This is a genomic window from Saccharomonospora xinjiangensis XJ-54 (assembly GCF_000258175.1).
Lineage (GTDB): Bacteria > Actinomycetota > Actinomycetes > Mycobacteriales > Pseudonocardiaceae > Saccharomonospora > Saccharomonospora xinjiangensis.
This window is the reverse complement of sequence record NZ_JH636049.1, coordinates 1,651,482-1,709,152: the sequence shown is the minus strand read 5'-3', so window position 1 is coordinate 1,709,152 and position 57,671 is coordinate 1,651,482. Positions and strand designations below refer to the sequence as shown.

41 protein-coding genes (2 of these 41 cut by a window edge) are annotated in these 57,671 nt (G+C 68.8%); 23 read left to right on the top strand and 18 right to left on the bottom strand.

Annotated features, from left to right (window positions below; translation table 11 throughout):
• The 5 genes in view from pglX to SACXIDRAFT_RS07195 are tightly spaced (at most 31 nt apart) and all read left to right on the top strand, a layout consistent with a single transcriptional unit that may run on beyond the window.
• Positions 1-2,572, top strand: the 3' portion of a protein-coding gene (gene pglX, locus SACXIDRAFT_RS07215; RefSeq protein WP_006237866.1) for a BREX-2 system adenine-specific DNA-methyltransferase PglX. It extends 1,064 nt beyond the left edge of the window; 2,572 of the gene's 3,636 nt are visible here — the last part of the coding sequence; the start codon falls outside the window, past its left edge; it ends in the stop codon at positions 2,570-2,572.
• Positions 2,569-6,579, top strand: a complete 4,011-nt coding sequence (locus tag SACXIDRAFT_RS07210; RefSeq protein WP_006237865.1) for a DUF6079 family protein — start codon at positions 2,569-2,571, stop codon at positions 6,577-6,579. Before pglX ends, SACXIDRAFT_RS07210 begins: the two co-directional genes overlap by 4 nt.
• Positions 6,576-9,323, top strand: a complete 2,748-nt coding sequence (pglZ, locus tag SACXIDRAFT_RS07205; protein WP_006237864.1) for a BREX-2 system phosphatase PglZ — start codon at positions 6,576-6,578, stop codon at positions 9,321-9,323. The genes SACXIDRAFT_RS07210 and pglZ overlap by 4 nt, the downstream gene beginning before the upstream one ends.
• Before the next feature lie 31 nt (positions 9,324-9,354).
• Positions 9,355-10,728 (top strand): BREX system ATP-binding protein BrxD, encoded by a 1,374-nt coding sequence (brxD, locus tag SACXIDRAFT_RS07200; RefSeq protein ID WP_006237863.1) that lies wholly within the window; start codon positions 9,355-9,357, stop codon positions 10,726-10,728.
• Positions 10,725-12,833 (top strand): DEAD/DEAH box helicase, encoded by a 2,109-nt coding sequence (locus SACXIDRAFT_RS07195; RefSeq protein WP_006237862.1) that lies wholly within the window; start codon positions 10,725-10,727, stop codon positions 12,831-12,833. Before brxD ends, SACXIDRAFT_RS07195 begins: the two co-directional genes overlap by 4 nt.
• 114 nt (positions 12,834-12,947) lie before the next feature.
• On the opposite strand, the gene SACXIDRAFT_RS07190 is transcribed toward SACXIDRAFT_RS07195, so the two are convergent.
• Positions 12,948-13,469, bottom strand: a complete 522-nt coding sequence (locus SACXIDRAFT_RS07190) for a hypothetical protein (RefSeq protein WP_040922079.1) — start codon at positions 13,467-13,469, stop codon at positions 12,948-12,950.
• A gap of 236 nt (positions 13,470-13,705) precedes the next feature.
• On the opposite strand from SACXIDRAFT_RS07190, the gene SACXIDRAFT_RS07185 reads away from it, so the two are divergent.
• The 4 genes from SACXIDRAFT_RS07185 (at position 13,706) to SACXIDRAFT_RS07170 (ending at position 18,908) form a co-directional block, all read left to right on the top strand.
• A complete protein-coding gene (locus SACXIDRAFT_RS07185; RefSeq protein WP_006237861.1) occupies positions 13,706-14,062 on the top strand; it encodes a hypothetical protein in 357 nt (118 codons plus the stop codon).
• A gap of 435 nt (positions 14,063-14,497) precedes the next feature.
• Positions 14,498-15,943 carry an alpha-amylase gene (locus SACXIDRAFT_RS07180; RefSeq protein ID WP_006237860.1) on the top strand — a complete coding sequence of 482 codons (1,446 nt, stop codon included), beginning with the start codon at positions 14,498-14,500 and terminating at the stop codon, positions 15,941-15,943.
• Positions 15,944-16,683: 740 nt separating this feature from the next.
• On the top strand, positions 16,684-17,664 hold the full coding sequence (gene yhjD / locus SACXIDRAFT_RS07175) for an inner membrane protein YhjD (RefSeq protein WP_040922524.1): 981 nt from the start codon (positions 16,684-16,686) through the stop codon (positions 17,662-17,664).
• 50 nt (positions 17,665-17,714) lie between these two features.
• Positions 17,715-18,908 (top strand): MFS transporter, encoded by a 1,194-nt coding sequence (locus SACXIDRAFT_RS07170; RefSeq protein WP_040922523.1) that lies wholly within the window; start codon positions 17,715-17,717, stop codon positions 18,906-18,908.
• A 4-nt stretch (positions 18,909-18,912) separates the two neighbouring features.
• Here the strand turns inward: SACXIDRAFT_RS07170 and SACXIDRAFT_RS07165 are convergent, their stop codons facing one another.
• Complete coding sequence (locus SACXIDRAFT_RS07165) at positions 18,913-20,193, bottom strand: D-alanyl-D-alanine carboxypeptidase family protein (protein ID WP_157599647.1); 1,281 nt, start codon at positions 20,191-20,193, stop codon at positions 18,913-18,915.
• A 41-nt stretch (positions 20,194-20,234) separates the two neighbouring features.
• On the opposite strand from SACXIDRAFT_RS07165, the gene SACXIDRAFT_RS07160 reads away from it, so the two are divergent.
• The gene (locus SACXIDRAFT_RS07160) at positions 20,235-20,495 is read left to right on the top strand and encodes an SCO4848 family membrane protein (protein ID WP_006237856.1); all 261 of its coding nucleotides are present in this window, start codon (positions 20,235-20,237) and stop codon (positions 20,493-20,495) included.
• A gap of 57 nt (positions 20,496-20,552) precedes the next feature.
• Positions 20,553-20,987, top strand: a complete 435-nt coding sequence (locus SACXIDRAFT_RS07155) for a flagellar basal body-associated FliL family protein (RefSeq protein WP_232285263.1) — start codon at positions 20,553-20,555, stop codon at positions 20,985-20,987.
• Positions 20,988-21,117: 130 nt separating this feature from the next.
• Here SACXIDRAFT_RS07155 and SACXIDRAFT_RS07150 read toward each other — a convergent pair whose 3' ends face one another.
• The 8 genes from SACXIDRAFT_RS07150 to sdhC all read right to left on the bottom strand — a co-directional run bounded on the left by SACXIDRAFT_RS07150 (position 21,118) and on the right by sdhC (position 27,295).
• On the bottom strand, positions 21,118-21,765 hold the full coding sequence (locus SACXIDRAFT_RS07150) for a hypothetical protein (protein ID WP_157599646.1): 648 nt from the start codon (positions 21,763-21,765) through the stop codon (positions 21,118-21,120).
• A gap of 91 nt (positions 21,766-21,856) precedes the next feature.
• Complete coding sequence (locus SACXIDRAFT_RS23030) at positions 21,857-22,504, bottom strand: hypothetical protein (protein ID WP_157599645.1); 648 nt, start codon at positions 22,502-22,504, stop codon at positions 21,857-21,859.
• A gap of 25 nt (positions 22,505-22,529) precedes the next feature.
• Positions 22,530-22,988 carry a hypothetical protein gene (locus SACXIDRAFT_RS23025; RefSeq protein ID WP_134712589.1) on the bottom strand — a complete coding sequence of 153 codons (459 nt, stop codon included), beginning with the start codon at positions 22,986-22,988 and terminating at the stop codon, positions 22,530-22,532.
• A 297-nt stretch (positions 22,989-23,285) separates the two neighbouring features.
• Positions 23,286-23,693: a hypothetical protein gene (locus SACXIDRAFT_RS23020; protein ID WP_006237851.1), complete on the bottom strand. Its 408-nt coding sequence runs from the start codon at positions 23,691-23,693 to the stop codon at positions 23,286-23,288.
• Positions 23,694-23,835: 142 nt separating this feature from the next.
• Entirely contained in the window at positions 23,836-24,615 is a 780-nt protein-coding gene (locus SACXIDRAFT_RS07135; RefSeq protein ID WP_006237850.1) for a succinate dehydrogenase iron-sulfur subunit, read from the bottom strand.
• Between the two features lies 1 nt (position 24,616).
• A complete protein-coding gene (sdhA, locus tag SACXIDRAFT_RS07130) occupies positions 24,617-26,413 on the bottom strand; it encodes a succinate dehydrogenase flavoprotein subunit (protein ID WP_006237849.1) in 1,797 nt (598 codons plus the stop codon).
• A 28-nt stretch (positions 26,414-26,441) separates the two neighbouring features.
• Positions 26,442-26,858: a succinate dehydrogenase hydrophobic membrane anchor subunit gene (locus tag SACXIDRAFT_RS07125; protein WP_006237848.1), complete on the bottom strand. Its 417-nt coding sequence runs from the start codon at positions 26,856-26,858 to the stop codon at positions 26,442-26,444.
• Positions 26,858-27,295: a succinate dehydrogenase, cytochrome b556 subunit gene (sdhC, locus tag SACXIDRAFT_RS07120; RefSeq protein WP_006237847.1), complete on the bottom strand. Its 438-nt coding sequence runs from the start codon at positions 27,293-27,295 to the stop codon at positions 26,858-26,860. The genes SACXIDRAFT_RS07125 and sdhC overlap by 1 nt, the downstream gene beginning before the upstream one ends.
• Positions 27,296-27,827: 532 nt before the next feature.
• Here sdhC and SACXIDRAFT_RS07115 point away from each other — a divergent pair.
• The 6 genes from SACXIDRAFT_RS07115 to SACXIDRAFT_RS07090 all read left to right on the top strand — a co-directional run bounded on the left by SACXIDRAFT_RS07115 (position 27,828) and on the right by SACXIDRAFT_RS07090 (position 34,710).
• Positions 27,828-28,925 carry a BMP family lipoprotein gene (locus tag SACXIDRAFT_RS07115; protein WP_040922076.1) on the top strand — a complete coding sequence of 366 codons (1,098 nt, stop codon included), beginning with the start codon at positions 27,828-27,830 and terminating at the stop codon, positions 28,923-28,925.
• 143 nt (positions 28,926-29,068) lie between these two features.
• Positions 29,069-30,622, top strand: coding sequence for an ABC transporter ATP-binding protein (locus SACXIDRAFT_RS07110; RefSeq protein ID WP_006237845.1), 1,554 nt, complete (start codon positions 29,069-29,071; stop codon positions 30,620-30,622).
• Positions 30,619-31,713, top strand: coding sequence for an ABC transporter permease (locus tag SACXIDRAFT_RS07105; protein WP_006237844.1), 1,095 nt, complete (start codon positions 30,619-30,621; stop codon positions 31,711-31,713). The genes SACXIDRAFT_RS07110 and SACXIDRAFT_RS07105 overlap by 4 nt, the downstream gene beginning before the upstream one ends.
• On the top strand, positions 31,710-32,990 hold the full coding sequence (locus SACXIDRAFT_RS07100) for an ABC transporter permease (RefSeq protein ID WP_006237842.1): 1,281 nt from the start codon (positions 31,710-31,712) through the stop codon (positions 32,988-32,990). Before SACXIDRAFT_RS07105 ends, SACXIDRAFT_RS07100 begins: the two co-directional genes overlap by 4 nt.
• Positions 32,990-33,382, top strand: coding sequence for a cytidine deaminase (locus tag SACXIDRAFT_RS07095; RefSeq protein WP_006237841.1), 393 nt, complete (start codon positions 32,990-32,992; stop codon positions 33,380-33,382). Before SACXIDRAFT_RS07100 ends, SACXIDRAFT_RS07095 begins: the two co-directional genes overlap by 1 nt.
• Positions 33,379-34,710: a thymidine phosphorylase gene (locus SACXIDRAFT_RS07090; RefSeq protein ID WP_006237840.1), complete on the top strand. Its 1,332-nt coding sequence runs from the start codon at positions 33,379-33,381 to the stop codon at positions 34,708-34,710. Before SACXIDRAFT_RS07095 ends, SACXIDRAFT_RS07090 begins: the two co-directional genes overlap by 4 nt.
• A gap of 348 nt (positions 34,711-35,058) precedes the next feature.
• On the opposite strand, the gene SACXIDRAFT_RS07085 is transcribed toward SACXIDRAFT_RS07090, so the two are convergent.
• Positions 35,059-36,066 carry a coiled-coil domain-containing protein gene (locus SACXIDRAFT_RS07085; RefSeq protein WP_050987008.1) on the bottom strand — a complete coding sequence of 336 codons (1,008 nt, stop codon included), beginning with the start codon at positions 36,064-36,066 and terminating at the stop codon, positions 35,059-35,061.
• Between the two features lie 300 nt (positions 36,067-36,366).
• On the opposite strand from SACXIDRAFT_RS07085, the gene SACXIDRAFT_RS07080 reads away from it, so the two are divergent.
• Positions 36,367-37,458: an adenosine deaminase gene (locus tag SACXIDRAFT_RS07080; RefSeq protein ID WP_006237838.1), complete on the top strand. Its 1,092-nt coding sequence runs from the start codon at positions 36,367-36,369 to the stop codon at positions 37,456-37,458.
• A gap of 59 nt (positions 37,459-37,517) precedes the next feature.
• Here SACXIDRAFT_RS07080 and SACXIDRAFT_RS07075 read toward each other — a convergent pair whose 3' ends face one another.
• Complete coding sequence (locus SACXIDRAFT_RS07075) at positions 37,518-38,825, bottom strand: SatS C-terminal domain-containing protein (protein WP_006237837.1); 1,308 nt, start codon at positions 38,823-38,825, stop codon at positions 37,518-37,520.
• A gap of 141 nt (positions 38,826-38,966) precedes the next feature.
• On the opposite strand from SACXIDRAFT_RS07075, the gene SACXIDRAFT_RS07070 reads away from it, so the two are divergent.
• The 4 genes from SACXIDRAFT_RS07070 to SACXIDRAFT_RS07055 all read left to right on the top strand — a co-directional run bounded on the left by SACXIDRAFT_RS07070 (position 38,967) and on the right by SACXIDRAFT_RS07055 (position 52,127).
• A complete protein-coding gene (locus SACXIDRAFT_RS07070) occupies positions 38,967-41,495 on the top strand; it encodes a DEAD/DEAH box helicase (protein WP_006237836.1) in 2,529 nt (842 codons plus the stop codon).
• Positions 41,496-41,633: 138 nt separating this feature from the next.
• Positions 41,634-44,915: a S8 family peptidase gene (locus tag SACXIDRAFT_RS07065; protein ID WP_332306766.1), complete on the top strand. Its 3,282-nt coding sequence runs from the start codon at positions 41,634-41,636 to the stop codon at positions 44,913-44,915.
• 413 nt (positions 44,916-45,328) lie between these two features.
• Positions 45,329-48,592, top strand: a complete 3,264-nt coding sequence (locus tag SACXIDRAFT_RS07060; RefSeq protein WP_050987007.1) for a S8 family peptidase — start codon at positions 45,329-45,331, stop codon at positions 48,590-48,592.
• A 199-nt stretch (positions 48,593-48,791) separates the two neighbouring features.
• Positions 48,792-52,127, top strand: coding sequence for a S8 family serine peptidase (locus tag SACXIDRAFT_RS07055; protein ID WP_006237833.1), 3,336 nt, complete (start codon positions 48,792-48,794; stop codon positions 52,125-52,127).
• Positions 52,128-52,207: 80 nt separating this feature from the next.
• On the opposite strand, the gene SACXIDRAFT_RS07050 is transcribed toward SACXIDRAFT_RS07055, so the two are convergent.
• The 5 genes from SACXIDRAFT_RS07050 to SACXIDRAFT_RS07030 are packed head-to-tail and all read right to left on the bottom strand — an operon-like array spanning position 52,208 to position 56,583.
• Positions 52,208-53,071, bottom strand: coding sequence for an aldehyde dehydrogenase family protein (locus tag SACXIDRAFT_RS07050; RefSeq protein ID WP_006237832.1), 864 nt, complete (start codon positions 53,069-53,071; stop codon positions 52,208-52,210).
• Complete coding sequence (locus SACXIDRAFT_RS07045; protein ID WP_006237830.1) at positions 53,058-54,497, bottom strand: aldehyde dehydrogenase family protein; 1,440 nt, start codon at positions 54,495-54,497, stop codon at positions 53,058-53,060. Before SACXIDRAFT_RS07045 ends, SACXIDRAFT_RS07050 begins: the two co-directional genes overlap by 14 nt.
• Before the next feature lie 2 nt (positions 54,498-54,499).
• Entirely contained in the window at positions 54,500-55,453 is a 954-nt protein-coding gene (gene deoC, locus SACXIDRAFT_RS07040; protein ID WP_006237829.1) for a deoxyribose-phosphate aldolase, read from the bottom strand.
• A 46-nt stretch (positions 55,454-55,499) separates the two neighbouring features.
• Positions 55,500-56,144 (bottom strand): DUF1707 SHOCT-like domain-containing protein, encoded by a 645-nt coding sequence (locus tag SACXIDRAFT_RS07035; RefSeq protein WP_006237828.1) that lies wholly within the window; start codon positions 56,142-56,144, stop codon positions 55,500-55,502.
• A gap of 58 nt (positions 56,145-56,202) precedes the next feature.
• A complete protein-coding gene (locus SACXIDRAFT_RS07030) occupies positions 56,203-56,583 on the bottom strand; it encodes a VOC family protein (RefSeq protein WP_006237827.1) in 381 nt (126 codons plus the stop codon).
• Positions 56,584-56,723: 140 nt separating this feature from the next.
• Between SACXIDRAFT_RS07030 and upp the strand changes: the two genes are divergently transcribed.
• A complete protein-coding gene (upp, locus tag SACXIDRAFT_RS07025; RefSeq protein ID WP_006237826.1) occupies positions 56,724-57,347 on the top strand; it encodes a uracil phosphoribosyltransferase in 624 nt (207 codons plus the stop codon).
• A gap of 10 nt (positions 57,348-57,357) precedes the next feature.
• Here the strand turns inward: upp and SACXIDRAFT_RS07020 are convergent, their stop codons facing one another.
• Positions 57,358-57,671, bottom strand: partial view of a TetR/AcrR family transcriptional regulator gene (locus SACXIDRAFT_RS07020; RefSeq protein ID WP_006237825.1) — the 3' portion only. 280 nt of this gene lie beyond the right edge of the window; the window shows 314 of its 594 coding nt (coding positions 281-594); the start codon falls outside the window, past its right edge — the gene reads right to left on this strand; the stop codon is at positions 57,358-57,360.

Genomic DNA, 57,671 nt, shown 5'->3' with positions numbered 1-57,671 from the left:
CTCCTGCGACCTCCTCGGCAAAGGCTCGTATCACGTGGTGGTGGGCAACCCGCCGTATATCACGGTGAAAGACAAGCAGGAGAACAAGAACTACCGCGACCGGTATGACGCCTGCTCGGGCAAGTACGCGCTGTCGGTGCCGTTCGCGCAGCGGCTCTTCCAGCTCGCGATCCGGCGCAGCGGTTCTGAACGCGATGCCGGATTCGTCGGGCAGATCACCGCGAACTCGTTCATGAAGCGCGAGTTCGGGAAAAAGCTGATCGAGGACTTCTTCCGGACGGTGCAGTTAACGCACGTCATCGACACGTCGGGCGCGTACATTCCGGGACACGGGACGCCGACGGTGATCCTGGTCGGGCGGAACCACAGCTATCGGAAAGACGACCCCGTCCGGGCGGTCCTCGGAATCCGGGGCGAGCCGAGCCAACCCGAGGACCCGGCAAAGGGACTGGTGTGGTCGGCGATCGTGAAACAACTTCACCAGCCTGGTAGTGAGTCGGAGTGGGTTTCGGTAGAAGATTTCGACCGCCAAGGGTTCAGCCAACACCCGTGGAGCCTCAGTGGGGGTGGTGCTGCGGATCTCCTGGCTGCGATCGAAAGTACGGCCAGCACGAAACTCGGTGACCTATCTGAATCGTTGGGAATTACTAGTTTCACACTCGAAGATGACTTGTATTTATTGCCATCGCGAGCTGCGGTAAGGCGATCAATCGGGGAATGGGTTCGACCGATGGTTACCGGCGATGCGCTACGCGAATGGTGGCACAGCAACTATGGCGTTGCCATATTTCCCTATTCCAGCGAATTTTACCCCGTTGATGTTGAAGGCGAGGCTGCCTTGCTCGCCTTCATGTGGCCAGGCCGCACCATGTTATCGAACAATGTGATGTTCGGTCGTCAGACCAAGCTGGATGCAGGGTTGGCATGGTATGAGTATGGTCGTCTAACTGCTAGTAAGCTCCGCACACCGCTCTCCATTGCTTTTGCGTTCGTGGCTACTCACAACCACTTCGTGTTGGATCGGGGTGGGAAGGTCTTCAAGCAGTCCGCGCCGGTGATTAAGTTGCCGGAGGGGGCTGGTGAGGATGAGCACTTGGAGTTGCTTGGGGTGCTCAACTCGTCCACGGCCTGCTTCTGGCTCAAGCAAGTGAGTCACAACAAGGGCAATGGCGCGGACAGCAAAGGTGCGCGTACGACGGCTGTTCCTTGGGAGGACTTCTACGAGTTCACCGGCACCAAGCTTCAGGAGTTCCCCCTTCCCGCTGTGTTGCCGTTGGAGTTGGGGCGGGCGCTGGATTCGCTGGCTCAGGATCTTGCCGCGCGGGAGCCGTCCGCTGTTGCCGACCGCGTCACGCCGACTCGCGAGCGGCTTGATGCCGCACGCGCCGCGCATGCGCGGATTCGGGCGCGGATGATCGCGCTTCAGGAGGAACTCGACTGGACCGTCTACCACTCCTACGGCCTGCTCGACGACGCCGAGCGGGCCCGGCTCGTCGCGCCCGACCTCGACAGCGTGCCGGAAATCCAGCTCGGGGAACGGGCGTTCGAGATCGTGCTCGCCCGCAGGGTCGCCGCAGGGGAAGCGGAAACGGCGTGGTTCGAGCGGCACGGGTCCACGCCCATCACCGAGATCCCCGCGCACTGGCCCGACTGGTACCGGCAAATCGTGCAGGCGCGGATCGACGTCATCTCCCAGCGGCGCGACATCGCGCTGATCGAGCGGCCCGAATGCAAGCGGCGGTGGGCGTCCGAGACGTGGGAGCGCAAGGAAGCCGACGCGCTGCGCACCTGGCTGCTCGACCGATGTGAGCGGCGGGAACTGTGGTTCGAGCTCCGCGACGGGCTGCGGCATCCGCGCACCATGACCGTCTACCAGCTCGCCGACCAGTTCCGGGGCGACACCGACATGCACGCCGTCGCCGCCCTCTACGCCGCCGACCACCTCCGCAAACCCGACCTGCCGCTGGCGCAGGTGCTGGACAAGATCCTCGCCGACCAGCACGTGCCCTACCTCGCCGCCCTCCGCTACAAGGACAGCGGCCTGCGCAAACGCGCCCAGTGGGAGCAGGTGTGGGAGAAACAGCGGGAAGAAGACCGCACCGGCGAACGGCTCGACATCGCCGTGCCACCCAAATACAGCTCCGCCGACTTCCGCAAAACCAGCTACTGGACCCATCGCGGCAAACTCGACGTGCCCAAAGAACGGTTCATCTCCTACCCTGGCGCCTCACCCGACGCCGACCCCAGCCTGCTGCTCGGCTGGGCGGGCTGGGACCACAAAGACCAGGCGCAGGCGCTGGTCAACCTCGTCAACGACCGCACAACCGACGCGGGCTGGGACACCGACCGGCTCACCCCGCTCATCGCCGGGCTCGCCGAACTGATGCCGTGGGTGCGGCAATGGCACGGCGAATACGACGAGGAATGGGACGGCGCGCCCGCCGACGAATTCAGCGCCTACCTGCTCGAACAACGCACCAAACACCAGCTCACCGACGACGACCTGACCAACTGGCGACCCACCCCCGCACGGCGCGGCCGCCGCGGCACAGCGAAGGAAACCCAGCAGTGAGCACGAATCCCGTGTACCTGCGCGACGTCCTCGACATCCCCGAAGACGTCCACGCCGGAAGCTTCAAAGTGGAACTCACCGGCAGCATCAAACAGGTCGAGGCACGCCTCGCCGAATACGTCGTCACCGACCAGCTCCGCGACGCCTTCGACAAGGCGCTCGGCATCGTGCGCGCCGCCGTGCGCGACGGCAGCTCCCACGCCGCCTACCTGCACGGCTCCTTCGGCTCAGGGAAAAGCCACTTCCTCACCGTGCTGCACGCCGTGCTCAACAACCACCCCGCAGCCAGAGCCAAACCCGGCCTGCAACCCGTCATCGCCGACCACGACGACTGGCTGCGCGGCAAGAAATTCCTCATGGTGCCCTACCACCTGGTGGGCGCCACCGACCTTGACTCCGCCATCCTCGGCGGCTACGTCAGCACCGTGCGCGCACTGCACCCCGGCAAACCCAGCCCGCCCGTGTATCGCGCGGACGCGATGCTCGACGACGCCCGCCGCTCCCGCGAAGCCATGGGCGACGCCGCGTTCGTGCGCTGGCTCACCATCGGCTCGGACCCCGCCACCGGCGGCCCCGGCGCAGCCGCAGACGAGGACGACGACGATCTCGACCTCCAGCTGCCCGGCGAGGACACCGACACCGGGTGGACCGGCGAACGCCTCGACCGCGCGTTCAGCGCGCCAGCCGGTGACCCCGTGCGCGACCAGCTCGTGCAGGACCTGCTCTCCGGGCCCATGTCCTCCTACATTCGCGGCGCCACCGGGGACGCCGACGCGTTCCTGCCGCTGGAGAACGGGCTGTCGATCATCACGAAGCACGCCCGCGACCTCGGCTACGACGGGCTGATCCTCTTCCTCGACGAGCTGATCCTCTGGTTGCAGGCCCGCATGGTGGATCGCCAGTTCGTCAACACGCAGGTGAGCAAACTCGTCAAGCTCATCGAATCGGGCGACGCCGGGCGCGTGCTGCCCATCGTGTCGTTCATCTCGCGGCAGCGTGACCTGTCCAAACTCGTCGGTGAGGACGTCACCGGCGCCGAGGTCAAGGAACTCGAACGGCAGGTCGAATACCTCGCGGGGCGGTTCGACACCGTGTCGCTGGAAGACCGCAACCTGCCCGCGATCATCAAGGAGCGCGTGCTCACCCCGAAACCCGGTGGCCGCGAGATCCTCGACGCCGCGTTCGCCTCAATCGAATCGGCCAAACCGGCCGACCGCGAGGTGCTGCTCGACGCCGCAGGAGCCACCGGCGCCGACTGGCAGGACTTCCGCGACGTCTACCCGCTCTCGCCCGCGCTGCTGAACGTGCTCGTCGCGCTGTCCGGCGCGCTGCAACGCGAACGCACCGGGCTGAAGCTGTTGCAGGAAATGCTGCGCCGCCGCCGCGACGACATGAAGGTCGGCGAACTCATCCCGCTCGGCGACCTGTGGGACGTGCTCGCCGACGGCGTCGGCGAGGCGTTCACCGACCGGCTGCGGCGCGAAGCCGAAGCCGCCCACCGCTTCTACGCCAAGGTGCGCGCCTGGCTGCTCGAACGCCACGGCGGGGCCGACAACCAGCAGTTCCGCGCCACCGACCGGCTCGTCAAGACGCTGATCCTCGCCGCGCTCGCCCCGCAAGTGCCCGCACTGACCCGGCTGACCGGTCCCCGGCTCGCGGCGCTCAACCACGGCTCGCTGCGCGCCCGCACCGTCTCGGCAGGGTCGCTGGCCGTCAAGCACCTGCGCGAGTTGCAGGCCGAGTTCGGCGAATTGCGCCACGAGGGCGAGGAAGACCCCGTCTTCCGGCTCCAACTGTCCGATCTGGACGTCGAACCGTATCTCGACGCGGTCGGCGAACAGGACACCACGGGCGCCCGCCGCATCTGGACACGCCAGAAGCTGTGGGAGGAACTGGGTATCAAGGACAGCGGCGACTTCGTGTGTGAGCGGGACATCGTCTGGAAGGGCACCCGGCGCACCGCCGAATTCGTGTTCGCGAACGTGCGCGACGAGCAGGAACTCGCCGACGCGCAGTTCCTGCCCAGCACACCAGGCCGCATCCGGTTCATTCTCGACTACCCGTTCGACGACTCCGGCGACTACACGCCACGGCACGACGCCCAGCGCATCCACCGCATGCGGCGCTCCGACGTCACCGCGGCCACCGTCGTGTGGTTGCCGCACTTCTTCTCCGCGCAGAAGTCCGCGCAACTCGGGCGGCTGCTCAAGATTCAGTACCTGCTGGAACGCAACCGCCTCGACGACTTCGCGCGCACCCGCTCCGCCGACGAGCGCATCAAGATCCGCCACCAGCTCGAAGCGCAGCGCGACACCCTGGAATCGCAGCTGGTCGCCGCGCTGCGCCAGCTCTACGGAATCTCGGGCGGCGACGACTCCACCATCGGCGCACCCGTCGGCGAGGACGGGCACGTGCTGTCGCTGTTCCCAGGGCACAAACCCCGCCTCGCCGGAGGCGCCGGGTTCGCCTACAACGTGTTGACCCTGGCCGACGGGCTGTTCGACACGATGTATCCGAAACACCCGAACTTCGACCCGAACGGCAACCGCAAGGCCGTCACCTCCGGCGAGCTGCGCACCGTCTACGAGTGGATCACCAAGGCCATGGAGGACGGCAGCAGACGCGTGGTGGTGGACCGCAACCACCTCGCGCTCGTGCGCCGCATCGTGCACCCGCTGGAACTCGGCGAGGTCACCGACGGGCCGCTCAACGTCTCCGTCGAGTGGCGCCGCCGCATCGAACAGGCCGCCACCCAGCACGGCGTCACCGGCGACCTGCGCATCGAGGACATTCGCGAGTGGATCGCCGAACTCGGCTACACCGGGCTCGACAAACTCGTGCTCAACCTGATCATCGCGACGTATGCGCTGCTGGCCGACCGCACCTGGACCCTGCACGGCTCCGTGCTGCGGCAACCACCCGAACTCGACCGCATCGGACCAGGGCACGCCCTGCGCGCACAGGAGTTGCCCGGCGCCACCGAATTCGCCACCGCCCGCGACCGGGCCGCCGCGCTGTTCGGCGTCGTCGTGCCCGACACGCGGTTCGCGCGCAACATCAACCGGCTCGCCGAGGAGGTGCGCGGCAAGGTCGCCGCGCTGGAAGCGCCCGTCAACGGGGTGCGGCGGATGCTCGACCGGCACGCCGCAGCGCTCGGCATCCCCGACGGGACCATTGCGTCTGACAAGTCCACTGTGTCCGGTGAGTCAACTGTGTCCGGTGAGTCCGCTGCGTCCGACGCGCCGAGAATCGCGCCGAGAATCGCGGCCACCCGCGACGCCGCCGAGCTGCTCGCCCGGCTCGCTGCGGCGAACGACGCCACCGACCTCGTGAACCGGCTCGCCGGCGCCACCTTCGGCACACGCGACACCGTGCTCGCCGCGACGATCTCGGCCGCGCCCGCGCTGCTGGACGCGCTGAACGCCGTGGAATGGTCGCTGGTGACGTCCGTGCGGGGCTTCGCGGGCAGGGGCGACCTCGTCGGCAACCGCGCCGACGCGATGCTCGACGAACTCGTCCACGCAGCCACCAGCGACGAGTTCACCGTGGCGCTCGGCCCCGTGCTCGGCACACTCAAGGACCGGGCCGTCGCCCTCGTCACCGAGGCCGCGCGGCTCGCGGCCGTCGTCGAGCCGTCACCCGCACCGCCCGCTGCTGCCACTCGTTCCGCCGAGGAGGGAACGGGGGAACAGCGTGCCGACGCGGTGAGCCTCACCGACAACGGGCGGCCCGGCGTCAGCGGCACCGCGCCCGAGGCGGCGTTTACCCCGGCGTCCACACCGGCGTCCAATCCGGCGTCCAATCCGGCGTCCACTCCGGCGGGCGCTCCGGCGGAGGCTCCGGCGGGGCGGAAGGCCCGGCGCGTGCGGGCGAGCGCGGCGGAACGCGACCTCGCCACGCTGCTGGCCGGCCTGCGCGAGGAGATCCGCGACTACGCCCGCGCCCACCCCGGCGCGGAGATCGAGATCGAGTGGCGCACGGTCGGGGGAGAGGACAGCGCGCGATGAGCGCGGCACCCGACATCGACCGGCGCATGCTCGAAGCGCTGGTGGAGCACTGGCTGCCCGAAGCAGGGGAGCGACAGCTGTTGCTCGTGCACGGCCGCTACACCGAGGGCGCCGACAGGTCGTTCCCGGTGAAGACCAGCGAGCGCCGCTGCCGAGTCCACGTCGCCGACCAGCACTCGCTGCTCGGGGCCCTCGAAGCCTGGCAGGAACACCAGAGCAGCCACGCCGACGACCCCGACGCGCTGCTCGTGGTCACCACCAGCGTCGCCGACCAGCAATTCGGCTGGGACCTGCTCGCCTACGCCGTGCAGCGGCGGGTGCTGTCGGTGGATCGGGCGGAGATCGTGGCCCGGCGCTTCGGGGCGAGAGACGTCGATCCCCGCATCCGGCAGGAACCGTGGCTGATCGACGCCCTGCTGGACGCCGAACCCGCCGAAGGCTGGCCACGCACCGCGTCGGTGCTCACCCGCGACCGCGCGATCCAGGCACTGATCAGCGTGCGGCTCGGCAGGGCCGCCCTCGGCGACGACGCCGTGGACATCGGCACCCTGCTCGACTTCTCCCTCGACCCGGCTGGCACCACCCGGTTCGCCGCGCTGCCGGACGCCGAACGAGACGGGCTCACCGACTGGCTCACCCACACCGTCGGCGACGCGGCGGGGCTGCTGCTGCGCCTCGCCGCCGAAGGGCGTGCGGCCGACGCCATGCCGCTTGGGGTGGTGGGCACCGCCGCCGTCGGCGAGACGGCGTCCACCTCGGCGGCGCTGGCCTTCGGCGGCCTGCTCGGCGGAGTGCGGCCCGAACAGCTCATCGCGTTCACCGAGGCGGTGGAGGGGGCGCTCGAACGCTGGGTCAGCGAGGCCGAGTCCGGGGGCAGGCACAGCCGCGCCGCGCGGGACAGGGTGCTCGCGGTGACCCGCAGAGCGGAGGAGTTGGCCACCCGCGCCGGGCTGACCGCCGACCTGGCAGGCAACCGGTTCCTGCCGTCGGCGTTCACCGCCCGCCTGCACAGTGTCGCCACCGCGCTCACCGCGGCCCTCGACGGCGCGGGGCTCGACGCGGCCGAGAACGCACTCGTGGCCCTGCGCGAACACCACCTCGCCAGGCTGGAGGACGAGCGGATGCGGGCGGTGGACCTGGCCGTGCGGGTCGTCCGCTGGCTCACGTTGCCGCTGCGCGAACCCGCGTCGGTGGCCGACGGCATCACCACCTACAGCACGGAATGGGCGTGGGTGGACCGGGCGCTGACCACACTGTGGGCGGGCGACCCCGCTGGTGATCCGGTGCTGGGGCGGGCGTTCGAGCTGGTGTTCCGCGCGGCCCGCCAGCGGCGGGACGCCCTCGACGCGGCGTTCGCGGCGCACCTGCCGAGGTGGACGACCCGCGCGGGCGTGCACGACACGGGAGGGTGCCTGCTCATCGAGCAGGTGCTCGACGAGGTGGCGATGCCACTGGCCCGCCAGAGCGCACCCGTGATCGTCGTGCTCGACGGCATGAGCGCGGCCGTCGCCGCCGAACTCGCCGAGCAACTCGCCGAGAACGCATGGCTGGAGGTGTCGCCGCGCGAGCACCGGATCGCCGCGGTGTCGGCCATTCCCTCCGTGACCCGCGCCAGCCGCCCCAGCCTGCTCGCAGGCACCCTCACCGCAGGCGACCAGACGGTGGAGCGCGACGGGTTCGCCCGGTTCTGGAAGGGCCCGGGACGGTCGGGGCAGCTCTTCCACAAGGCCGACATCGGCGGCGACGCCGGACACCGGCTGTCGGACCGGCTGCTGGAAGCGTTGTCCGACGAAACGGTGGCGGTCGCCGTGGTGCTGAACACCATCGACGCCGCACTCGACCACGGCAGGGAAGGCGACCGCACCGGCTGGCGACTTCACGACATCACCTACCTTCCCGAACTGCTCGACGCCGCCCGCAACTACGGGCGGCCCGTGGTGCTCGCCTCCGACCACGGCCACGTGCTCGACAGGGCGGACGGCCCGCCCGTGCCCGGAGCCGGTGCCGAGTCGGCGCGCTGGCGAACCGGCGAGCCCGGCGACGGTGAGATCGCGCTGCGCGGCCCCCGCGTCCTCCTCGGCGGCGGCACCGTGGTGGTGCCGTGGCGGGAGGACATCCGCTACACGCATCGCAAGGCCGGCTACCACGGCGGCGCGGCGCTGGCCGAGCTGACGGTGCCCGTGCTGGTGGTGCTGCCGTCGCTCCACCGGCTGCCACCCGGCTGGACCGTGCTCGCCGCCGACCGGGTCGCACCGGCGTGGTGGCATCGACGTGCCGAGCAGGCTCCGGCTCCTGCTTCTGTTCCAGTTTCGTCCGAGCGGGCGCCGCGCGCGGTGCCGCCGATTGTGGCGTCGCCGCGTGTGGTGTCGCAGCTCGATCCGCACGAGATGTCACTGTTCGCCGTGGACGCGCCGGAGGAGTCCGCGAAACCCGGCGAGTCGCTGGGGGAGCGGGTCGTGGCCAGCGAGGTGTATGCGGGGCAGAAGGCGTTCCTGCCCAAGGCCCCCGACCGCAAGGCGGTGGCCGCGGTCATCGACGCGCTCGTGGAGTCAGGCAACCGGCTACCACTCACCACCGTCGCCACGCTGACGGGCCGGACGGTGACCAGGGCGGCGGTGCTCACCACCACGTTGCAGCGACTGCTCAATGTGGACGGATATCCCGTGCTGTCCATGGACGGTGGGCAGTGGCTGACGCTCGACGTGGAGACCCTGTGCTTGCAGTTCGGAGTGGAGCGTGACTGAACCAGCGGAGACAACACGGCGAGGTGAGGGCATGGCAGGCGCCGTGAGCGAGGCGCGCAGGCGGGACGTGATCAACGCGCTGCGCCGGGGAACCGTGCCGCAGACCGGTCTCGACCTGCTCGCGGTGGGACTCGACCGGTTCGGCACCGCCATGGACGACGACCTCGCCACCGTCGCCAGGGGAGGAGCCGCCTTCCACGCCGTGCGCGGCGAGTACGGGTCGGGCAAGACGTTCTTCGCGCGCTGGCTCGCCGAACGCGCCAAGCGCAAGGGCCTGGCGACCTCCGAGATCCAGATCTCCGAGACCGAAACCCCGCTGCACCGGCTGGAAACGGTCTACCGCAGGCTCACCGAACGCCTGAGCACCGCGACCCACCAGCCGAGCGCCCTGCGCGCCGTGGTCGATTCCTGGCTCTACACGCTCGAAGAACACGTGCTCGACGCCGGGGAGGTCACCGAAGACCACGAGGAGGCGTTCGCCGCCGCTGTGGACACGCTCGCCGAGCAGCGCCTCGCCGACGTGGCCCGCACGACACCCGCGTTCGCCTCGGCGCTGCGCGGCTACCGGCGGGCACTCGCCGACGGCGACACCGGCACAGCCGAGGCGCTCATCGCCTGGCTCGGCGGCCAGAAATCCGTCGCCGCCTCCGCCCGGCGCGTGGCAGGCGTGCGCGGGGACCTCGACCACTTCGGCGCACTCGGATTCCTGCAAGGTCTGCTCACCGTGCTGCGCGACTGCGGACACCCCGGCCTGCTGCTCGTGCTCGACGAAACCGAAACGCTGCAACGGGTGCGCGGCGACGTGCGGGAGAAGGGCCTCAACGCGCTGCGCCAGCTCATCGACGAGATCGACGCGGGCCGCTTCCCCGGCCTGTTCCTCGTCCTCACCGGCACACCCGCGTTCTTCGACGGGCAACAAGGCGTGCAGCGGCTGCCGCCGCTGGCGCAGCGCCTCGCCACCGACTTCTCCACCGACGCCCGCTTCGACTCACCCCGGGCCGTGCAGCTGCGGCTCCCCGGCTTCGACCTTGAGCGGCTCGGCGAACTCGGCCGCACCGTGCGCGACCTCTACGCGGGCACGGCACGTCACCCCGAGCGGGTGCGCGCGGTGGTGGACAACACCTACCTCGCCGTGCTGGCGGAGGCGCTCACCGGCGAACTCGGCGGGAAGGTCGGCATCGCGCCACGGCTTTTCCTGCGCAAACTCGTCGCCGACGTGCTCGACAGGGTGGATGACTTCGCCGACTTCGACCCGCGCCGCGACTACCCGATCACCGTCACCGACGCCGAACTCACCGACGTCGAACGCAACGCCGTCGCGGGCGGCAGTGTCGGCAGTGCCGGCAGCGGCGGTAGTACTGGTGATGCCGGCACGGCTGACGAGATCGACCTGGAACTGCCGTGAGCTCGGCGCTGGACCGCCTGCATCCCGCGGTGGTGCACCACCTGGTCAACACCCTGGGCTGGCGGTCACTGCGCCCCCTGCAACAGCAGGCCGTCGCGCCCGTGCTCGAAGGCCACGACGCGCTGCTGCTCGCCCCCACCGCGGGCGGCAAAACCGAGGCCGCGTGCTTTCCCGTGCTCTCCGCGATGGAACAGCACGGCTGGACCGGGCTCTCGGTGCTGTATGTGTGCCCGCTGAAGGCGCTGCTCAACAACCTGCACCCGCGCCTGAGCAGCTACGCCGCCTGGCTGGGCCGCAGGGCCGCACTCTGGCACGGCGACGTGACGGCGGCAGCGCGGCGACGCATCCTCGCCGACCCGCCCGACATCCTGCTGACCACGCCCGAGTCGGTGGAAGCCATGCTCGTGAGCACGAAGGTCGATCATCGGCGGCTGTTCGGCGGGCTGCGCACGATCGTCGTGGACGAGGTCCACGCCTTCGCCGGTGACGACCGGGGCTGGCACCTGCTGGCCGTCCTCGAACGGCTCACCGCGCTCGCGGGGCGGCCCATCCAGCGCATCGGCCTCTCGGCCACGGTCGGCAACCCGGGCGAATTGCTGTCCTGGCTGCAAGGCTCCGGGCGGGGTGCTCGGCCAGCCACGGTGGTCGCGCCCGCAGTGGAGGCCGCGAGCACGACACCGCAGGGCGACATCGAACTGGACTACGTCGGCTCCGTGGACAACGCGGCCACGGTGATCTCGGCACTGCACCGGGGTGAGAAACGGCTCGTGTTCTGCGACTCCCGCAGGCTCGTCGAGCAGCTCGGGGCCGCGCTGCGGGCACGCGGGGTCACCACGTTCCTCTCGCACGCCTCGCTGTCGGTGGACGAACGCCGCCGCGCCGAGGCGGCCTTCGCCGAGGCCCGCGACTGCGTCATCGTCGCCACGTCCACATTGGAACTCGGCATCGACGTCGGCGACCTCGACCGGGTCATCCAGCTCGACGCGCCCACCACCGTGGCGTCGTTTTTGCAACGACTCGGCCGCACAGGGCGGCGCGCCGGCAGCGTGCGCAACTGCCTGTTCCTCGCGCTGCGCACGGACTCGCTGCTGTGGGCGGCGGCGCTGCTCACGCTGTGGGGTCGCGGCTACGTCGAACCCGTCGAGGCGCCGCCCGAGCCGAGGCACATCATCGCCCAGCAGGTGCTGGCACTGTGCTTGCAAGAACACACCGTGGGTAGCCGGTTGTGGGCGAAGGCGTGGAACGGGCTCACGCCGTTCGACTCCGGCGCGGAACCCATCGTGCGATACCTGATCGAACACGGCTACCTGGACCGTGACGGCGAACTGCTGTTCATCGGCCCCGAGGCCGAACGCCGGTTCGGGCGGCGCAACTTCCTGGACATGACGGCCGTGTTCACCGCGCCGCCACAGTTCACCGTGCTCGCCGGGCGCGAGGAGATCGGGCAGACCGACCCTGCGCTGCTCACCGAGCAGGTCGAGGGCCCGCGCGTGCTGCTGCTCGGCGGCCGGAGCTGGAAGGTGACCTGGATCGACTGGAAGCGTCGCCGCTGCTTCGTCGAGGAGACCGACCTGCGTGGCAAAGCACGCTGGCAGTCGTCCGGCGCGGGCGGAAGGAGCGCGGCGCTCGCGCGGGCCGCGCGGGACGTGCTGCTCGGGGCCGACCCGCCCGTGCGGCTGACGCGGCGGGCGAGCCGGGGACTGGACGAACTACGCGACCAACGCGGCTCCACCGTCCATCCCGGTGGCCTGGTGGTGACACGTGGCGGTGCTTCCGGCACGGACGTGCGCTGGTGGACGTGGGCTGGGCACAAGGCCAACGCGACCCTCGCCGCTTCACTTGGCGACGCGGTCGAGGGCCGGTTCGACGACGTGTCGCTGCGGCTGCCGGACGCGGTCACCCCGGCGCTGTTGCGGGCGGTCAGGGACGGCGCCGCCGGCCGGTTGTGTCTGCCCGAGGTGGACGAGCGGGCGCTCGCCGGACTGAAGTTCAGCGCCGCCCTCCCGCCGCCGCTCGCCGAGGCGACCCTGGCCGCGCGTCTGGCCGATCTCGGCACAGCCGCGCGAGTGCTGGCCGAACCGGTGCGCTTCACGACCGTCGGCTGAGCCGACGTTGGGGGTCTGTCGGCTGTGCCGACGTTGGGTGGCTGTCGGCTGAGCCGACGTTGGGGGTCTGTCGGCTGAGCCGACGTTGGGGGTCTGTCGGCTGAGCCGGGTTCTTCAGAGTTCCCACGTCCAGCCCGAGTCCGGGACGCGCGGCGAGGTGAGGATCAGCGTGCCCGAGTCGGAGAGCGCGTCGAGATCAAGGTCGAGGGTGTAGGACTCGTTGGTGTCGAACACGACGCCGAGCACGTTCGACCCGCACGTGGTGTTGATGTCGGCGGTCGAGACGATGCCGCTGTCGCTCTCGATCGCGACATTGTCGCCGGGGAAGTCTCCAAATAGACCTTCGAGCTGGTTGACGTACAAGGGGTCGGTGCCGGTCTTGATGGTCACCCGAACCCGGAGGCTGGCGTCGCCGTACCGGCAGGGTGCCGAAATCCGAACCGGTTCGGCGACGGTGAACACGACGGCCTCCTGCCCGTCAGCGGCGTCCACGGGACCGAGCGCGGCCTGCTCGCCGAACTCCATCGCGTGGTACACACCCTTGGCCAGCGTGGCAGGACCTTCCTCGGACGGCGAGCAGGCTGCGAGGAGGGCGAGACCCGCAGCGACGGCAGCGGCCCGGGCTGGAACTTTCACGAGTTGTCGATCTCCCTTCCGCAAGGGGTGTCCGTTTCGGGTGGCGTGTCGTTATCCGGATCCGCCCGGCGATGCGCGGTTGTTGTCTCTCCGTGACCGACCCCCGTGGCGGCAGCCGGTTGGCGGAACGCTAATCTCACCGCGCCTGAGAGCTCCGAGCTTGACACGCTCGGTAGCGTCCATCAGGCGACGTTCACACTGCATGGTGAGCGCCTGCGCTGATCAGTGGAACAGACATGGTGGGAGACACCCCGGTGCGCAACCCAGACAGCACGTCGTCTCGCTCGTCCGTGCGAGCTCTTCGTGGCTCGGCCTTCGTCGCAGTACTGGCGGCCACTGTGCTGCTCGCGGGGCAGGGCACGGCCGCGGCGGTGCAGGCGGAGCCGAACGCGATGACGTTCGGGCTGCTGGGGCCGGTCGGCCTCGTCGCCGTGGCGCTCGGCGTGGTGGGCATGGCCGCCGGTGCCCTGCGCCAGCGCAGGAAGAACCGCCTCGCGGCTGCCGAGGAAGCGGCGTCGGCGACCCCGGCGGACGCGAGCCAGGACGTCACTCCCGTCCCCGCGCCGGTGGCTGCCCAGGTGGCCGCCGAATGACCACCGTGTGACCTGGCCGCCCGTGTGACCGCCCCAGGTCGGCGAGGGTTGGCCGGAGGAGCCGCAGCCTGGCGGGAGCAGGTCGGCGAGCGGTAGCCGGAGGGGTCCCGGCTTGGCGGGAGCAGGCTGGCGAGGGGTAGCGGAGGAGCCGCAGCCTGACACGGCCCAGATCGGCGAGCGGTAGCCGGATGATTCACGGCTTGGTGCGGAGCGGACTGGCGCGGATTTGGGCGGACTCGCCAGTCTGACACGGAGCAAGCCCACGGATTCACCCGTCGATCTTTGCAAGACGATCCCGCATCGGCGCAGGTGAAAGCCCTGGCCCCCACGACATTTCGCAACTTTCTGCAAGTTTCTTGACATCGTTGACGTGGGTTCGCTCTCATGTCCGAACCACCGGTGGCCCGTCCAGCACACGAGCACGGAGGTTCGACGATGTTCCAACGTGTCCTCGCCGCGATCGTGCTGATCGCCGCGTTGCTCACCCCGTCGCTGTCAGCCCCGCCACCGGCCGACGCAGCCCCGCCAGGAGAGCGCGACGTCATCGCCACGTTGTTCCAGTGGAATTGGCCCAGCGTCGCCGCGGCCTGCCGCGAACAGCTCGGCCCCGACGGCTACGGCGCCGTTCAGGTGTCGCCGTCGGCCGAGCACGTCGTGCTCGGCGCCGAAGGCTACCCGTGGTGGCAGGACTACCAGCCCGTGTCGTATCGCATCGACTCAACGAGGCGGGGCACCCGCGCCGAGTTCGCCGACATGGTGCGCACCTGCCACGACGCCGGAGTCAAGGTCTACGTTGACGCCGTCGTCAACCACATGACCGGCCAGGAGACCTGCGGCACCGGCAGCGCGGGCTCGGCGTACTGCCACTACACCTACGACCAGGCCGGATACGGCTACGACGACTTCCACCACTGCGGTCGCAACGGCAACGACGACATCGTCAACTACCGCGACCGCTACGAGGTCCAGAACTGTGAGCTGGTGAACCTCGCCGACCTCGACACCGGCTCCGACCGCGTCCGTGACCGGATCGCCGCCTACCTCAACGACCTGCTCTCGCTCGGCGTTGACGGGTTCCGCATCGACGCGGCCAAGCACATGCCGTCCGAGGATGTCGGCGCACTGGTGAGCAGGCTCGACCGGCCGGCCTACGTCTATCAGGAGGTGCTCTACGGCGACGGCGAGCCGATCACCCCGGAGGAGTATCTCGGCAACGGCGACGTCTACGACCAGCGTTACGCCCGCGACCTCGCGCGGATCTTCAACTCCGAGCGGCTCGCGTACTTGCGTGAGTTCGGCACCGCTGTGCCGTCGGAGCAGGTGGTCGTGTTCATCGACAACCACGACAGCCAGCGCGGCGGCGGAACCCTCACTTACCGCGACGGCTCGCGGTACTCGCTGGCCAACGCCTTCATGCTGGCCTGGCCCGTCGGCACGCCCAAGGTGATGAGCGGCTACACGTTCGACGACTACGACGCAGGACCCCCGAGCGATGCGGCAGGCAACACCGCCGACGCGGACTGCGGCTCGGCGGCGTGGCAGTGCGAGCACGACTGGCTGCCCATCCGCAACATGGTCGCCTTCCACAACGAGGTACGCGGCGAGCCCGTGGTGCGCTGGTGGGACAACGGAGGCGACACCATCGCATTCGGGAGGGGCGGCAAGGGCTACGTCGTCCTCAACGACGAGTCGTCGGCGGTGACCGGACGCTCCTTCCACACGGCGTTGCCCGAGGGCACGTACTGCGACGTGCTGCACGGTGACGTCGCCGACGGCGGCTGCACAGGACCGGCATACCGGGTGAACGCCGACGGCTGGTTCCGCGCCGACATCGGTGCCCACGACGGCGTGGCGCTGCACACGGGAGCCCGAATCGGCTGACCGAAGCCGTGTCCTCACTTCCTGCACGGGTGTTGGCACTTGACGAACGAGTGCTGGCAGCAGACGAACGAGTGTTGGCACTTGATGGACGAGTGTTGGCACTTGACGTCCGTGTCCGCACTTGGTGGACGCGAGCTTGCACTGGAGGTGACTCCGCCGCCCACGCACGTGAGTTCGGATGCCAGGGAGCTTGCTCCCACCGCACACACTGCGTGGGCTGTGGGCACAGGTGCACGAACCGCCAACACGACCGCACAGGGTGCAGGCACGCGTGCAGGAAGTGCGGACACGAGACGCGGGGTGTCGTGTCCGCAGTCTGTGCACGGATGTTTGCACCTCACGGCGCGAACACAGGTGCAGGAGGTGCGGACACGGGTACGGGAAGTGCCAACACTTGTGCATCAGGTGCGGACACGGGTACGGGAAGTGCGGACACGGGTACGCAGGCTGCGGACACGGTAGGGGTCGGATAGCGTCCTGACGTGGGTGACGCCAAGGCGAGCAAGGGCACCAAGGCCAGCAGTACGGGAACCGAAGGCGGCAACGACGCCAAGGCGAGCAAATCCGCCAGGTCGAGAAGGGCCGCCAGGGGCGGCAGAGACAGCAGAGCTGGCAGGATCGCTGAGGCCACCCCGACTGCCAAGGCCGCCGACGTCCTCAAGACCACCTCGACTGCCGAGCCCGCCAAGCCCGCCAAGCCCGCCAAGCCCGCCAAGCCCGCCAAGTCCGGCGAGGACAAGTTGCTGCCTCGGTTGCGCAGGAAGTACCCGTGGCTCGACCACGTCGTGCGCGCCGGTGAGGCGTTCAGCGAGCGTTACGGCAACCATTACGCCGCCGCGATCACCTACTTCTCGGTGTTGTCGCTGATTCCACTGCTGATGGTCGGTTTCTCGGTCGCCGGTTTCGTCCTCGCGGGCAACGAGGCCGCGCTCGACGAACTGCGGGCAGGCATCGTGCGGTCCGCGCCGGAAGGGCTCGGTGATCTCTTCGCCTCCATCGTCGGAGCCGCCCTCGAATCGCGTGCCGGTGCGGGGATTCTCGGTCTGGCGCTGGCGCTCTACTCGGGGCTCGGCTGGATGACGAACCTGCGCGACGCCCTCACCGCGCAGTGGGGGCAGGAGAAGAAGAAGCTGCCGTTTTTGTCCACGAAACTCAAGGATCTGCTGGCGCTGGCAGGTCTCGGTGTGGCGCTGGCGGTGTCGTTCGGGCTCACCGCCGTCGGCAGTGGCGTCGGCGAGTTCCTGCTCGGTCTCGTGGGGCTGGAGGAGGCAGGGTGGGCCCGGTTCCTGCTCCGGCTCGGCACCATCGTGCTCTCGCTGGCCGCGAACGTGCTGGTGTTCGTGTGGGTGCTCTCGCAGCTTCCGAGGGAGAAGGTCGCCGCTCGCAGTGCCGTGCGGGCAGCGGTGCTCGCCGCGCTGGGTTTCGAGGCGCTCAAACAGCTCGGTGGCATTTACCTCACCAGCGTGACCAGTTCGCCGAGTGGTGCGCTGTTCGGCCCTATCATCGGTCTGCTCGTGTTCGCCAACCTCGTCGCGAGACTCCTGCTCTTCGTCACCGCCTGGACGGCCACGGCCCACGAGAACCTCACCCGCACTGTCGAACCACCCGCACCGGCCGTGATCCAGCCTCTCGTCGAGGTGCGGCGGGGTGGGCCCCGGTTCGCCGCGGGCGCGTTCGGCGCCGGTGCGCTGCTCGGCTGGCTTTCCAGACGGCGGTTCTGACGGTGGGCTGACATATGCTCGCCCCAGACGGAGGGGTGAGTGTGAACGCGATGACCGCAACGCCGCGTGGTGCGGCTCTGCCTCGGGAAATCTGGGTTCTCGTCGGGGCGAGTTTCCTCATCGCCATCGGCTACGGGATCGTCGGTCCCGCGTTGCCGAACTACGCCACGAGCTTCGACGTGGGGGTCACCGCCGCGTCCGTGGTGGTGAGCGCGTTCGCGTTCGTGCGCCTGCTGTTCGCGCCGATGAGCGGGCGGCTGGTGACGCGGTTCGGCGAGCGCCCCATCTACCTGTGGGGCGTGTCGATCGTGGCGGTGGGCACACTGCTGTGCGCGGTGGCCACCGAGTACTGGCAGCTGCTGCTGTTCCGCTCCGCCAGCGGGGTGGGCTCCACGATGTTCACCGTGTCGGCGATCGGCCTGCTGATCCGCATCTCGCCGCCGGAGGCGCGGGGCAGGGCGTCGAGCTTGTGGGGTTCGAGTTTCCTGCTGGGCGGCATCGCCGGTCCCGTGGTGGGCAGCGGGCTCGTGGCGGTGTCGCTACGGGCCCCGTTCCTCGTCTACGGCATCGCGCTGGTGCTCACCACCCTGTTCGTGTGGTGGCAGCTGCGGGGTTCCGAACTGGTGTCGCGCCCCGCCGAGGACGACACCGTGGCCATGACGTTCCCGCAGGCGATGCGTCACCCGTCGTACCGGGCGGCGCTCGCGTCGAACCTCGCCAACGGCTGGGTGGTGTTCGGCGTGCGCATGTCCCTGATGCCGCTGTTCGTCACGGCGGTTCTCGCCAAGGACGAGGCGTTCACCGGCATCGCGTTGGCCGTGTTCGCCGCGGTGAACGCCGTTTCGCTGCTGTACGTGGGGAAGGTCGCCGACGAGCGGGGTCGCAAACCGCCCGCCCTCGTCGGGCTGGCGTTGCTGGCGATCGGCATGGGCGGGATGGGGTTCACCAGCGACCCGTGGCTGTTCCTCGGGGCCATGGTGGTGGCCGGGCTCGGCGCGGGCGCGCTGAACCCGGCGCAGAACGCCGCCGTCGCCGACGTGCTTGGTTCGAAGGCGCGCGGCGGATCGGTGCTCGCGGGCTTCCAGATGGCGGCCGACGTCGGCGCCGTCGTCGGCCCGCTCGTGGCGGGTGCGGTGGCCGAGCAGTGGTCGTACGCGGCGGCGTTCGCGTTGACCGGCGGAGTCGCCGCCGTCGCACTGGTGATGTGGTTGGGTGCCAGGGAGACGTTGCCCGCCAAGGAGTGAGCGGTCAGTCGGGCCTGCGGAGCATGCCCTTGCGGTGCCCCACCAGCAGACCGGCGATCACGAGCAGGGTCACGAACAGCGTCACGATCCAGCCTGTGGTGCCGAACGGATCGTCGGATGGCGTGTCCGTGACACCCGCGAACGACAGTTCGCCCTCGGAGGCCTCACCCTCGGCCAGCTCGCCCGTGACCGGTGCGCTGGTGACGGTGCCCACCGCCTCGCTGCCCGCCGCGGCGAGCGTGAACCCGTAGTCGAGGAGCCGGGCGGCCTGATCGGCGACGCGGGCGGGTTCCTGCTCGGCACGCAACATCACCACACCGAGCCGCCTGCCGTCCCGCTCGGCGGCCCCGGCGTAGGTGTGGCGGGCGTCGTCGGTGAACCCGGTCTTGCCCCCGAGGAAGCCGTCGTACGTCGGCCACAGCGGGTTGTCGTTGTAGATGGGGAAGTCCGGCTGGTTGAGCCCGCCGGGGAACCGCATCTCCCTCATGCCCACGGCCTCGGCGTATCCGGGCTGCTGCATGGCGTGGCGGAACACCAGGCTCATGTCGTAGGCCGAGGTCATCATGCCGGGGCCGTCGAGTCCGGACGGGGTCGCGGCCCTCGTGTCGGCGGCGCCGAGCCATTCGGCGAGGGCGTTCATCTTCTCCACGGCCACGTCGGTGCCGCCGAGTGCCGTGGCCAGTGCGTGCGCGACGTCGTTGCCCGAGCGCATGAGCAGCGCGTTGACGAGGTCGTCCACCCGGTACTCGCCGCCCGCGACGATGCCCACACAGGTGCATTCCTGCTCGGCGTCGGCCTTGGTAGCCACCACGACGTGGTCCGGCCGCAGTTCCTCCAGCACCACCAGCGCGAGCAGGGTCTTGATCAGGGAGGCGGGCCGGTGCCTCGCGTGCGGGTCTTTCGCCGCGAGCACCTCACCGGTGTCGAGGTCCTGCACCAGCCACGCGGCCGCGGTGATGTCCTGTGGCGGTTCGGGGCTGCTGGGTGGGACGACGATGCCGCATTCGGCCATCCGGTCGCCGCCTGCCGGGTTCTCCGGCACGGGAAGCGGCGCGGGGGACGCCTCCCCGGGAGGCGGCTTCTCCGACGTGTCCACGGGAGGCGGTGGGAGGGTGCGGTTGGGACAGGAGGTCGAGGGCTGCGCTGCCTGTGGTGCCACTGCCGCCTGTGGTGTCACTGCCGCCGATGCTTCGCGTGGGGGCGCCCCCACGAGCGTGGCGGGCAACGTGAGAGCGGCCGTGAGGACGGCGGCGAGAACGATCCGGATCCGAGTGGTGCTGCGCACCCGTGCAGGCTAACGGGAGTGCGGGCGGGGATACTGGCCACATGCGAATGTCCCGCCGTACGGCGCTGTTTCTCACTGCTTTCGGCGTATGGTCGTGGGTAATCTGGATCACTTTCGCGCGCAACCTGTGGAACAGTGACAACGCCTGGAATCCCGACGGTTCGCCCACGGCGTTCTTCGTCGTCCACGCACTGCTCACCGTCACGTCCTTCGTGCTGGGGACCGTGATCGGGATCATCGGCTGGCGTGGTCTGCGCGCCTCGCGGCGCGGGTCGGACGACCGGTCCGACCAGGCGGTGTGAGAACGCTGTGAGGAACCAGTCGCCCCATTCAGGCGTCCCACGGTCATGAGCCAGCCCGTGAACCAACCGCAAGCGCCCGGCCCGATCCCTCCAGGGCAGTCGCCGCAGCAGCAGGCGGCGCCCGCCTCGCCGCGTCGAGGTGCCGTTGTGCTGGCAGCGGTGGCCGGTCTCGTGCTGGGCGGGGCCTGCGTCGGGGGAGCATGGTGGCTCACCTCGGGTTCGAGCGACGGGGCCGAGGCGGATGCCGCGATGGCATGCGAAATCGTGGCGAGGGCGCCCAGGATCACGGAGGAGGACTCCTCCGGCCTGTACCGGTGGGGGGCGGCGTCGGGCCTCGCGAAGGCGGCGGCCGAAGTGGACTCGTCCTACAGGGAGTTCGCCTCGGCGCTGGAGAAGCCACTGCACGTGTTCCACTCGACGTTCGAAGCCTCCGGCCCCGAGTTCGACAAGGCCATGCGAGAAGCCAAGGCGGCCTGCGCGGATCGGCCCTGAGATCCCCAACACATCGGTCTGTCCGGCTCACGATGCCAGGACGGTGCGATCCCGTCGCCTGTCCGCCGCAGGGTGATCGGAGGCCGAGAAGCCGGCTTCGGTGTGTTGATGTCGCTGGCGGCTGGTGTGATCACCTCGCGGGTGGTGTGAAGTCGGCAGGGCCGAACCGGGGCGACACGTCGAGTTCGATGACGTCGTGCGCCACCAAGGTCGAGCCAGCCTCGTCCACATTGCGCGCCGAGACGAGGAAGCCACTGTCGGTGAGGACGTCGAGGTAGACCGAGTTCGCCAGGGGGCTGACCATCGCGGACTCGGTGATATCCGTGGACCGGGGAGTGCAGGTCAACTCCGTTGCCGGCCCGAACCGGCTCTCGACGCCGGACACCGACGTGATGCCGATCGAGGGCAGCACCAGTGCGGGATCGAGCACTTCCCGCGCGGTCCTGGCGCGGTTGGCTGCCCACACGGTTTCCACAGGGAGACGTCGGCGCTCTCCTCCCACCGACTCGTACGAGTCGCGCACGACGCCGTCCTGGAGGATCCATCGGCGGGTGCCGTCACAGCCCTCGACGGAGTGTGTTGTGCCGTCGGCGGCCCTGGTCTCGACCCTCCACCGGTCAGCACCGTCGATCAGTACCCGGATGTCGGTCACGTGCGGCGCATCGCCGGGGGAGGCCGCGTTCGGGCCGGAGGACCGGAGCGAGGCCGAGTCCTGCTGCTCGTCCGCACGACGGAGCGCGCGGAGATACTCCCTGTCGTAATGGCTTCGCACTCTCACGGCACATCGCTGTGCGCGCCGATGAGCGTCCATCATCGAAGCGAAGACCGAACCAAGAGACGTCATCCGTCCTCCTCGCGCGAGACCGGATTCATGGTCCCACGAGAAAGGCCCACGATGCCGAGACTTCCGGAGGAAGCCGGACTTCTCCATCGACTCTGTCGGCACTCGGCGCCACCCAACTGGCGTAGAAGACCAACACCGCGGCCGGATGGTGGGCAGTGAATTCCGCCGTTGACCGGTCCGAATGGACGTTCAGCACACACCGGCCGGCTCGGGGTGCTGGTTCACAGGTGAGTCGTTCCAGCTGCCCTCGCGGAATTCCATTACTGCCACGATTCGTATACGTGATGACCTCGGCATAGCCCGGTGCAACGTTCGTGTCGATTTCCAGCGTTATCCTTCCGTTTCCGGGAACCCGGACCTCGGGAGCGCCCCCAACGTCGTCCGGTGCTTTCCTCATCGCCGTCTCCGCCGTGATCCAGTCGGCGTAGACGAGGCTCCCGGGTGTCTTTGCCTCGGGCGTCAGGAAGCGCACCTCGGGAATGTTCCCCGGAGGCTGCTTCGCCGGGGTGAGGACCTTTCCGGACAGCCGTGTTTCCGGGTTTTCAGCGGTGTCGCCGGAGGTTTCCGTGGCACACGACGCGACCGTCAAAAACAGCCCGGCGACGGCCAGCCTCGCAGCGGAGCGCCGCAGTACGGACGTCGCCGGGCTGCGCCGTCCCGCAACCCGGCCCACCGGGGACGATCCGCCGTCCTGGCCGTCAGGCGCAGCTGATCCCATCGGTCCTTCTCGACGTGGTGGCGGAGTACACCTCGCCCGCGATGACGCTCTCGTGGTAGGACTGGCCGAGGTAGTCGTGAACGCCCGCGCAGTCGTAGTCGGCATGGTTGTTCGAAACGCTACGGACACCGTAACGATTCTTCGGGCCGGGAGGATTCTCCGCGAGCTCCCACCCGTACCATCGGGACGAATACAGTTTCACGTCAACCATGACGCGTTCGACGGCATAGTCGCACGTCGTGCTCGCCGTGACGTTCACCGAGTTCGGGACGTGAGTCGATCTGTGGGGGGAGTTGGTCTTTCCCCTGCAATTGGCGGGGTTGGCGAAAATCGAGCCGGATTGGTCCGGAGCCGGTGTCAACTCCTGTTCCGGCGGTGGCGGCGGCTGCTCCGTCTGCGGCGCGGCGAACGCAGACCCCTGCGTCAGGGCGGCGGACATCAACACTGCTGCCGCAGTCGCCGCACACTTGAGAGGTAAGTGCCTTTCAGGCATCGAGATACTCCATCCGCGATGGAAAGCTGTCGGAAGAACACCCGGTCTGATCATTTTCCGATTCACTCGAAAAATGATCACGAGAGGTGCTCGGCGGTACCGTTCGACGGTATTCCCGGAGAAATGCGAACGCGACGTCCGATCGGGTTGAACCTGGGCAGACATTGCCGGGGGTCTATGACAGTGTCCCGGCATCCGGAACGTCGAGAACCGTTGCCCGAGGTGGGGGTGCTGAACAGGTTCTCAGCTTTTCACCCGGGGAACGCCACCCTTGCGGCCGATGTCGAAGGCGATGCGGTTGTCGAGAACGGCCAAACGTCCGTGCGTGTCCGTCCGCTCCCTTCGAACCACCGACTCCGTCGAGTCGAGAATCGAAGCAGGCGCGAACAGTTCGCTCGCCCTGCGGACGGGAGCCGGCCCTGTGAACGGGCCCGCTGCGGCTGCGAGTTGTCGGGCGAGATCGTCGAGAGACACCTGAGGACCAGCTGTGTCCACGATCAGGGAGGCACGGCCGAGAATGTCGCGGACGAGAACGACGTCTGCCCCGCGTTGAGCCGCATCGTCGGCGATCCGCTCGGCTGCTGCCCATGCCTCATCGAATCGAACCGTCCCCGGTGATGTGGGTTCCAGCGCTGTAGCGTTCGGCGACATCCCAGTCGAGGAAAGGATTCTGCTGTGCGAGCAGACCGACGAAGGTCGTCAGCGAATCCGCACCACACAACGCTAGAAAACGGACGGCCACCCTCCGGGTCGCCCCCGGTGGATGGCCGTCCGCCGTCAGGTTCCTGCTCGGTCACACGCGCTTGAACAGCAGCGCGCGCTTGACCTCCTGGATCGCCTTGGTCACCTGGATGCCGCGAGGGCAGGCGTCGGTGCAGTTGAACGTCGTGCGGCAGCGCCACACGCCCTCGGCGTCGTTGAGGATGTCGAGCCGCTCCTCGGCACCCTCGTCACGGGAGTCGAAGATGAACCGGTGGGCGTTGACGATCGCCGCGGGGCCGAAGTAGGACCCGTCGGCCCAGTACACGGGGCACGACGACGTGCACGCCGCGCACAGGATGCACTTGGTGGTGTCGTCGAACCGCTCCCTGTCGGCGGGCGACTGGACACGCTCGCGGGTGGGCTCGTTGCCGTAGGCGATGAGGTAGGGCTTCACCGCACGGTAGGCCTCGAAGAAGGGCTCCATATCGACGTAGAGGTCCTTCATCGTCGGCAGGCCCTTGATCGGCGCGATGGTGATCGTGGTGGGCTTGCCCTCCTTCGCGAGCAGGTCCTTCACCAGGACCTTGCACGCGAGGCGGTTCACGCCGTTGATCTGCATGGCGTCCGAACCGCAGATGCCGTGGGCGCAGGAGCGCCGGAACGCCAGCGTGCCGTCCACATAGTTCTTGACGTTGAACAGCAGGTTCAGCACGCGGTCGGTGGGCAGCGCGGGGACGTCGTAGGACTCCCAGTGCGGCTCGGAGTCAACCTCCGGGTTGAACCGCAGGATCTTCACCGTGACGGTGACCGAACCCTCCGGTGCGGGAATCTGCGAGGTGTCGTGGGCTCCCTCGGAAACCGTGGCAGTCATATCAGTACTTCCGCTCCATCGGTTCGTACCGGGTGAAGGTCACCGGCTTGTAGTCCAGGCGGATGTCGGAGGTGAATCCGGTGAGGCCGAGCGGAGCGTCCGGGTCCACGGCCTTGCCGGTCTCCGGCAGGATCTTGTACGACATCGAGTGCCGCATGAAGTTGACGTCGTCCCGGTCCGGGTAGTCCTCGCGGGCGTGCCCGCCTCGCGACTCCTTGCGGGCCAGTGCGGCGTTCACCAGGATCTCGGCGAGGTCGAGCAGGAACCCGAGTTCGATGGCTTCGAGCAGGTCGGTGTTGTACCGCTTGCCCTTGTCCATCACCGAGATCCGGCCGTAGCGCTGCTTGAGCGCCTGCACGTCGGTCAGCGCCTGCTTCAGCGTGTCCTCCGTGCGGTACACGGCCGCGTTGGCGTCCATCGTGGCCTGCAACTCGGTGCGGATGTCGGCCACACGCTCGCCACCGGTGGCCGTGCGCAGGTGGTTGACCATGCCCTCGACCATCGCGGCGGGGTTCTCCGGCAGCTCCACGAAGCCGTGCGAGCTGGCGTACTCGGCGGCCGCGATACCCGCCCTTCGCCCGAACACGTTGATGTCGAGCAGGGAGTTGGTGCCGAGGCGGTTGGCGCCGTGCACAGACACGCACGCCACCTCACCCGCCGCGTAGAGGCCGGGGACGATGTTGTCGTTGTCGCGCAGCGCCTCGCCGTGGACGTTGGTGGGGATGCCGCCCATCGCGTAGTGCGCGGTGGGGTACACCGGCACCGGCTCCGTCACCGGGTCAACACCGAGGTAGGTGCGGGCGAACTCGGTGATGTCGGGCAGCTTCGTCTCCAGCACCTCGGCGCCGAGGTGGGTGCAGTCCAGCAGCACGTAGTCCTTGTTCGGGCCCGCGCCACGGCCTTCCAGTACCTCCAGCACCATCGACCTCGCGACGATGTCGCGCGGCGCGAGGTCCTTGATGGTGGGGGCGTAGCGCTCCATGAACCGCTCGCCGTCGGCGTTGCGGAGGATGGCGCCCTCACCACGCGCACCCTCGGTGAGGAGGATGCCGAGACCGGCGAGGCCGGTGGGGTGGAACTGGTAGAACTCCATGTCCTCCAGCGGAAGGCCCTTGCGGGCGTAGATGCCCATGCCGTCGCCGGTGAGCGTGTGCGCGTTGGAGGTGGTCTTGAAGACCTTGCCGAACCCGCCGGTGGCGAACACGATCGACTTCGCCTGGAACACGTGGATCTCGCCGGTGGCCAGTTCGTAGGCGATGGCGCCGGACGCCACGGGGCCGTCGGCGGTCTCGGTCAGCGCGATGTCGAGCACGTAGAACTCGTTGAAGAACTCGATGCCCTGCTTGACGCAGTTCTGGTACAGCGTCTGCAGGATCATGTGGCCGGTGCGGTCGGCCGCGTAGCAGGCCCTGCGCACCGCGGCCTTGCCGTGCTCGCGGGTGTGACCGCCGAACCGCCGCTGGTCGATCTTGCCTTCCGGGGTGCGGTTGAATGGCAGGCCCATCTTCTCCAGGTCGAGGACCGCGTCGATGGCCTCCTTGGCCATGATCTCGGCCGCGTCCTGGTCGGTGAGGTAGTCACCGCCCTTGACCGTGTCGAAGGTGTGCCACTCCCAGTTGTCCTCTTCGACGTTGGCCAGTGCCGCGCACATGCCGCCCTGTGCGGCGCCGGTGTGGGACCGCGTCGGGTAGAGCTTCGTGAGCACCGCGGTGCGGGCACGCTGACCGGCCTCGATCGCCGCGCGCATACCCGCGCCGCCCGCACCGACGATGACCACGTCGTACTTGTGGAACTGCATGTCAAGCGTCGCTTTCCGTGTGGTGGGGTCAGTCGGCCGGGATGTTCGGATCGAAGGTGAAGATCACCAGGGTGCCGAGCAGCACGATCACGACCACGGCCAGGTAGAGCACCATCTTCAGCCAGAAGCGGGTGGCGTCCCTGCGCGCGTAGTCGTCGATGATCGTGCGGAGGCCGTTGCCGCCGTGGATCATCGCCAGCCACAGCATGGCGAGGTCCCAGAACTGCCAGAAGGGCGACGACCAGCGACCGGCGACGAACGCGAAGTTGATCCGGTGAACACCCCCGTCGAGGATGTTCATGATGAAGAGGTGGCCGAGCACCAGAACGATGAGCAGCAGGCCGGACATGCGCATGAACAGCCAGCTGTAGAGCTCGAAGTTGCTCCGCCGCGCCGCGGGCCTGCGGGGCGAACGCGGCTTGTCGAGGTTGAGTGTCTCAGCCATCAGTTGCCGCCTCCGAGCAGCTCACTCACGGTGCGTTCGAGCATGAAGTAGGTGCCGGGGATCATCACGAGCACCCAGACACCGAGGATCGACCAGAGCATGACGCGCTGGTACCTGGCGCCCTTCTCCCAGAAATCGACCAGAATGATCCGGATGCCGTTCAGTGCGTGGAACAGGACCGCTCCGACGAGGCCGACCTCCATGAGGTTGACCAGCGGGGTCTTGTAGGTCTCGATGATCGCGTCGTAGGTGTTCGGCGAAACCCGGACGAGCGCGGTGTCGAGGACGTGGACGAACAGGAAGAAGAACGTGAGGACACCGGTGATGCGGTGCAGTACCCACGACCACATGCCGGGGTCGCCTCGGTAGAACGTTCCGCTCCGGCGTGAGGCGCCTGCCCGCTCACTCGCAGCCGCCCCGGCGGTGCTCGCTGTCATGGCCGCACTCCTCCCGTCTGCGCTCGCCCCTCGCGGAGGCGTGGTCGATGCTCGACGATCGTCGGGCGGCAAGTGGTGGACATCGGTGTGCGGCCTCCAACGTCACTGATGGGCTCTGCCCTGCGGACCTGCGGCTTCGCGGGCCGAGGGCCGCGTGGGCGTGGTTATTCCTGGATGCTAGACCTGCCCATGACGCCCGGCTTCACCTCGGGTTGGCCGCTGTGATGGACCAGACACGGATTTGACGCGCTCACCGGTTCGTGACCGCCTCGGGGCCGGGTCGGTACCGATTCAGTACCTCAGGGTCTATCACTGTCCGTGTCGGCGCGGTCGCTCAGAAGTTCCACTGGTGAACATTTGGGTTACGCGCGGCGGCCACCGTGTGACGTCCACTTCCGCGAACGGTACCGTTCGCCAATCGCCCGGCCGATTCGCGCCGGGCACTTCCTTGAGGTGCGTTCCGCTGGGAAAACGGCGGGAAGGGAGACACACCGTGCGTCGAAAGCGTGGTGCGGCGCTGGCGGCTATCGCCATGGCCGGCGTGCTGACGTTGGCAGCGTGTGCCAAGGACTCCGGCGACAACAGCGCCGCGGGTGATGGCGGCGAGTCGGGCGGCGACTGCGTCACGGCAGCCGCGCCGCCCAGGGCCGAGGCCAGCAGCCAGAAGCGCGAGGAGTCGGCCGACGTCGATGCCAGTGACCTGAAGGTCGGGCTCGCCTACGACGTGGGTGGCCGTGGCGACGCGTCGTTCAACGACGCCGCCGCCGCGGGCGTGGACAAGGCCGTCGAGGAGATGGGCGTCTCCGACACGACCGAGAGCACGGCGGCCGGGACGGAGTCCGAGGACGCCAAGCAGCAGCGGCTCACGCAGATGGCGAGGGAGGGCTACGACCCGATCATCGCCGTCGGCTTCGCGTACGCCGACGCGCTGAAGGCCGTCGCCCCGAAGTTCCCCGACACCCACTTCGCCATCGTCGATGACGACTCGGTCGAGGCGAAGAACGTCACCCCGCTGGTGTTCGCCGAGGAGGAGGGTTCCTTCCTCGCCGGTGTGGCCGCCGTCTACAAGAGCGAGAACTGCCACGTCGGTTTCGTCGGCGGCGTGGACACCCCGCTGATCAAGAAGTTCGAGGCCGGCTTCGTGCAGGGTGCGAAGGCGGTCTCCGACAAGGTCAAGGTCGAGGTCGATTACCTGACCCCCGCCGGTGACATCTCGGGGTTCAACGACCCGAGCAAGGGCAACGTGGTGGGCAAGTCGCAGATCGGCAAGGGCGCGGACGTGCTCTACCACGCGGCAGGCGCCTCGGGCAGGGGCGTGTTCGAGGCGGCCAAGGATGCCGACGCGCTCGCGATCGGTGTGGACTCCGACCAGTACAACCAGAAGACGGTGGCCGAGGTCAAGGACGTCATCATGACCTCGATGCTCAAGCGGGTGGACGTGGCTGTCTACGACTACATCCGCGCGGTGGCCGAGGACGACCTCGACTCGCTTCCGGAGCGGTTCGACCTCGAGGTTGACGGCGTCGGCTACTCGACCTCCGGCGGCAAGGTGGACGACATCACCGAGATCCTCGACGGCTACAAGGCGCAGATCGTGGCAGGCGAGATCAAGGTCTCGGCCACTCCGTAACCGACCACGCGACGACTGCCGTGCGGTGCCGGGGCCGAGGTGGGGGCGATCCCTCCCTTCGGCCCCGGCATCGTCGGATGGCAGGCTGTCGCCGACCCCGCGCGAGCGGGCGCCGCCCGACAGCCGTGGGGAGCTTTCACGACATGACCGAGACCCGACCAGCGGTCGAACTCAAGGGGATCACCAAGCGGTTCCCCGGCGTGGTTGCCAACTCCGATGTGCACCTGACCGTGCTTTCCGGCGAGGTCCACGCGGTGTGCGGCGAGAACGGCGCGGGCAAGTCCACGCTCATGAAGATCCTCTACGGCATGCAGCAGCCGGACGAGGGCACCATCGCCGTCAACGGTGAGATCGTGCGGCTGCGCAACCCGCAGGACGCCATCAAGGCCGGGATCGGCATGGTGCACCAGCACTTCATGCTCGCCGACAACCTGACCGTCAAGGAGAACGTGCTGCTCGGCGCCGAGGGCCTGCACGGCATCGGCAAGGCGGCCTCGGAGCGGATGGCCGAACTCGCCGAGCGCACGGGGTTGAGGGTGAACCTCGACAGCCTGATGGAGCACCTCGGTGTGGCCGACCGCCAGCGGGTCGAGATCGTCAAGGTGCTCTACCGGGGCGCGCGCATCGTGATCCTCGACGAGCCGACGGCCGTGCTCGTGCCGCAGGAGGTGGACGCGCTGTTCGACACCGTCCGCACGATGCGCGAGCAGGGCTACACCTTCATCTTCATCTCCCACAAGCTCGACGAGGTCCGCAAGATCGCCGACCGGGCCACGGTGATCCGCAGGGGCACCACGGTCGGCACCGTTGACCCGCGCGTGGTGAGTTCGAGGGAACTGGCCGAGATGATGGTCGGCTCGCAGCTGCCGAGCCCGCAGACCCGCGAGTCCACGGTCACCGACAGGGTCGTGCTGCGAGTGGAGAATCTGCGCCTGAACGCCGAGGACTCCGAGCGGGCCGTGCTCGACGACGTGTCGCTGACGGTGCGCGCCGGTGAGGTGCTCGGCATCGCCGGTGTCGAGGGCAACGGGCAGACCGAACTGGTCGAGACCATCATGGGAATGCGGAAGGCGGCTGGCGGCCGGATCGAGCTGCTTGACGCCGACGGCACCGCGCGTGACCTCACGAAGCTCGGCACGCTCGTGCGGAGGGAAGCGGGCATCGGCTACATCGCCGAGGACCGTCACCGGCACGGGCTGCTGCTGACGCGTCCGTTGTGGACGAACCGGATTCTGGGCTACCAGACGAGAAGGCCGGTGTCGAGTGGCCGGCTCATCGACTGTGGTGCCGCGCGCGAGGACACCGCCCGCATCGTGTCCGAATACGACGTGCGTACCCCCGGCGTCGAGGTTCCCGCAGGCGCGCTGTCCGGCGGTAACCAGCAGAAGCTCATCGTCGGCAGGGAACTGTCGGGCGACCCCGTTCTGCTGATCGCCTCCCACCCCACCCGCGGCGTCGATGTCGGCGCGCAGGCCCTGATCTGGGACCGCATCAGGGAAGCCCGCCGCGACGGTCTCGCGGTGTTGCTCATCTCGGCCGACCTCGACGAGTTGATCGGGTTGTCCGACACCATCCGCGTCATGTTGCGCGGCAGGCTGGTCACCGAAGCCGATCCCGCCACCGTCACCCCGGCCGAACTCGGCTCGGCCATGACGGGAGCGGGGGAGAGCCATTCCCTTCCCGAGGACGTCGCATGATCTCCTGGCGTACCGCCCTGCTCCCTCCCGTGCTGGCGATCGTCTTCGCCATGGCGCTGTCGTCCGTGGCGCTGCTCGTGTCGGGTGCCGACCCGCTACAGGCGTTCGCCACCATGGGCGCGCAACTGTTCGAGGGAACCACGGCCGTCGATACCGTCAACCTCGCGACCGTCTACTACTTCGCCGGTCTCGCGGTGGCCATCGGCTTCCAGATGAACCTGTTCAACATCGGGGTGGAGGGCCAGTACCGGTTCGCGGCCGTCGTCGCCGCGATCGTGGGCGCGGCACTCGAACTGCCGCCGGTGCTGCACGTGCTGGTGATCCTCGCGGTCGCGATGCTCTCCGGCGCGGCGTACGCGCTGCTGCCCGCGATCCTGAAGGTGACGCGCGGGGTCTCCGAGGTCATCACCACGATCATGCTGAACTCGATCGTGTTCGGCATCGTCGCCTACCTCGTCAGCGCCGACCAGTTCGGTGTTCTGCGTGGCAACAACATCAGCACGGCCGAGATCCCCGAGACCGGCTGGATTCCCGGAATCCCGCTCGGTGAGGCAGGCACGATCTTCGGCGCGGTGGTCATCGCCGTCGCGCTCGGCTCCGGTTACTGGTTCCTGCTCAACCGCACGCGGTTCGGGTTCGAGCTTCAGGCCAGCGGCGAGTCGCCCACCGCGGCCACGGCAGGCGGGGTGAGCGCCAAGCGGATGACGATGATCGCGATGTTGCTCTCCGGCGCGGTCGCGGGACTCATCGCGATGCCGGAGCTGCTCGGCCGCGACCACGTCTACGCCATGACCGCGACACAGGGCTACGGCTTCACCGGCATCGCGGTGGCGTTGCTCGGCCGCAACCATCCCGTCGGCGTCGCGTTCGGCGCGCTGCTGTGGGCGTTCCTCGACAAGTCGGCCGTGTCGCTGGAGACCATCGGGGTGCCGAGGGAGATCGCCACCATCATCCAGGGCACGATCGTGCTCTCGGTCGTGGTCGCCTACGAGATCGTCAAACGAGCGGAACTCGCCGCGCAGCAGCGCCGGGTGGGCCGACAGACCCGCAACGGTATGCCCGCGAGCGTCAGCCAGGGAGGTGCGGTGTGAGCACCACGGTCGAGACCGGTTCGCCGAACGAGGCGGGCGCGACGAAGCAGGAGCCGAGAACGCGGCGGCCGATCCCGGGGTGGTTGCGGGGCGCGCTGTGGGCCGTGGCGGCCATCGCGGTGCTGTCCACCACGTCGTACCTCACCGGCATCGACACGCTCACGTCGAGCAGTACGTCGCAGACGGCGTTGCGGCTCGCCCTGCCCATCCTGTTCGCCGCGCTCGGCGGGTTGTGGGCCGAGCGATCCGGGGTCATCAACATCGGCCTCGAAGGCATGATGATCCTCGGCACCTGGGGCGCGGCGTGGGGTGCCTTCTACGGCGGGGTGTGGGCCGGTCTGATCGCGGCCGCCGTCTTCGGCGCGCTCGGCGGGCTGCTGCACGCCGTGGCCACGGTGACGTTCGGCGTGAACCACATCGTGTCCGGCGTCGCCATCAACCTTCTCGGGCTCGGCGTCGCGAAGTACCTCGCCGACCTCGTGTTCCAGCCGCTGTCCGGCAACCCGAGGCAGTCGCCGCCCGTGCCGAAGTTCGACACGTACTCCGCGACGTTCCTCTCCGACTGGCTCGCCGACCTCGAAGCCGCCCAGCGGGTGGGGATCTCCGACGCGGCGGGGCTGCTGCGCGGGCTCGTGACGCAGGTGTCGCCGCTGGCCATGCTCGGCCTGCTGCTGGTGCCCGTGAGTTACTTCGTGCTGTGGCGCACCCGGTTCGGGCTGCGGCTGCGTTCGTGCGGCGAGAACCCCGTCGCGGCTGAGTCGCTCGGCGTGAACGTCTACGCGCACAAGTACGCGGCGCTTCTGGTGTCGGGTGGCCTCGCCGGGATGGGTGGCGCTTCGCTCGTCCTGCTGTCGGGCGGCGCCGACTACCTGGAGAACCAGACCAACGGCCGGGGTTACATCGGTCTCGCGGCGATGATCTTCGGTAACTGGCGGCCTGGCGGGCTGCTCGGCGGTGCGGCGTTGTTCGGCTACTCCGACGGCGTGCAGCTCGCCGGTGGCGGCGAGGCCGTGCTCGCGCTCTGCTACGGCGCGGTGCTGCTGCTCGCCGTGCTCACCGTGGTGCACCTCGTGCGGCGGCGCTTCCTCGCCGCGGGGCTCGCCGCGCTCGGAGCCGTCGCGCTGTACTACGTGTACTGGGCCAACGACGAGCTGCCGCGTGAGCTGATCCCGTACACGCCGCACTTCGTCACGATCATCGTGCTGGCCGTCGCAGCGCAGAAACTGCGCCCGCCGAGGGCGATCGGCAAGCGGTACCGGCGAGGGGAGGGCGACTGATGCCCGGCATCGACTGGGAACGGCTTCGCGCCGAGGCGGTCGCGGCGGCGCAGAAGGCGTACGCGCCGTACTCGCGGTTGCGGGTCGGTGCGGCGGCGTTGACCGACGACGGCCGGATCGTCACCGGGTGCAACGTGGAGAACGCCTCCTACGGGCTCGGTCTCTGCGCCGAGTGCACCATGGCGGGCCAGCTCAGGTTGTCCGGCGGTGGCCGGTTTGTCGCCGTGGCGTGCCGTTCCGGTGAGGGAGAGCTCCTGATGCCGTGCGGCCGGTGCAGGCAACTGCTCTACGAGTTCGGCGGCGAGGAGTGCCTTGTGGACACTCCGGCCGGGGTGCAGCCGATGGCGCAGGTGTTGCCACAGGCGTTCGGACCGGAGGACCTGCCGTCATGAAGGGCGAGCCGTTCGCCGCTGTGGACGTCATCAGGGCCAAGCGCGACGGTCTGCGGCTCACCGATGAGCAGATCGGCTGGGTGATCGACGCCTACACGCGCGGCGTCGTCGGCGACGAGCAGATGGCGGCGCTCGCGATGGCGGTCGTGCTGCGGGGAATGGACTCGGCTGAGACGGCCCGCTGGACCGGCGCGATGATCGACTCGGGCGAGCGGCTTTCGCTGACCTGCTCCCGCCCCACGGTGGACAAGCATTCCACGGGCGGCGTCGGCGACAAGATCACTCTGCCGCTGGCGCCGCTCGTCGCGGCGTGCGGGGCGGCCGTGCCGCAGTTGTCGGGCCGGGGTCTCGGGCACACCGGCGGCACGCTCGACAAGCTGGAGGCGATCCCCGGCTGGCGGGCCGAGCTGTCGGCGGACGAGATCGCCGCGCAACTCGACGACGTCGGGGCGGTGGTCTGCGCCGCCACCCCGACACTGGCTCCCGCTGACCGCAAGCTGTACGCGCTGCGCGACGTCACGGGCACCGTCGAGTCGGTGCCGCTGATCGCCAGCTCGATCATGAGCAAGAAGATCGCCGAAGGCGCGGGCCGTCTCGTGCTGGACGTCAAGACCGGCAGCGGCGCGTTCATGAAGACCCGCGCGCAAGCCCGTGACCTCGCGACGAGCCTCGTGGAGATCGGCGCCGCACACGGCGTGGCCACCACCGCCGTCCTCACGGCAATGGACACACCACTCGGCGCGGCCGTCGGCAACGCGGTCGAGGTGGCGGAGGCCGTCGAGGTGCTCCGCGGCGGCGGGCCTTCCGACGTCGTGGAACTCACGCTGGCTCTGGCTCGCGAGATGCTCGCTCTCGCCGGGCTCGGCGACGTGGACCCGGCGCGGGTGCTCGCCTCGGGCCAGGCGTACGAGACGTGGTGCCGCATGATCCGCGCACAGGGTGGTGACCCGGAGGCCCCGCTGCCGAGGCCCGCACACGTGCACGTGGTCGAGGCGGCGGAATCGGGCACTCTCACGAGGCTCGACGCCTACGGTGTCGGGGTGGCCGCGTGGCGGCTCGGCGCGGGCCGGGCGCGCAAGGACGACCCCGTACAGCCCGCGGCCGGTGTGCTGTGCCTGGCGAAACCCGGCGACCGGGTCGAACGCGGACGGCCGCTGTTCGAGCTGCACACCGATACCCCCGAGGCTGTGTCGGCGGCCCTTCCCGCGCTGGAAGCGGCATGCACCATCGGCCGCGACTCCGACGGCGACGACAGCGCCTTCGCCGCTGGGGATGCGGGTGAGGGCGTCACGGCGTCGAGGATTGTGCTGGAGCGGTTCGCCTCCTGACGGCGAGTGCCTCGGCAGCGGTGCCGCTCAGCGGGATTGTTCACACGGTGTCGTCGCGACGGTGGCGGGCGCAGCCCGCCTTTCGACGACCGCGCATCGTGAAACGATGGCGCCATGGAAAGACGGCGCCATGGAAAGACGGCGCTGCCTGATGCTGTGCTTGAGACGACGCTGCGGTTGAGACGACGCTGCGCCTGCAAGGACGGCACCTTCGGTGAAGCGCGGTGTCTAGGTCGAGGGACTCGCCCGAACGCCCATCCGCGCAGCACAGTCCGGGTAACCGGGGTCGAGCGGCCGACCGCGACCGGCCGCTCGGTGCACCCCGAGCGGCCAGCCGCTCACTGAGCCTCAGTCGTCGGAGTCGGCGTCCACGCCGGTCTTCGGCTTCGCGTCGGCGCCCTTGCCGTTCCTGCCGTTGCGGCGGCGCGGCTGCCTCGGCGTCGGGGGCGCGGTGATGGCGGGCTGCGGCGCGGGACCACCGCCGAGCATCAGCTCCGCGAACGTGGCCATGGCCTCGTCGAGCTGGCCGCCGATGCGCCGCTCCGATTCCTCGTTGCTCTTGCGCACGACGGACGTGAAGTAGTCGTTGTCCGGCTGCTGCGACAGCGTCCCTTCCACCTGCGACAGTCCCGACTTGATGGAGCCGTCCAGGTCGCCGAGCCGTGCCGCGACGTTCTCCTCGACCTTGTCGAGCCTGCCCGCGATCTGGTCGAGCCGGGAACCCAGGTTCTCCAGCCGCTCGGCGAGCGTGTCGAACCTGGCCGTCGGGTCGAGCAGATCCGCGGTGTCGGACAGCGCGGAGCGCAGCGAGTCCGACGAAGCCGAGAGCCGTTCCTTGGAGTCGGTGTCGAGGCGATCCACCCGCTCCTTGAGACCGGTTTCCAGGATGTCGATGCGCTCGCGCATCGGGCCCTGCACCGCCGACGGAACAGTGTCGATCTTGATGTCCTGCTTGTCGAGGTGGTTGCCGAGCTCGTCCAGCCTGCGGTGGATGTTCGAGAGCTTGTCCTCGAGACCGTCCATCCGGCCCGCGACGCCCTCGAACCGGGCAGCCACTCCGTCGAGCCTGCCGTCGAGCTGCGCGAACGGCTTGGCCAGCTTGTCAACGAGGGCTTCCACCGACCGCGCGAGGTCGGCGAGAGCGTTGTCCTGCGCCTCGAGGCGGGTCATGGCCTCGTCGAGCCGCTCGGCGAGCACGCTCATCTCGGTCCGGTCGGGAAGCTCGGAAAGCCGCTTGCGGACAGCGCCGAGCGAGTCCACCGGTGCGAGCCGGGCGTAGATGTCGTCGAGCGCGTCGAAGATCTGCTGTTGTTCGCTCTCTCGGACCTCGGCCGCGCGCACCAACATGTTGCGCATCCGGTCGAACGACGGGGCTGCGAGATGATTGTCAGTCACTGCGGTAGTCCTTCATCGGCGGGGAAGATGGGACGTCGGCGAGCAGCCTAGCGATCGGCCAACTGCGGAGGGTATCTGCCCCGACCCCGTACCGCGTGACGTGCGACTCCGACGATTGAATAACGACGGGATCACCGCGCAAGGTTCGAGTACAGCGTGAGACTTGTCGTCAACCGGTAGCCCGGACCGGGTGGCCTTGATCGCTCAGGCACACGCGGATGTCGCGCACTCGACGTCCCGGGCCGCGGGTACCGTCGATGCATGCCGACGCGAACCGTTCCGACTCCGCACGAACTTCGCAGCGCGCCGAAGGTGCTGCTCCACGACCACCTCGACGGCGGTCTCCGTCCTTCCTCCGTCGTCGAACTGGCCGAGCAGACCGGCTACACCGGCCTGCCGACGACCGACGTCGATGAGCTGAGCCGCTGGTTCCGCCGCGCGGCCGACTCGGGTTCGCTGGAGAAGTACCTCGAAACCTTCGCGCACACCTGCGGTGTCATGCAGACCGAGGAGGCGTTGTCGCGGGTCGCAGCCGAATGCGTCGAGGACCTGGCCGACGACGGCGTCGTGTACGCCGAGGTGCGGTATGCGCCCGAACTGTTCGTCGAGCGGGGCTTGTCGCTGGAGGCCGTCGTGGAGGCCGTGCAGGACGGCTTCGACCGCGGTCGTGCCGCCGCGGCGGCACGGGGCAAGCACATCCGCGTCGGCCAGCTCCTGTGCGCCATGCGGCAGCACGCGAGGGCGTTGGAGATCGCCGACCTCACCGTGCGCTACCGCGATCGCGGAGTCGTCGGGTTCGACATCGCGGGACCGGAGGCGGGCTACCCTCCCACCCGCAACCTCGACGCCTTCGAGTTCCTGCGGGAGAACAACGCCCACTTCACCATTCACGCCGGTGAGGCGTTCGGGCTCGCCTCCATCTGGGAGGCCATCCAGCACTGCGGCGCCGAACGCCTCGGGCACGGCGTCCGCATCGTGGACGACATCACCGTGGCCGACGACGGCAGTGTCTCGCTGGGCAGGCTCGCCGCCTACGTCCGCGACCGCCGCATCCCGCTGGAGGTGTGCCCTTCGTCGAACATCCAGACGGGTGCGGCGCCCTCGATCGCCGAGCATCCGATCGGGCTGCTCGCGAAGCTGCGGTTCCGGGTCACGGTCAACACCGACAACCGGTTGATGAGCGACTGCTCGGTCTCGTCGGAGTTCGCGGCACTCGTCGATGCGTTCGGCTTCGACTGGTCGGACGTGCAGTGGTGCACGATCAACGCCATGAAGTCGGCCTTCATCTCCTTCGACGAGCGGCTCGACATCATCAACAACGTGATCAAGCCCTGGTACGCCGAGCGCGTGTGAGAAAGACGGCGGGGGCCCTGAAGACTGCGGCTCCAGGGCCCCCGCCGGTTGTCCCTGTCTCAGTTGAGGTGCAGGCGATTCTCGAACGCCTCGACGAGCCTGCGCCACGCCTGCTGCTCGGTGTCGAACGGCGGGCTCGGGGTCAGCCTCGTGGGATCGGGGCGAAGGACGAACGACACCAGCCAGCCGAGCCGCTCCGACGTCGCCAGCGCCTTCGACACCTCGTCGTCGCCCGCCCAGTCGGCCGCGTCGGTGAGCAGCTCGACCGCGAGTTCGAGCTGGGTGGGGTCAACGGCATCGACGCCGTCGGCGATGTCCTCGTCGAGCCCGGCGAGGATGTAGGTGTTGTCGGGATCGACCTCGACCTCCAGCTCACCCGCGGTGGCCGAGGCCAGCACCTCGTCCCACGTGGACACCTCGGCGAGATCGGTGTGGGCGAGGTTGCCGCCGTCGGCGAGTGCCCTCGCGAGCGCGCGCTCCGAGGGGTAGACCTCGATAGTTCCCGCCGAGCCGAGGAACACCGGTTCGTCGTCGAGATAGCAGCGCAGGGTGTAGTAGTCGCGCGACGAGAGCTGGATCTTGATCGGGTCGATGCCGACCTCGGCCCAGAAACCCGACAGCTCCTCGTCGTCGAAGTCGTCCTCGTCGTCCTCGTCGGCGTCACTCCGGCCGCCTGCTGTGGAGGTGTCGTCGTCGGAGTCGTCGCGATCGACGGTGTCGAGGTCGTCCTCGGTGCCGACACCCGCCTCCGCCTCGGCGGACTCCTCGTGGAACGCCGCCAGTTCCTCGGCCGTGGCGTCCAGCGTCGCGGCATCGACCTCGGGGATCGTGATCAGCTCGTCGATCGCGTCGAGCACCACGTCCCACTTCTGCGAGACCGTCCGCGAGAGGTCGTCCCAGAGCCGCGCGCCCTCCCTGCCGGTGAACGGGAGCTGGCCCTGGTCGAGCAGTGAGAACGCCTCGCAGCTGTCAAGGATCTCGTGCACCTCGTCCAGCTCGCACACGTCGGCGAGCGACCGCACGATGGCGACGATCTCGGCGAGTTCGGACAGCGTCCAGGAGTCGGGCTCCTCGGCCACCATCTCCGGAACACCCACGAGGTCGAAGCAGTGGTCGTCGTCCGGGATCAGCTCCGGCACGTTGAGGGCGGGAACGGCCTCCCACGCGGGATGGTCGATCAGATCGTGCTGTTCGGCCGTCCGCACGAACGCGGCGAGATGCGCGGCGTCGGGGAAGGCGTAGAGGTCCTCCTCGTCACCGAGGAACGCCTCCCACTCCTCGCCGTCCTCCCGCCATCGTGGCGCCCACAGGGTCACCAGATCGCCTTGTGGCAGCCCGAGTTCGATCGGGATGATATCCTGTGCCATTCCGCCCTCCGGAAACACCTGTGCACGAGCCGGATCTCGGCGCTCGAAACCGGACGTGTTAGCCGAAGCCTACGGGTTCCGGCTTCGCGCCGCGATCACCCCTCACGGGATCGCCACCTCAGTGACACGATCTAAGGCACGATGACTGACTTTCTCACAGACCGCCTCCCCGGCGGCACCGATCCCGACGCACTCTTCGACGCCTTCTCCTCGTGGGTCGGTGAACGCGGTCTCGAACTGTATCCGGCGCAGGAGGAGGCGCTCATCGAGCTGGTCTCGGGGGCGAACGTCATCCTGTCAACGCCGACGGGTTCGGGAAAGAGCCTGGTCGCGGTCGGCGCGCACTTCGCCGCGCTGGCCGAGGGACGACGCAGTTTCTACACAGCGCCGATCAAGGCACTGGTCTCGGAGAAGTTCTTCTCGCTCGTGGAGATCTTCGGCGCGGACAACGTCGGCATGCTGACCGGCGACTCCAGTGTCAACGCCGACGCCCCCATCATCTGCTGTACCGCGGAGATCCTGGCCAACCTCGCGTTGCGGCTCGGGCCGGACACCGATGTCGAGGAGATCGGTCAGGTCGTCGCCGACGAGTTCCACTTCTACTCCGAGCCGGATCGGGGCTGGGCGTGGCAGGTGCCGCTGCTGGAGTTGCCGAAGGCCCAGTTCCTGCTGATGTCGGCCACGCTCGGCGACGTGAGTTTCTTCGAGAAGGACCTCACGCGTCGTACGGGCCGCCCCACGGCGGTGGTGACGTCGGCGCAGCGTCCGGTACCGCTGACGTTCCGGTACGCGCTGACGCCGATCCACGAGACCGTGTCGGAACTCGTGCACTCGAACCAGGCCCCGATCTACATCGTGCACTTCTCGCAGGCCGCCGCCGTGGAGCGCGCACAGGCTTTGATGAGCATCAACGTCTGCTCCCGCGCCGAGAAGGACGCCATCGCCGACGCCATCGGCGACTTCCGGTTCTCGGCAGGCTTCGGCCGCACGCTCTCGCGGCTGGTCAGGCACGGCATCGGCGTCCACCACGCCGGCATGCTGCCCAAGTACCGGCGCCTGGTGGAGCAACTCGCGCAGGCGGGGTTGCTCAAACTGATCTGCGGCACGGACACCCTCGGCGTCGGCATCAACGTGCCCATCCGCACCGTGGTGTTGTCCGCGTTGACGAAGTTCGACGGCACGCGGCAGCGGCACCTCAAGGCGCGGGAGTTCCACCAGATCGCGGGCAGGGCGGGCAGGGCGGGTTACGACACCGACGGCTACGTGGTGGTGCAGGCACCCGACCACGTCATCGAGAACGCGAAGGCGCTGGAGAAGGCGGGCGACGACCCGAAGAAGAAGCGCAAGATCGTGCGCAAGAAGGCGCCCGAGGGGTTCGTGAACTGGACCGAGAGCACGTTCGAGCGGCTCGTCGGCGCCGAGCCGGAGCCGCTGACGTCGAGTTTCAAGGTCACGCACTCGATGTTGCTCAACGTCATCTCGCGGCCCGGTGACGCCTTCGTCCACCTGCGTCGGCTGCTGGAGGACAACCACGAGGACCGGCCAGCGCAGCGCAGGCACATCCTGAGGGCCATCGCGATCTACCGCGCGCTGCTCGCGGCCGGTGTTGTCGAGGAGCTGGAGGAGCCCGACGAGGACGGTCGCAGGGTGCGCCTCACCGTGGACCTCCAGTTCGACTTCGCGCTCAACCAACCGCTTTCGCCGCTCGCGCTGGCCGCCGTCGAGCTGCTCGATGCGGACTCGCCGTCGTACGCCCTCGATGTGGTGTCCATTGTGGAAGCCACTGTGGACGATCCGAAGCAGATCCTGTCGCAGCAGCAGTTCAAGGCCCGCAACGAGGCGATCGCGGCGATGAAGGCCGAGGGCGTCGAGTACGAGCAGCGGATGGAACTGCTGGAGGACGTCACCCACCCGAAGCCGCTTGAGGAGCTGCTCGAAGCGGCCTATTCGCGGTACCGCCAGGGACATCCGTGGGTGGCGGACTACCGGCTCTCGCCGAAGTCGGTCGTGCGCGACATGTACGAGCGGGCGATGAACTTCGTCGAGTACATCGGCCACTACGGGCTCGCGCGCTCCGAGGGCGTGCTGTTGCGCTACCTCGCCGACACCTACGACGCGCTGCGGCGCACCGTTCCGGACGACGCGAAGACCGAGCCGTTGCAGGATCTCATCGAATGGCTCGGAGAGCTGGTGAGGCAGGTCGATTCCAGTCTGCTCGACGAGTGGGAGGCGCTGCGCCATCCCGACGAGGTCGCCCACGATGCCTCCGGCAGGCCGGTGACGCCGGAGGGACCGCCGCCGGTGACGCGCAACGAGCGTGCCTTCCGCGTCCTGGTGCGCAACGAGATGTTCCGCCGGGTGCAGCTCGCGGCACGGGAGGACTACGAGGCATTGGGAGCGCTCGACGCCGAGTCGGGGTGGGACGCCGAGGCGTGGGAAGACGCGCTGGCGGACTACTTCGACGTCTACGACGAGATCCGCACCGGCCCGAACGCGCGGGGCCCCGGGCTGCTGCTCATCGAGCAGGAGCCGGAGCTGTGGCGGGTCCGGCAGATCCTCGACGACCCCGAGGGCAACCACGACTGGAGCATCACGGCCGAGGTGGACCTCGATGCCTCCGACGAGGCAGGCGAGGCCGTCATCCACCTCGTGGACGTCGCCGAATCCTGACCGCCGTGTCCGCCTCGCGGCTCTCGGCCGATCGGCCGAGGAACTCGTGGTTCGGACGACCGCTCGGCCGATCCTCGCTCCGTGGCGCACCGGGCACACTCTGTGATCACAAATTGATCACTGAGGGGAGCGGAGCGGGTGCGCAGAAGACCACATGGATTCGGCCGCGTCGCGGCGGTGTCCGCCATGGCCGTGGCCGTGGCGACCACCTCGGCCGCGGTGACGGCGGTGCCGGCGCAGGCGGTGCCGAACCCGCCTGTGGCCGGTACGGCGGCGAAGGGCGAGCAGGTCGTCACGCTGGTGACAGGCGACAAGGTCGTGCTCGGCGCCGATCGGCAGGGCGGGGAGTTCGTGCCGGCCGAGGGCCGGGAGAAGGTGGGCTACCACCAGTACGTCGAGCACGGCGCGGTGTACGTCATTCCCGACGATGCCGCGCCGTTGATCGCCGAGGGCACGCTCGACAGGCGACTGTTCAACGTGACGGCGCTCGTGGAAGCCGGGTATCACGACCGAGCCCGTGACGACCTGCCCGTCCTGGTGTCCTATCGGGAGGGTGGCTCACCCGGTGTCCGGGCGCGGACGACGGCCGACGGCGCCGCCGTGCAGACCCGTTCGCTCGCGGCGATCGGGGGTGCGGCGCTGGAGACGGCGAAGTCCGAAACTCGCCGGTTCTGGGACAGCGTCCGCCCGATGTTGCGGCCCGGCGCGGAGATCGAGCGGCTGTGGCTCGACGCGCCGGTGAAGGCGACGCTGGCCGAGAGCGTGCCCCAGATCGGGGCGGACAAGGCGCACACAGGCGGTGTCACCGGTGACGGCGTCCGCGTCGCCGTGCTCGACACCGGGATCGACGCCGACCACCCGGACCTGGCTTCGGCCGTGGCTGAGGTGAAGGACTTCACCGGTGGCGGCAGCGCGGACGACGGCCACGGGCACGGCACGCACGTGGCCGGGACCATCGCGGGTGACGGTACCGCGAGCGGCGGCAGGTACCGGGGCGTCGCTCCGGATGCCGAGCTGGTGGTGGGCAAGGTGCTCGACGACGCGGGTTTCGGGCAGGAGTCGTGGATTCTCGCAGGCATGGAATGGGCCGCAGGCAACGCGCCGGTGGTCAACATGAGTCTGGGTGGCGCTCCCACCGACGGCACCGACCCGATGTCAATGGCGTTGAACCGGCTCACCGAGGAGACCGGTGCCTTGTTCGTGGTCGCCGCGGGCAACATGGGAACGGAGATGTCGGTCGGGTCGCCGGGGTCGGCCGACGCCGCGCTGACGGTGGGCGCGGTCACCAAGGACGATGCGCTCGCAGGCTTCTCCAGTCGCGGCCCTCGCGTCGGTGACCACGCCATCAAACCGGACGTCACCGCCCCCGGTGCGGACATCGTCGCCGCCAGGGCCGAGGGCACTCAGCTGGGCGAGCCCGCGGGCGACGGGTACATCTCGGCGTCCGGGACGTCGATGGCCTCCCCGCATGTGGCGGGTGCGGCGGCGTTGCTGGAGCAGCGGCACGCCGAGTGGGACGCCGACGAGTTGAAGGCCGCGTTGATGGGCAGTGCCCTGGCTCACCCCGAACTCTCGGCGTACGAGCAGGGTGCGGGCCGGATCGATGTGTCAGCCGCGCTGGCCCAGCCGGTGCTCGCCTCGCCGCCGAGCCTGAGTCTGGGCGTGGTGGAGTGGCCGCGCACCGACGACAAGCCGGTGCGGCAGAAGGTCACGTACACGAACACCTCGGACAAGCCGGTCACGCTGGACCTCAAGGCCGAGCTGTCCGGCCCGGACGGTGTCCAACCGGCTGGAATGATCACCGTCGAGCCCGCGCAGGTGACCGTGCCCGCCGGTGGCAGGGCCGACGCGACCGTCACCGTCGATACCACGGTCGGTGGGCCGGACGGGCGCTACAGCGGTGCCGTGACCGCCACGGTCGGCGACACCACGGTCCGCACTCCGGTCGGCATCGAACAGGAGGTCGAGAGCTACGACCTCGCCGTGAAGGTGCTCGACCGGGACGGCACGGTCGCGGAGGACGCGTACGCCTTCATGGTGCGGCACAACGCGCCGTGGTCGATCGGACAGAACATCAAGTCCGGTGACGTGCTGCGACTGCCGAAGGACGACTATTTCCTGTACGTCACCACCGACGAGGATTACACCGTTCCCGGTTCCACGATGTTCGTCGAACCCACGTTCACCGTGGACGGCGACCGGACCGTGGTCCTGGACGGCAGGGACGCCGAGCCGGTGAGCGTGGCGGTGGACGCACCGGATGCCGAGATGGGCACGGCGGAGTTGCGTGCTCTCATGGAGACCAGGAACGGCTACCCCCGGATCGGTGTCATCACTGGCGACGACAACCTGCAGGACATGTACCTGCGGCCGTCGGAGACGAGTGCCGAGACGTTCGAGTTCACAGTGGAGACCGAGCACGCGCGGCCGGACGGCACCGGTCGCTACGCGGGCAGCCCGTACGCCTACCACCTGCGCCACACCGAGAAGGGCGCGGTGCCGGACGAGTTGACCTACGAGGTCTCGACCGACGAGCTGGCGAAGGTCACGAGCGTGCACACCGACGGTGGAGTGGGTGCCGCGGGTGAGCGGGAACTGGTGTCGGGGCCGCTGCCGTTGACCGTCACCGACTACTACACGCCCGGTACGCCCTGGACAGCGCGGCTGTGGTTGAACCAGAAGGCCGACGACCCTGCCGGGTGGGCGGGACATCTGTCCCGCACGGAGGTGTTCGAGCGCGGCGACAACGGTGAGCGCCGGTGGAACACGCCGGTGTTCGGCCCGGCGTTCCCCCACACCGAGGGCTCCTACTGGGCGGTTCGCGAGGGTGACGAGCTGCGGGTGGACATGCCGTTGCACAGCGACCCTGGGCCGGGTAGCGCAGGCTACTTCGCGGCGACCGGGTCCACGAAGCTGTACCGCGACGGTGAGCTGTTCGACGAGTTCGATCTGGCGGGTGCAGGGCTGTTCTTCGTGCCCGAGACCGCGAGTGAGTATCGACTGGTCACCGAGGCCGACGCGGCCGGTGTGACCCCGCTGTCGCGCAAGGTGAGTGCCGAGTGGACCTTCCGGTCGCAGCACGCGGAGAACACGACACAGCTGCCGCTGCTCGCCGTGCGTTTCACACCGGATCTCGGCGACGACCACGCCGCGAAGAGGGGCGAGGCACTGCGGATTCCGGTGTCGGTGCAACGCAACGGCGAGGCGGGAGAACCGAAGCTGAGTGCCCTCCGCATCCAGGTGTCGTTCGACGGCGGCGCGTCGTGGAAGTCCGTTCGGCATCGGACGGTCGAGGGCGAGCGGGTGATCACGGTGACGGCGCCGAAGGGCGCGAAGGACGTCTCCCTGCGTGCCGTGGCGAAGGACGTTGACGGCAACGCCCTGAAGCAGACCATCATCGGCGCCTACCCGGTGCGCTGACGTGAAAGGAAGTGCGGACACCCCGATTCCCGGGCGTGTCCGCACTTCCTGCACGCGTGTCCGCACTTCCTGCACGCGTGTCCGCACTTCCTGCACGCGTGTCCGCACTTCCTGCACGCGTGTCCGCACTTCCTGCACGCGTGTCCGCACTTCCTGCACGCGTGTCCGCACTTCCCGTACCTGGGCGCCAGGAAGCGAGTGATCCCGGCGGTGCCGCCGTAGCTCGCTTCAACGACCGTTGGTCGCACGAGAGGAACCGTTCGGCGACAGGGTGCCATTCCGTAGCCGCTTCACCACAGTCTTCGCGCACAGGCGAATGGGAGCACCCCGGCTCCCCACACCTGTGAAAGGGGAACGTGTTGAGACACCGACGACCCGGGCTCGGCGTGGTCGCCGCGCTGACGGGCGCGTTGATGGTCGCGGCGGCACCGCCGGTGGCGGCCGGTCCACCGCCGCCACAGACGCCGCCAACCGCTCTGTCCGTGCCTTCCAGCACGGACCGCACCGTCACCCTGGTGACGGGAGACCGCGTGCGCGTGACCGGAGACGGAGCACTCGCCGACCTCGTCGTGCTGCCAGGGCCCGGCAGGGAGGACATCGGACACCGGCGGTATCGCCAGGACGGTGACGTGTACGTGGTGCCGCACGACGCCGCACCGCTGATCGCGGCGGGAACACTGGACAAACGCTTGTTCAACGTGTCGCGGCTGATCCAGGCGGGTTATCACGACGACGCTCGTGCCGACGTACCAGTGATGGTGTCGTACGCCGAAGGGCGCAGACCCGCGCGTTCGCGCGCGCTGGCCGACGGGGCCGCGACGAGCGTGCGACCCCTGGCCGCCATCAACGGCGAGGCGGTCAGGGCGGAAAAGGGCAAGGCGACCCGGTACTGGAAGTCCGTGGCGCCGATGCTGCGGCCGGGCAACGAGATCGCGCACCTGTGGCTCGACGCGCCGATGACCGCGACCTCCGACTCCACGGTTCCGCAAATCGGCGCGCCCGAGGTCTGGGAAAGCGGCCACACGGGTGAGGGTGTGCGGGTGGCGGTGCTGGACACCGGCATCGACGCCGAGCATCCCGATCTCGATGATGCCGTAGTGGAGGCCGAGGACTTCACGGGCGAGGACACCACGGACGACTCCAACGGACACGGCACGCATGTGGCCGGGATCATCGCAGGGGACGGCACCGCCAGTGAGGGCCGCTACCGGGGTGTCGCTCCGGACGCGGAACTCGTCGTGGGCCGTGTGCTCGACAGCGAAGGTTCCGGCCAGGAGTCGTGGATCGTCGCAGGGATGGAGTGGGCGGCATCGCGCGCCGATGTGGTGAACATGAGCCTCGGCAGTGGTTGGCCGGACAACGGTCACGACCCCGTGGCACAGGCGGTGAACCGGCTCACCGAGGAGACGGGGGCGCTGTTCGTGGTGGCGTCGGGCAACGCCGGTCCGGAGGAGAGCAGTGTCAGTTCGCCGGGCTCGGCGGATGCCGCGTTGACGGTGGGTGCTGTGGACGACGCCGACGAACTCGCCGAGTTCTCCAGCCGAGGACCCCGGCTCGACGACTTCGCGGTGAAGCCGGAGATCACCGCTCCTGGGGTGGATGTGGTGGCGGCGCGTGCGGGTGGCTCCGACCTCGGAAACCCCGTTAACGAGCACTACCAGGGCATGTCCGGGACGTCGATGGCGGCGCCGCATGTGGCGGGGTCTGCTGCGTTGGTGGCTCAGGCGCGTCCGGAGTGGAAGGCGGACCGGTTGAAGGCGGCGCTGGTCGGCTCTGCTGCGCCGCACGCCGAGCGCACCGTGTTCGAGCAGGGAGCGGGCCGGGTGGACGTGGCCGGCGCCGTGAAGCAGATGGTGCTGGCCGAGCCCGCGGTGGTGAGTTTCGGGCCGCAGGGATGGCCGCGTGCTGATGGTGAACCGGTGACGCGCACGGTGACCTACACCAACAGCGGTTCGGCTCCTGTCACGCTGACACTCGACCCGAGCCTCCAAGCGCCTGATGGCAAGGACATCGAGGGTGCGTTGACGGTGAGTCCTGCCCAGCTCACTGTTCCGGCTGGTGGGCAGGCGCAGGCCACGGTGACGCTCGACCTCAGCAGCGGGGTGAACGGTCTGCACAGCGGCGCAGTGGTCGCAACCGGAGACAACGGGACGGTCGTCCGCACCGCTGTGGGGGTGCAGCGGCAGGGGGAGAGCTACGACGTCGAGATCACCGTTCTCGGCCACGACGGCAACCCCGTCGAGGACGCGGAGGTCATCCTCGTGTCCCACACCGAGCCGCGATCCTACTACCCCGGCGCCGACTCCGGCACCTACCACATCACAGCGGAGAAGGGCGCATATCACCTCGAAATCCTGTATCCCTGGCAGGACGAAAATGGCAAGTGGACCACGGCGACCTTCGTCGAACCTCGCATCGTTGTGGACAGCGCGAAGGAGTTCGTGTTCGATGTGCGCGACGCTTACCACGCTCGCGTAGAACTCGCGGACCGCCCCGACGCCAGGGCGGGGGAAATCCTTCTCCATTTCCGGATCGAGCTGGAACAGGGCCGCAACGAGTGGTTCCTCGGCAGCGACAGCCTCGACAGCCTGCTGCTGGCTGGTTCGCGGACGGAGCACGACGGCTACTCGCTGACCGTGGAGACGGCGCACGCGCGGCCGGACGGGAATGGCACGTTCGTCGGTAGCCCTTATCTGTACCGGCTGCGGTTCCCGTACACCGGCGGAATCCCTGACGAGATCACGCACCGCGTATCCGACGAGAAACTCGCCAGGGTGCGCACCAGTTATCTGGAAGGCGGCTACGCCTCCGGAGGGGAACGGAGCATCGTGTCCGGGCCGTTGCCGTTCGAGCTGGACGAGTACTACACGCCCGGGGTGCCGTGGTCGCGGCTGCTGCTGCTGATTTCGGAGGACGAGAAGGACGAGGAGGGAAATCCGAGCGTCACCGGGGACTACCGCAGTGCAGCGGAGGTGTTCGAGGCTGGCGAGCACACCCAGCGGTGGAACACAGCGGTGCATGGCCCGGCGTTCCCTTACGACCGTGAGAACCCGTGGCGGTGGGCTTACCGAGCCGAGCCGGGGGTTGGCTTCATCCTACCGCTGCACAGCGACAACAGCGCCCGTGCCGGTACGTCGGTCCAGGACTTCGAGAAGTCCACTGTGGAGCTGTATCGGAATGGCGAGCTGGTCGGTAGCGGTGTCGGCAACGGTGGTTTCTTCGAGGTGCCGGAAGGGCCTGCGTCGTACCGGCTGGCCGTGCATGCCGATCGGGCAACGCTGACGCCGCAGTCGCGGGTGATCGACGCCGAGTGGACGTTCCGTGACGACGTGGGCGCGAGTGCGGAACTGGCCGCGCTGCCGTTGCTGGGTGTGCATTTCGACGCCGGCTTCGGTGTGGCGGAGGCGCCGAAGGTGGGGGAGCAGGTGCGGTTGCCGTTGGCGGTGCAACGCAACGGGAGCCCGGAGGAGCCGAGGTTGAGGTATCTCCGGGTGGAGGTGTCGTTCGATGGTGGTGAGTCGTGGCGGTTCGTGCCGTATTGGTGGAAGCACGGCAAGCGGATGATCACGGTGCAGGCGCCGGAGGGCGCGAAGGACGTGTCGTTGAGGGTCGTGGCGAAGGACGTTGACGGCAACGGTCTGAAGCACACCATCATCGGCGCCTATCCGGTGCGCTAAGGCCGACGAAGTGCGGACACCCCGGATTCCCGGGCGTGTCCGCACTTCCTGCACGCGTGTCCGCATCTCCCGCACGAGAGCGTGACGACCCTGGCCCCGCCGATTGCCGTTGAACACCGGCAACGCGACCGCTCAGCGATCCGCCCGGCTTCGCATGCAACCAAACGATCTTCGCAAGCATGTGATGTGCGGGAGGCAAATGCTTCCCGCACATCGGAAAAAGGGAGCGACAGTGAGAAGTCGATCACCCAGACTCGGGGCGGTGGTGGCGCTGACCACCGCCCTCTCACTCGCGGTGGCACCACCGGCCGCCGCGGACCCGGACACGACAGCGGGTGCGGAAGCACCGGGGCGGGTGAGTTTCTTTGCTGCCGAGGGACCCGTTGTCACGCTGATCACGGGTGATCGGGTCAGAGTCACGGGACAGTACGCGACGGTGTTGCCGGGCCCGGGCCGGGCCGATATGGGGTTCCGGCAGTTCCGTATGGATGGGGATCTGTATGTGATCCCCCATGATGCTTCGCCCTTGATCGCGGCGGGCACGCTTGACCAGCGGTTGTTTAATGTGTCGGGCCTGCTCGAAGCCGGTTATCACGACGAGGGACGGGACGACGTTCCTGTTCTCGTCTCGTATGTGGAAGGGCAGGAGCGGGCCCGGACCCGCGCGTTGGCAGACGGGGCCGCGACGAGTGTCCGGCCGCTGGCTGCGGTCAACGGCGAGGCGCTGAGCACCGCGAAGGAGAGGACCACCCAGTTCTGGGACAGTGTCCGCCCGATGCTGGAACCCGGACAGTCAGTCGAGCGCTTGTGGCTGGACGCGCCTGTCAAGGCGACTCTCGACGGGACAGTGGCTCAGATCGGCGCGCCCGAGGTCTGGGAGGGCGGTTACACGGGTGAGGGTGTGCGGGTGGCGGTGCTGGACTCCGGCATCGACGCCGGGCATCCGGATCTCGATGATGCTGTGGTGGAGGCTGAGGACTTCACGGGTGAGGGCACCACGGACGACCTGAACGGACACGGCACGCATGTGGCGGGCACCATCGCGGGCGATGGAACCGCGAGCGAGGGCCGCTACAAGGGTGTCGCACCTGATGCGGACCTGGTGATCGGCAGGGTTCTCGACGGTGGCGGTTCGGGCCAGGAGTCCTGGATCCTCGCGGGCATGGAGTGGGCGGCATCGCGCGCCGACGTGGTCAACATGAGCCTCGGCGCTGATCTGCCCGACAACGGCACGGCGCCGCTGTCGCAGGCGGTGAACCGGCTCAGCGAGGACACCGGAACCCTGTTCGTCGTCGCGGCCGGTAACTCTGGGCCCGACCACGGCACGATCGGCACTCCAGCGGCGGCTGACGCGGCGCTCACGGTGGGCGCGGTGGACGACAACGACGATCTCGCGGGGTTCTCCAGCCGTGGCCCACGCCTCGGTGACGCGGCGATCAAACCTGAGATCACCGCGCCCGGGGTTGACGTCACCGCAGCCCGGGCGAGCGGCGTGTTCCCGCCGTCCGAGGAGCACTACATGGCGATGTCGGGAACCTCGATGGCCGCTCCCCACGTGGCGGGGGCTGCGGCGCTCGTGGCACAGGCTCGACCCGGCCTGCAAGGGAAGGACCTCAAGTCGGCCTTGACCGGTTCGGCGGCGGCACACCCCGAACTGACGGCGGACGAGCAGGGCGCGGGCCGCGTCGATGTCGTCCGTGCAGTGGAACAGTCGGTGGTGAGCAAGCCCGCCGTGCTGAACTTCGGAGTCCAGCAGTGGCCGCACGACGACGGCGAGACACCTGGCTCCCGCACGCTCACCTACAGCAACAGCGGCGCTGAGCCGGTCACGTTGACGCTCGACACGACCCTGCGCGGGCCGGACGACGATGATGCAGGGGGCTCGGTCACCGTCTCGCCAGCCGAGATCACCGTGCCGGCGAACGGGGAGGCTGAGGTGACGGTCACCGTCGAGACGGGCACCGCGTTCGGCCGCTACAGCGGCGTCGTGGTCGCCGACGGCGACGACGGTTCGTCGGTGCGCACGCCCTTCGGCGTGACGAAGGAAAGCGAGAGCTACGACGTCGATGTGACAGTGCTCGGTGCAGACGGCGAACCGGTCAAGAACGCCGAGATCGAACTCGTGTCGCGGTCCGAGGACCGGACATACCGGCCGATCCCCGGAGACGGCGGCTACCACGTCCGTGCGGCCAAGGACACTTACCACCTCCAGATCTTCTACTCCTTCCAGGAAGCCGACGGGCAATGGCGGTTAGCGATCTTCGCTGAGCCCGGCCTTCTCGTGGACGGGCCGCGAGAAGTTGTCTTCGATATCCGGGACGCGCACCATCCCGATGTCGAACTCGCCGCGAGACCGGACGCGGGAATCGGTGAGGCCACGCTGATCTACCGATCGGGAGCCGAGTGGGGCAGCAACTGGCTGTTGTATGGACCCGACTTCAGCGGCGTCCTGGTACAAGGCTCGGACACCGAACACGAGCAGTTCTCGCTGGATGTGGAGACGGTGCACGCGCGGCTCGACGGTGAGGGTACGTTCGTCGGCAGCCCGTACCTGTACCAGCTGAAGCACACCTACTCCGGGAAGGTGCCCGACAAGCTGGTGCGGCGAGTCGCTGACGATGGACTCGCCAAGGTGCACAGCACGCACTCCGAGGGCGGTGCCGGGCAGTGGGGTTACCGCGAGATCGTCGCGAGCGAGCTGCCGTTCGAGTTGGAGGAGTACTACACGCCAGGGGTCGAGTGGTGGCCCTGGCTGGGGGTTGGCGACGCGCCTGCGCCGGACGGCCAAGCGAACATCCTGGATTCTCAGGTGGATGCATTGCGCACCTACCAGCCGGATGAGCGGGTCGAGAAGCGCTGGAACACCGCGGTGCACGGCCCGGCGTTTCCCTACCAATCGCACCAGCCCGGTGTCTGGGCCAGCCATAGTAAGGAAGGCATGGGCATCCAGGTTCCGCTATACAGCGATGGCGCCGGACATGCCGGGTCCGGGATGGTCGATTACGAGAAGTCCACGGGGACGTTGTATCGCGACGGGAAACTGGTCGAGGAGCAGCCTGGCCCGCAGAACTGGTTCGAGGTGCCGGAAGGGCCCGCGTCGTACCGGTACGTGTTGCATGCCGATCGGGGTTCGTTGACGCCGCAGTCGCGGGTGATCGACGCGGAGTGGATATTCCGAGGCGACGGCGTGGAATCAGGCGAAGAACTCGATGTTCTGCCGTTGCTGGGTGTGCATTTCGACGCCGGCTTCGGTGTGGCGGACGCGCCGAAGGTGGGGGAGCAGGTGCGGTTGCCGTTGGCGGTGCAGCGCAACGGGAGTGCCGACGCTCCGAAGCTGGAGAAGCTCCGGGTGGAGGTGTCGTTCGACGGCGGCTCCACGTGGCGGTTCGTTCCGTATTGGTGGAAGCACGGCAAGCGGATGATCACGGTGCAGGCGCCGGAGGGCGCGAAGGACGTGTCGTTGAGGGTCGTGGCGAAGGACGTTGACGGCAACGCCCTGAAGCAGACCATCATCGGCGCCTACCCGGTGCGCTGACGCGAAAGGAAGTGCGGACACCCCGGATTCCCGGGCGTGTCCGCACTTCCCGCACGCGTGTCCGCAGTTCCCGTACGGCTTCAGACACCCATCGGGTGCCACACCGTCTTCGGCTCAAGGTACGTCCGCAGCCTCCCCAGTCCCGGCTGCCGGGTCCAGTCCGGCTCCTCGCCCGGCACGTCGAGCACGCGCTTGACCGTCCCCGCCGCCTCCCGCGCGATCTCCACCCGGCCTGTCGGCCCCGCACCGGTGGGATCGATGGCGTTGACGTCGGCATGCGTGGCGAGCCACGGCCCGAGTTCGAGCGCGCGCCCCGTCAGGACGTTCACAACTCCGCCCGGCACGTCCGACGTCGCCAGCACCTCCGACAGTGTGATGGCGGGAAGCGGACGTTCCGCGCTGCTCACCACCACGGCCGTGCACCCGGTGGCGAGCACGGGAGCCATGACACTCACCAGCCCCAGCAGCGACGACTTCTGGGGGGCCAGCACCCCGACCACGCCGGTCGGTTCCGGCACCGTGAACGAGAAATACGGCCCCGCGACGGGGTTCGCAGCGCCGAACACGCTGGCGACCTTGTCGGTCCACCCCGCGTACCACACCCACCTGTCCACTGCGGCGTCCACAATGGACTCGGCCTTGCGGGTCGGCAGGCCCTCGCACGCGGCCACCTCGGCGACGAACTGGTCGCGCCGCCCCTCCATCACCTCGGCGACGCGGTACAGCACCTGACCCCGGTTGTATGCCGTCGCCCCCGACCAGCCGCCGAACGCCTTGCGCGCGGCCACCACGGCGTCGCGGACGTCCTTGCGGGAGGCGTGGGAGGCGTTGGCGAGGAACCGGCCCTTGGAATCGGTCACGGCGTAGCTGCGCCCTGACTCCGAGCGCGGGAACTTCCCGCCGATGAACAGCTTGTAGGTCTTCGCCACCTCAACCCTGGACATGCAGGTACGCCTCCAGACCCGTCCGGCCGCCCTCGCGCCCGAATCCTGATTCCTTGTAGCCACCGAACGGCGCGGCGGGATCGAACCGGTTGAACGTGTTGGCCCACACCACGCCGGCCCGCAGGCGGTCGGCCATCCACAGAATCCGGGAGCCCTTCTCCGTCCAGACCCCTGCGGAAAGGCCGTACGGCGTGTTGTTGGCCTTGGCGACGGCCTCGTCGGGCGTGCGGAACGTCAGCACCGACAACACAGGCCCGAAGATCTCCTCCCTCGCGATGCGCATCGACTGCTCGACGCCGGAGAACACCGTGGGGGCGAAGAAGAATCCCTTCTCCGGCACCGGGCACGGGCTCGTCCACCGCTGCGCGCCGTCGCGTTCGCCCGACGCCACGAGTTCGGTGATCTTGGCGAGCTGTTCCGCCGAGTTGACGGCGCCGATATCGGTGTTCTTGTCGAGCGGGTCACCGAGGCGCAGTGTCGCCACCCGAGCACGGAGCTTGTCGAGCAGCTCCTCGGCGATCGACTCCTGCACCAGCAGCCGGGAGCCCGCGCAGCACACATGGCCCTGGTTGAAGAAGATCCCGTTGACGATCCCTTCCACGGCCTGGTCGAGAGGGGCGTCGTCGAACACGATGTTCGCCGCCTTGCCGCCGAGTTCGAGCGTGAGCCGTTTACGGGTTCCCGCGAGTGTGCGCTGGATGTGCTTGCCGACCTCGGTGGAGCCGGTGAACGCCACCTTGTCCACACCGGGGTGCTCGACAACGGCCGCGCCGATGTCACCCGCGCCGGGCACGATGTTGACCACACCCGGCGGCAGGTCGGCCTGCTGGCAGATCTCGGCGAACACCAGTGCCGTCAACGGTGTGGTCTCGGCGGGCTTGAGCACCACCGTGTTGCCGGTGGCCAGGGCAGGAGCGACCTTCCACGCCAGCATCAGCAGCGGGAAGTTCCACGGGATGACCTGGCCTGCCACCCCGAGCGGGCGCGGGTCCGGCCCGAGCCCCGCGTGGTCGAGCTTGTCGGCCCAGCCCGCGTGGTAGAAGAAGTGCGCCGCCGCCGTGGGGACGTCGGTGTCGCGCGACTCCCTGATCGGCTTGCCGTTGTCGAGGGTCTCCAGCACGGCGAGTTCGCGCGCGCGTTCCTGGATGAGGCGGGCGAGCCGGAACACGTACTTCGCGCGTTCGGTGCCCGGCATCGGGCCCCATACGCGGTCGTAGGCCTTCCTCGCCGCCTTCACCGCGGTGTCCACATCGGACGCGCTCGCTGTGCCGACCTCGGCGAGCACCTCCTCGGTGGCCGGGTTGACGGTCTTGAGCGGTTCACCGCCGCCGTCGATGAACTCGCCGCCGATGAACGTCCGGTACTTCGGTTTGAGGTTCGCGACGTCGCGCGACTCTGGCGCTGGCGCGTATTCCCACTGGCTCACGATCAGTCCAATGCGAGGTAGTCGGGGCCGCTGTAGTGGCCGGAACGTTGAGTGCGCCGCTGCAACAGCAGGTCGTTCAGCAGGCTCGAAGCGCCGAACCGGAAGAGCGAGGGCGTGAGCCACTCCGGACCGGCCACCTCGTGCACGGCGACGAGGTAGCGCACGGCGTCCTTGGTGGTGCGGATGCCACCCGCAGGCTTCACTCCGCGTAGTTGCCCCGTCGCGGTGTGCCAGTCGCGGACGGCCTGAAGCATCACGTGGGTCACCGGGAGCGTCGCGGCAGGCGAGACCTTCCCCGTGGACGTCTTGATGAAGTCACCACCGGCCAGCAACGCGAGCCACGACGCGCGGCGCACGTTGTCGTAGGTGGCGAGTTCACCGGTTTCGAGGATCACCTTGAGATGGGCGGTCCCGCAGGCCTCCTTGACAGCTCTGATCTCGTCGAACACCTGCCCGTAGCGACCAGCGAGGAACGCACCCCGGTCGATCACCATGTCCACCTCGGTGGCGCCTGCCGACACCGCGAGCGCGACGTCGGCGAGCTTCACGTCGCGGCTCGACCGCCCCGAGGGGAACGCCGTCGCCACGCTCGCCACGGCGACGTCGGTGCCTGCCAGCGCCTCGACAGCCGTCGCCGCGAGATCGGGATAGACACACACGGCCGCCACGTGCGGGGTGTCCGGGTGATCGGGGTCGGGCCGCCGCGCCTTGGCGGCCAGCGACCGCACCTTGCCCTCGGTGTCGGCACCTTCCAGCGTGGTCAGGTCCACCATCGAGATCGCGGTGTCGATCGCCCACAGCTTCGAGTCCTTCTTGATGCTGCGGGTCGCCAGCGTCGCGGCACGCTGCTCGACGCCGACCTGGTCCACACCTGGCAGGCCGTGCAGGAACCGGCGCAGACTGCGGTCGTCGCGGACGGCGTCGGCCAGACCGGGCGGCAGGGTAGCTGTTGCCATGGCCGAAAGGGTATCCCGGCTGTTTCCGCGCCAGAGAGCGCGCGGACTACTCGATCTCGTCGATCTTGCTGCGGGGCACGCGTTTGACCTCGACACCGCCCCAGAACGCCAGGCCCGTGACCTTCACGACCGGAGCGCCGGGAGGCGCCGTGGGCGACGCGCCCTTCTTGTTCCGCGTCTCGAACGCGCCCATGATCCCCACGCCGGTCACCTCGACGGCGACGTCGTCGGGCACGATCACGTCCACCCCGCCCATGATCGCGACGGCCGTGATCGTGGAGTACTGCTCGGCGAAGCGCGCGTGCCGCAGGTCGATCTCCACCCCGCCCCAGAAGGCGAAACTGTTGTGCTGGGGTGGCAGTACCCAGGCGCCCTTGCGCTCCGTTCCCGACATCACCGCGATCGACGTCGTGGAGCCGGGCGTGCCGCCGACGCGCCGATCGGGCACCGACGACGCCGCCACCACGGGCGCGATGGGGAGGTGCGAGCCGTCGGTGGGCAGATCGGCCACGACCGGCTCCAGTTCGCCGAGAGTCTTGGCCGAATACACCTGGTCGAGACGTTCCTGAAGCTCGTCGAGGGTGATCCGGCCCTCGCCAAGGGCCTTGTGGAGAACCTGGGCGACACGTTCCCGGTCCGCGTCCGAGGCCCTGAGTTGCTTCGGATCGCGGTGAGGGGGCTGTTGGCTCACAACCTCACCTTAGCGCCGACGCGTGCGGCGTCCACGACGTCACGCCACCCGTGCGAGGTCAGAGCCTCGGCGGATCGTCGTGGGCGCCTCGGAGCACGCAGAACTCGTTGCCCTCCGGGTCGGCGAGCACGACCCAGCCGGTGCCGTCCTGCTCGCGCCGGTCGTCCACCTGCGTCGCCCCGATGCCGAGCAGCCGCCGCACCTCCTCGTCACGTGGCCTCTCGGGACGCAGGCAGAAGTGCAGCCGGTTCTTCACCGACTTCGGCTCCGGCACCTGCATGAAGAGGAGGTTGCGGCCGTCGCCGAGTTCGATCAGCGCCTCGGGGTCGCCCGGCTCGTCCTCCGGCGACAGTGGTAAGTCGAGGACCTGGCTCCACCACCTGCCCAGCGCGTAGGCATCGGCGCAGTCCACGGAGATGTTCTCGATCATGCTTCCCATGCCGGGACGCTCCCAGCCCAGGTCCGAACCCACAACCGGTTTTCTGTCCGATCCACCGTGTCCGCAGTTGGTGCACCCATGTTGGCAGCCCGCATGCGCGTGTCCGCAGGTTGTGTGCACTCGGCGTTAGGGTGTCGGGCATGGACGTCCTCGTCGTCGAACACCCGCTGGCCAAGGCGCGGCTCTCCACGATGCGCGACGCGCGCACGGACGGTGCGGCGTTTCGGGCGGCCCTGCAGGAACTCACGGTCATGCTGACCTACGAGGCCATGCGCGACGCACCGTTGACGACGGAACGTATTCACACCCCCGTCGCTCGCACCGACGCCTACCGGCTAGCCGACCCGCCGCTGCTGGTGCCGGTGCTCCGTGCTGGGCTCGGCATGGCCGACCAGGCACACAAGCTGATCCCCGACGCGCAGATGGGGTTCGTCGGCCTCGCTCGCGACGAGGAGACGCTGACACCGACGCCGTACCTCGAATCCCTGCCGGAATCGCTGTCGAACAGGCCGGTGTTCGTACTCGACCCGATGCTGGCCACCGGCGGGTCGATGGAATACACGATCAAGCTGCTGACCGGCAGGGGCGCGACGGACGTCACGGCGGTCTGCGCGCTCGCGGCCCCGGAGGGCATCGAGCGGCTGCGGCAGTCGGGCCTGCCGGTCCGCGTGGTCACGGCGAGCGTGGACGAACGCCTCAACGACTCCGGTTTCATCGTGCCGGGGCTCGGCGACGCCGGCGACCGGCTCTACGGAGCGGTGTGACGCACTGCCGTCACCGGCACCAGCCGCGCACGGTCGCGCGCAGGCCTTCCTCGTAGGCGCGGGAGTACTCCCACCCGGATGGCAACGTCCGGTGCAGCTCGAAGCACACCATCCCGTGGGCGTAAGCCCAGACACTGGACGCGATCACGTCGTCGGGAACGTCGCCGAACACGCCGGCGGCCGCACCCGACCGGACCGCCTCACGCAGCGGGGCGAGCACGAGCTGTAGTTCCTCGCGCACTTCCGCGGCGGTGCCGGGGGAGGTGGAGCCGCCTCCCGCGAACATGAGGACGTAGAGATTCCGCTGCGCCAGCGCGGTGTTTC

Coding starts and splice junctions, on each gene's coding strand:
- deoC (WP_006237829.1), bottom strand. CDS start 55,453: ATGGCAACAGCTACCCTGCCGCCCGGTCTGGCCGACGCCGTCCGCGAC.
- SACXIDRAFT_RS07110 (WP_006237845.1), top strand. CDS start 29,069: ATGACCGAGACCCGACCAGCGGTCGAACTCAAGGGGATCACCAAGCGG.
- SACXIDRAFT_RS23025 (WP_134712589.1), bottom strand. CDS start 22,988: ATGTCCGCCGCCCTGACGCAGGGGTCTGCGTTCGCCGCGCCGCAGACG.
- SACXIDRAFT_RS07060 (WP_050987007.1), top strand. CDS start 45,329: ATGGTCGCGGCGGCACCGCCGGTGGCGGCCGGTCCACCGCCGCCACAG.
- sdhC (WP_006237847.1), bottom strand. CDS start 27,295: ATGACAGCGAGCACCGCCGGGGCGGCTGCGAGTGAGCGGGCAGGCGCC.
- SACXIDRAFT_RS07170 (WP_040922523.1), top strand. CDS start 17,715: ATGACCGCAACGCCGCGTGGTGCGGCTCTGCCTCGGGAAATCTGGGTT.
- SACXIDRAFT_RS07115 (WP_040922076.1), top strand. CDS start 27,828: ATGGCCGGCGTGCTGACGTTGGCAGCGTGTGCCAAGGACTCCGGCGAC.
- sdhA (WP_006237849.1), bottom strand. CDS start 26,413: ATGCAGTTCCACAAGTACGACGTGGTCATCGTCGGTGCGGGCGGCGCG.
- pglZ (WP_006237864.1), top strand. CDS start 6,576: ATGAGCGCGGCACCCGACATCGACCGGCGCATGCTCGAAGCGCTGGTG.
- SACXIDRAFT_RS07075 (WP_006237837.1), bottom strand. CDS start 38,825: ATGGCACAGGATATCATCCCGATCGAACTCGGGCTGCCACAAGGCGAT.
- SACXIDRAFT_RS23020 (WP_006237851.1), bottom strand. CDS start 23,693: ATGTCGCCGAACGCTACAGCGCTGGAACCCACATCACCGGGGACGGTT.
- SACXIDRAFT_RS07080 (WP_006237838.1), top strand. CDS start 36,367: ATGCCGACGCGAACCGTTCCGACTCCGCACGAACTTCGCAGCGCGCCG.
- SACXIDRAFT_RS07105 (WP_006237844.1), top strand. CDS start 30,619: ATGATCTCCTGGCGTACCGCCCTGCTCCCTCCCGTGCTGGCGATCGTC.
- SACXIDRAFT_RS07180 (WP_006237860.1), top strand. CDS start 14,498: ATGTTCCAACGTGTCCTCGCCGCGATCGTGCTGATCGCCGCGTTGCTC.
- upp (WP_006237826.1), top strand. CDS start 56,724: ATGGACGTCCTCGTCGTCGAACACCCGCTGGCCAAGGCGCGGCTCTCC.
- SACXIDRAFT_RS07160 (WP_006237856.1), top strand. CDS start 20,235: ATGCGAATGTCCCGCCGTACGGCGCTGTTTCTCACTGCTTTCGGCGTA.
- brxD (WP_006237863.1), top strand. CDS start 9,355: ATGGCAGGCGCCGTGAGCGAGGCGCGCAGGCGGGACGTGATCAACGCG.
- SACXIDRAFT_RS07050 (WP_006237832.1), bottom strand. CDS start 53,071: ATGTCCAGGGTTGAGGTGGCGAAGACCTACAAGCTGTTCATCGGCGGG.
- SACXIDRAFT_RS07125 (WP_006237848.1), bottom strand. CDS start 26,858: ATGGCTGAGACACTCAACCTCGACAAGCCGCGTTCGCCCCGCAGGCCC.
- SACXIDRAFT_RS07135 (WP_006237850.1), bottom strand. CDS start 24,615: ATGACTGCCACGGTTTCCGAGGGAGCCCACGACACCTCGCAGATTCCC.
- SACXIDRAFT_RS07090 (WP_006237840.1), top strand. CDS start 33,379: ATGAAGGGCGAGCCGTTCGCCGCTGTGGACGTCATCAGGGCCAAGCGC.
- SACXIDRAFT_RS07185 (WP_006237861.1), top strand. CDS start 13,706: ATGGTGGGAGACACCCCGGTGCGCAACCCAGACAGCACGTCGTCTCGC.
- SACXIDRAFT_RS07055 (WP_006237833.1), top strand. CDS start 48,792: ATGCTTCCCGCACATCGGAAAAAGGGAGCGACAGTGAGAAGTCGATCA.
- SACXIDRAFT_RS07095 (WP_006237841.1), top strand. CDS start 32,990: ATGCCCGGCATCGACTGGGAACGGCTTCGCGCCGAGGCGGTCGCGGCG.
- SACXIDRAFT_RS07030 (WP_006237827.1), bottom strand. CDS start 56,583: ATGGGAAGCATGATCGAGAACATCTCCGTGGACTGCGCCGATGCCTAC.
- SACXIDRAFT_RS07070 (WP_006237836.1), top strand. CDS start 38,967: ATGACTGACTTTCTCACAGACCGCCTCCCCGGCGGCACCGATCCCGAC.
- SACXIDRAFT_RS07085 (WP_050987008.1), bottom strand. CDS start 36,066: ATGCGCAACATGTTGGTGCGCGCGGCCGAGGTCCGAGAGAGCGAACAA.